The organism is Ruegeria sp. YTSC003 (genome assembly GCF_059609785.1).
Map to the genome: position 1 here is coordinate 225,589 of NZ_JBXWMK010000003.1, position 56,609 is coordinate 282,197.

Here is a 56,609-nt window from a genome sequence, read left to right on the forward strand (position 1 = left end):
CCAGGCCCGCGCTGGTGACTTTGTCGTCGCCGATGGCACCGTCACCTATACCGGCCCGCAAGAATGGGGTTTGTTCCGCTTCATTTTGCACTATGCGGCGCTCTGCAAGGCAGCTGGCGGTGTGTCGTCGTTCTGCATCGCATCCGAGATGCGCGGCCTGACGCAAATCAGGGGCGCGACCGGGTTTCCTGCGGTGGCGCAGATGCAGATCCTCGCGGCTGAAGTGCGCAAAATCCTGGGGCCGGATACCAAAATCGGCTACGCGGCCGACTGGAGCGAGTATTTCGGTTACAAACCCGTCGATGCTGGCAGCGACCGGTACTTTCATCTGGATCCGCTTTGGGCCGATGACAATATCGACTTCGTTGGTATCGACAACTACATGCCCCTGTCTGACTGGCGGGACGGAGAAGATCACGCCGACGCCAAAGCGGGCGTAGATGCGATCTATGATCTGGACTACCTGCGCGGCAATGTTGAAGGTGGGGAAGGGTACGACTGGTACTACGCCTCGACCGAGGAATCCAAAGCGCAGATCCGGTCAGCGATCGAAGATCAGGCGCATGATGAGGCATGGATCTGGCGATACAAGGATATTCGCAACTGGTGGTCGCAACCGCATCACGAACGGATCGGAGGCGTGCGTCAAGCCAATCGGACCGCATGGGTGCCTCGGTCCAAGCCGATCTGGTTCACGGAACTGGGTTGTGCGGCCATCGACAAAGGCACCAATCAGCCGAACAAGTTTCTGGACCCGAAATCCTCGGAATCCAAGCTGCCGCGCTATTCCAACGGTCTGCGGGATGATTTCATTCAGGTGCAATATCTCAAGGCGATTTTGGGCTATTGGTCCGAGGCAAAAAACAACCCGGTTTCCAATACTTACGGCGGCCGCATGATTGATCTGTCCAATGCCTATCTCTGGGCTTGGGATGCGCGACCATATCCAACCTTCCCGAATCTGCAAAGCCAGTGGAGTGATGGTGAGAACTACGCGCGAGGGCATTGGTTGAACGGGCGGTCGGGGTCGCGCACGCTGGCATCGGTAGTGACCGAGATTTGTCACGGGGCTGGTGTGACCGACATCGACACGTCGCGCCTTTATGGTTTGGTGCGCGGCTATGCTATTGAACAGGTCTCGGACGCGCGATCAGCCTTGCAGCCGCTGATGCTGCGCTATGGTTTCGATGCAATCGAGAGGGATGGCGTATTGCGGTTCCAGATGCGCAATGGGCAACGCGCCATCACACTAAATCAGGAACATCTGGCGCTCAGCTCGGATATTGAGGCCGGTATCGAACATCGCCGCGAAGCTGAGGCTGAAATGACTGGCCGGGTGCGCTTGCGCTTTGTTCAATCGGATGGGGATCATGACATCATCGCGGAAGAGGCCGTTCTGCCCGACACGCGGACCCATTCGGTGTCTGTCAACGAGATGCCCCTGTCCATGACCCGTGCCGAAGGTCGTCAGACGGCGGAACGGTGGCTAAGCGAGGCGCGGGTGTCCCGCGAAACCGTGCGCTTTGCGCTGCCGCCTTCGTTGGGGCACATCGGCGCGGGGGATGTCGTCAGCCTGGGTGAGGGCGGGCAGGGTGCGCGTTTCAGGATCGATCGACTGGAGCAAGCCGAGATGCAATTGGCGGATGCCGTTCGGATCGAACCAGGAATGTACGCGCCGTCTGACCTGCCTGATGACATAGTCTCGACCAAGCCCTTCGTCGCCCCGGTTCCGGTTCTGCCGGTTTTCATGGATCTGCCGCTGATAACCGGCTCAGAGGTGCCGCATGCGCCTTTCCTGGCTGTGTCCGCCGACCCCTGGCCTGGCAGCGCCGCAGTGTATTCGGCCGTGAATGATGAGGATTATACCTTGCAAGAGGTTATCTCGGCACAGGCCGTCATCGGGTTTACTCAATCGCCTTTGCGGCGCGCCGGCGTAGGGGTTTGGGACGACGGTGCGCCGCTGCGCGTCAGGCTGGTCGATGGCTTGCTGGAATCGCGCCCGCGCGACGCTTTGTTGAATGGTGCCAATCTGGCCGCAATAGGGGACGGGACGCCCGGCAACTGGGAACTGTTCCAGTTCGCCAGCGCCGAACTTGTGGGTCAGGGGACCTACGCCCTTTCAGGGCGTCTGCGCGGGCAATTGGGGACGGACAGTGTCATGCCCGACACCTGGCCTGAAGGTTCAACTTTTGTCTTGCTGGATGAAAGAGTTTTCCAAACCGGGTTGCTGCGGTCTGAACGGCGCGTGGCGAAACATTATCGCATTGGGCCGGGAACACGTGCCTACGACGATCCTTCTTTCCTCCACCAGGTTCACGCCTTCGACGGCAACGGACTTCGGCCATATGCTCCGGTGCATGTCAAATCGGCAAAAATCGGAGCGGGTGACGAAATTTCGTGGATCCGTCGAACCCGGCTGGACGGCGATGGCTGGGATGGATTTGACGTGCCGTTGGGGGAAGAGACTGAATCCTATCTGGTGAAAATCAGGATCAACGGGTCAGCAATACGCGAACAGGTTACGTCAGAGCCGCGCTGGACATACCCATCTACGATGAAAGCCGCCGATGGCGTAACCGGCACTTACGAGGTTGATGTGGCACAGATCTCAGCCAGCTACGGGCCGGGTCCCGCCGCACGTCTTCTGGTTGGGTAAGGCACGTATGCGTCCTGTTTTGCACGGCGATGTAAGTGCCGCGGCGCGGGTGTTGCTAAACGCGCCGCCTTCCGACCGGGAACGCCTGTGCACCAGAATGATCAACGAAGCTGAACTGGCCGACATCTATGTCGGCAATACAGGCCGGCTACACCCGCTGTTTGGTAATGGCTCATTGATGACAGTGGCCCGAACCCGGCCATTAGCCAACGAGCCAAGCTTTGACGATTTGCAATATTGCCAGTGTTTTGAGATGGTTCTGCGATGCCTGGTTCAATTCCGCGTTACCCGGATGCGCAGCTGACGCACTTGCTGGCCGCTGGATCAAGGTTCAGACGACCAACCGGAATCTCTTCGCCGCAATCCTCGCAATACCCGAATTCACCATCCTTGACCCGGGTCAGGGCCACTGACAATCGGCGTGTTTCGATATCCCGATTCGCTTGCTGAGCCTTGGCCATGGCCTGATTTTGCAGGGCGTCCATCCGGCTGAGCCGCCCGACTGCCTGTTGGTCCAGTTCAACAACTGCTTGTGCCTCGGTTCCAAGCGCAGAATGTGCGGCCAATTCGTCCAATCGCGCGCGGATACGGGCTTCGAAATCCTCCAACTGGGCTTCATTCATTTTCGTTGCCCTGCAGATCACGGGTTTGCGTTTGGTGATTTTACAACTAAATGGCATTCTAGGCGCAGCAAAGGATGAAAAGCCATGTTCGAAACGCGCAGCCACGTGACCCCCGTCGACCCTGTTTGGGATCGCATCACCGCCGAAGCTCAGTCGGCAGTTGAGATTGAGCCTTTGATGGGTGGGCTGGTTCACGCCTGTATCTTGCACCACCGCAGCCTGGAACGGGCGCTGTCCTACCGGATTGCGGCCAAGCTGTGCTCGAACGAAATGTCGATGATGGTACTGCGCGAGATCGTGGACGAAGCCTATGCCGACGACCCCGCACTGCTCGAAGCTGCGCGCGCGGATTTGATGGCCGTCTACGAACGCGACCCGGCCTGCCACCGCCTGTTGCAACCAATCCTTTACTTCAAAGGGTATCAGGCGATGCAAGCCTATCGCGTGGGGCACTGGTTGTGGCGCAAGGGGCGTTACGATCTGGCGTATTTCTTTCAGATGCGCTCGTCCGAGATTTTCGGGATTGATATCCACCCCGCGGCAAAGATCGGCAAAGGTATCATGATCGACCACGCGCATTCGATCGTGATTGGTGAAACGGCGATCGTTGGCGACAACGTCTCGATGTTGCATTCGGTGACCCTTGGCGGGACCGGCAAGGAAGAAGAACAGCGCCACCCCACGATTGGCGATGGGGTGCTGATCGGGGCAGGTGCCAAAGTTCTGGGCAATATCGTAGTTGGCCACTGCAGTCGTATTGCTGCAGGCTCGGTGGTGCTGCAGGAAGTGCCTGCTTGCAAAACCGTGGCTGGAATACCGGCCAAGATCGTCGGAGAGGCCGGGTGCGATCAACCCTCGATCTCGATGGATCACATGCTGGGCAAAGACCAGTAACTCAAGTCAGTTCAAGCGGTCGTTCTTTTTGATCGACCGCTTGCGCCGCCGTTCTTCACGCCGCTTTTTTCGTTCTTCTTTCCTTTTCGCGCGTTCAGCTTCACTTTTGACCGTCTCGGCTGGATCAGAACTGAAGGCGGAATGTTCACCCGGATAGGTATTTGGCTTCGCCGCCGCAACCGTCGGCATACCAAACACAAGTGTTGTAACCAGCAAGAAGTTTACCGAATAGGTGGAAGTCATAGGTCGCCTGTGTCCGTGATTTTCATTCAGACAAGGTGGTTGACGGTAGTCGTCGGCGCAACACGCGCGGTGATCACAAGCTCTCACATGACGGTTGTGATCTGGTTGGGTCGCGCCGGTCTGGTATCGGCGCGACCCTGATTTTCCTTAGGCCAGCATGACCATCGGGTTTTCCAGGTTGTCCACAATGGCTTGCAGCAACTGGGCGCCAAGCGCACCGTCAATGACTCGATGATCGACAGACATTGTCACCGACATAACAGTAGCTACTGTCAGTTCACCGTCATCGCCGACAACCGGTTTTTTCAGCCCGGTTCCCACTGCCAAGATGCCTGCATGCGGCGGGTTCACGATGGCGTCGAAATTGTCGATACCGAACATGCCAAGGTTCGAGACCGCGAATGTGCCGCCCTGATATTCATGCGGTGCCAGCTTGCGTTCGCGGGCACGCCCGGCAAGGTCCTTCATCTCGGTCGACAATGCGGACAGCGATTTAGTGTCGGCGTCTTGCAGAACCGGAGTAAACAATCCGCCTTCGATGGCGACTGCGACAGCCACGTCCGAGGGCTTAAGCTGCAGAACCCGATCACCGGCCCAGACGGCGTTACATTCGGGAACCTGTTGCAGCGCGTTGGCGACAGCCTTGATGATGAAGTCGTTGACGCTCAACTTTACGCCGCGGCCTTCCAACTGCTTGTTCAGCTGGCTGCGGAACTTGAGCAACGCGTCCAGCTTGATATCGCGGCGCAGGTAGAAATGCGGGATCGTCTGCTTGGCCTCGGACAGGCGGGCAGCGATGGTCTTGCGCATCCCGTCAAGCTTGATCTCTTCGTAGTCGCGACCTTCGTACATCCGGGCAACAGCATCCGCGGACGGACCGGCCGGAGCTGCGGCGGCTGCCGGTGCAGCAGCGGCGGGTGCGGATGCGGCAGCCGGAGCCGGGGCAGTTGCAGTTGCGCCTTCGACATCTGCTTTCACGATCCGCCCATGTGGGCCAGAACCAGCGATCTGCGCCAGATCCAGACCTTTCTGGGCCGCGATACGGCGGGCCAGAGGAGATGCGAAGATCCGACCGCCATCCGCCTTGGCCGGAACAGCCGAAGCAAGGGCGGGCGCCTCGGGTGCAGCTGGCGCGGCAGCCTCGTTGCTCGCGGAAGCAGCAGGAGCAGCCGCCGGCGCAGCGGCAATGTCATCCGCGCTTTCGCCGTCTTCCAGCAGCACCGCGATCGCGGTGTTTACTTTGACCCCTTCGGTGCCTTCGGGGATCAGGATCTTGCCGATTGTGCCTTCGTCGACGGCCTCGAATTCCATCGTGGCTTTGTCGGTTTCAATCTCCGCCAGCAGGTCGCCGGACGAGACGGTATCGCCTTCCTTGACCAGCCATTTGGCAAGGGTGCCTTCCTCCATGGTCGGCGACAGGGCGGGCATCAGAATTTCCGTGGGCATCTGTCTGTCGCTCCTTACCGGTAGGTCACTTGTTTGACGGCTGCGATCACTTCTTCGGTTGTGATCAGCGCCAGTTTTTCCAGATTTGCGGCATAAGGCATCGGAACATCCTTGCCGGTGCAGTTGATGACCGGCGCGTCGAGGTAATCGAACGCCTCTTGCATCACCACGGATGAGATGTAGCCGCCGACCGAGCCTTGCGGCCAGCCTTCTTCGACGGTCACCAGACGGTTGGTCTTCATCACCGAGTTGATGATCGCGCCTGTGTCCATTGGCCGGATAGTGCGCAGGTCGATCACCTCGGCACTGATACCGTCCTCGGCCAGCTTGTCGGCGGCCTCAAGCGCATATTGCATGCCGATGCCAAAGCTAACGATGGTCACGTCCGAACCTTCGCGCCAGATACGTGCCTTGCCCAGCGGGACGGTCAGATCATCCACCTGCGGCATGTCAAAAGAACGGCCGTAAAGGATTTCGTTTTCCAAGAACACAACCGGGTTCGGATCGCGGATCGCTGATTTCAACAGTCCTTTGGCGTCAGCCGCCGAATAAGGCATTACCACTTTCAGGCCAGGCACTTGCATATACCACGCAGCGTAATCCTGGCTGTGCTGCGCACCGACGCGAGCAGCGGCACCGTTGGGGCCACGGAATACGATGGGGCAACCCATCTGACCACCGGACATGTACAGCGTCTTGGCCGCCGAGTTGATGATCTGGTCAATCGCCTGCATGGCGAAGTTGAAGGTCATGAACTCGACAATCGGTTTCAGTCCGGCCATGGCGGATCCGACAGCGATGCCGGCAAACCCGTGTTCGGTAATCGGGGTGTCGATCACGCGCTTGCTGCCGAATTCGTCCAGCATGCCCTGGCTGATTTTGTAGGCGCCCTGATACTCGGCGACTTCTTCGCCCATCAGGTAAACGTCTTCGTCACCACGCATTTCTTCGGCCATCGCGTCGCGCAAAGCTTCACGCACGGTCTGCTGGACCATTGGTGCATCCGCCGGCCAGTCCGGGGAAAGATCCACCTTGGGTGCCGCAGGTGCGGTTGCAGCGGGGGCGGGGGCTTCTGCTGCCAGGGGGGCAGCCTCAGCCACCGCCGCGCCTGCGGGCGCAGCCGCTAGGATGGCCGAGGCGTCTTCGCCTTCTTCAACCAGCACTGCGATAGGGGTGTTCACTTTAACCCCCTCGGTGCCTTCGGCGATCAGGATCTTGCCGACGATGCCTTCATCGACGGCTTCGAACTCCATCGTCGCCTTGTCGGTTTCGATCTCGGCCATAATATCGCCGCTGGATACGGTGTCGCCTTCCTTGATCAGCCACTTGGCCAATGTGCCCTCTTCCATTGTGGGCGAAAGGGCGGGCATGAGAATTTCGGTTGCCATGTCTTAATCGTCCTCTCAGGCGTAAATGTCGGTCCAGAGCTCTTCGACGGAAGGCTCGGGGCTTTCTTTCGAGAATTCGGCGGCTTGATTGACGATCTCTTTGATCTCTTTGTCGATCGCCTTCAGATCATCCTCGGTCGCGTGTTTGCCGGTCAGCAGCAGTTCGCGCACATGTTCGATCGGGTCGCTTTGTTCGCGGACTTTCTGAACCTCTTCGCGGGTGCGGTACTTGGCCGGGTCGGACATCGAGTGGCCGCGGTAGCGGTAGGTTTTGATCTCAAGAATATAGGGGCCTTTGCCCGCACGGCAGTGCGCGACAGCCTTTTCCCCAGCGGCTTTGACAGCCAGTACATCCATGCCGTTGACGATCTCACCTGGGATGCCGAACGCTTCGCCGCGGTGGTAGATATCTTTGGTCGAGGTCGAGCGCGCCTGCGCCGTACCCATGGCGTATTGGTTGTTCTCGATCACGAACACCACCGGCAGATCCCAAAGGGCGGCCATGTTGAAGGTCTCATAGACCTGGCCCTGGTTCGCAGCGCCGTCACCGAAATAGGTGAAGGTCACGCGACCATTGCCCTTGTATTTGTCCGCAAAGGCCAGTCCCGCACCCAGCGGAACCTGTGCGCCAACGATGCCGTGACCACCATAGAAATGCTTCTCTTTCGAGAACATGTGCATCGAGCCGCCCTTACCTTTGGACAGACCACCGATGCGCCCGGTCAGCTCGGCCATCACGCCGCCTGGATCCATGCCGCAGGCCAACATATGGCCGTGGTCGCGGTATGAGGTAATACGCTTGTCACCTTCTTCGGTCGCAGCCTCAAGGCCGACAACAACGGCCTCTTGGCCGATGTAGAGGTGGCAGAAACCGCCAATCAGACCCATGCCATAGAGCTGACCGGCCTTTTCCTCGAATCGGCGGATCAGCAGCATTTCACGGTAGTATTCGGTAAGTTCTTCCGCAGAAACATTTGGTTTCTTTGTGGTTTTTCGCGCAGCCATTGTGGCGATCTCCCCCTCTCGGCAAGATAGTTTAGCGTTAAACTATCTCATAAAGCATTTGTTGCTTTCTGGCGAGGGGAAATGTGACGCAGCGTCCGGCAAGGCAGAATTCAGCGCGTGATCATGCGGTTAACCCGTGGGGTGGCATCCATTGGTGGGGGGGTCAGCGAATGACGATCTCATCCGAGCGGATCATGCCCAGCACGGACCGCGCCTGCTGATCCAGAAGATCCAGATCCAGGTAATTGTCTGACAGGCGGCGCGTCAGGTTTTCCATTTCCGTGATTTCGGCGTCAAGTTTGGCCAGGTCGCGCGACAGGGCGTCCCGTTCCGCTGCAATCTCGACCCGTCGGAACAGGCCATAGTCGCCCTGCACGGCGGCGAAGGTGAAATAAACACTCAGCGTGAAAGCCACCATGAAGAATACAACTGAGCCCAAACCGGGCCGATGGGAACGGGACACTCTGTTTACCGCCGTATGAAGTCTGCCTCAAAAACGTGCCCTTTTCGGACATCTGCCTGCACTATGTCACAGGTGATTCGGCTTGTGAATCCCTCGATTCGCAATTTTTGATGATCAGCAGAAAAAATATGTTCGCCTGATGAATTTGGCTGGGAAAAAAGCGGTTATCGCCAGGCTTCCAGCGCCTGGTTGCGTTGCAGGGTTTGTTCTTCCATGCAGGCCCAATAGAACATGGGGGCCGCGCTACCGTCGCTGTCCAGCTCGGGGTCACAGGTCACGTCACGGCGTTTCAGCCAAGCGCGTTGCTCGGTCAGCAGGGCTTGGCCATCACCGCGCGCGTCCGATGCGGGTTTGATCTCTGACCAAAGGCGGTTCAGCTCTTGATCTGCAATTTCCCATTTTTCTTTGGCGCAGAAATTGGCGTCAACCTGTGTTTGGCCATCGCAATGGGATTGCGCATATGTCGTGATGGGCAGCAGAGTGGTGGCAAGGACGGCAATAGCTTTCATGGCACATCTCCCGGTATGACAGAGAGAGTACCATGAATGCCGATTGCCAGACAGACAGGGGTTACTGATCCAGTGCCGCGACGCCGGGAAGAATTTTGCCTTCCATCCATTCCAGGAACGCGCCACCGGCAGTCGAGATGTAAGAGAAATCCTTTGCGGCACCGGACGCATTCAGCGCAGCGACCGTGTCACCACCGCCTGCGACCGACACAAGCTGTCCGGACCGTGTCAGTTCGGCCGCCTTCAAGGCCGCTGCGTTGGTCGCGGCATCAAAGGGTTCAATCTCGAACGCGCCCAGCGGACCGTTCCAGATGAGCGTTTGGCTCTTCTCAAAAATCGCGGTGATTTCAGCAACAGTCTCGGGACCGGCGTCAAGGATCATGCCGTCTGCAGGGCATTGATCGGCTGGCAGGACCTGATTGGGGGCGTGGGCCTCGAACTTTTCAGCGACGACGACATCGCGAGGTAGGACGATCTGGCAGCCGGTCGTTTCGGCCTTGGCCAGGATCTCGGCCGCCGTGTCTTTCATCGCGGTTTCCGCCAGCGATTTGCCGACATTCACGCCTTGTGCGACAAGGAAGGTGTTCGCCATGCCCCCGCCGATGATCAGGTAATCCACCTTTTCGATCAGGTTGCCCAACAGGTCCAACTTGGTCGAAACCTTGGCACCGCCGACAACCGCAGTAACCGGGCGTTTAGGCGCGCCTAGCGCGGCTTCCAACGCGCTCAGCTCTTGCTGCATCAGGCGGCCCGCGCAGGCGGGCAACAACCGGGCCAGTGCTTCAGTCGAGCTGTGTGCGCGGTGTGCGGCCGAGAAGGCATCATTACAATAGACGTCGCCCATCTTTGCCATGCCGGCCGCCAGTTCCGGGCTGTTTTTGGTTTCCGCCGCGTGAAAGCGCGTGTTTTCCAGCAATAACACTTCGCCAGCGCTGAGGTTTGCTGCCGCTGTTTCCGCCTCGATCCCCACGCAGTCATCGCCAAACCGAACCTTGGTGCCAAAGGCTGCCTCCAATGTCGGAACAAGCTGCTTCAGCGACAGGTTTTGGCGACGTTCGCCGCCCGGACGCCCGAAATGCGCCAGCAGGATGGGCTTGCCGCCAGCGGCCAAGATGTCCTTCACGGTCGGCACGATGCGCTCGATACGGGTGGCGTCGGTCACCACGCCGTCGACTACCGGCACGTTGATATCCACGCGCACCAACACGCGTTTGCCGTTCAGGTCCATGTCGTCCAGTGTTTTCCAGCCCATCGCGCAATCCTCGACAAATATGAAAGTGACTTAGGCGGTTCTTTTCCTGCATTTTGCCGTCAGGTCAATGCGTCACTTGGCATTCCCGCGCCCTGCGCATAGGTATTTGCGCAAGATAAAACGACAGGAGGGCCTAATGGCCGAGATCAAGGATCCCGAAAACACAATCATCGTCGAACTCAAAGACGGCAATGTCGTCATCGAGCTGTTGCCGGATGTAGCGCCCCAGCACAGCGCTCGCATGAAAGAACTGGCGCGCAGTGGTGAGTATGACAACGTGGCCTTTCACCGTGTGATCGATGGTTTCATGGCGCAGACCGGCGATGTTCAGCACGGCGACATGGAAGACGGGTTCAACCTGCGTATGGCGGGTACCGGCGGGTCGTCTCTGCCCAACGTTCCGGCGGAATTCTCGAAGCTGCCGCATGACCGCGGCACGCTGGGCGCAGCCCGTTCGCAGAACCCGGATTCGGCCAACTCGCAGTTCTTCATCAACTTCAAGAACAACCACTTCCTGAACGGTCAGTACACCGTTTACGGTCGCGTCATCGACGGGATGGAGCATGTGGACGCCATCGTTCGTGGCGAGCCGCCGATGAGTCCTGACCGCATGATCAGCGTCAAGGTGGCAGCCGATGTATAAACTGGCCGCTGCTTTTGCCTTGTTGGCCAGCCCGGCGCTGGCCACGGGCCTTGAGGTCGAGATCAAAGGTGAGGGGGCCAATGGCACCGTCACTATCGACCTGTTCGATGATCTGGCCCCGAAACATGTCGAGCAAATCGCTGCCCTGGCCAATGAAGGGAAATACGATGGCGTGGTGTTTCACCGCGTGATCGACGGCTTCATGGCTCAGACCGGCGATGTTGAGCATGGCCGTCTGGGCGGCGACTTGCGTCGCGCTGGCACCGGTGGATCTGACCGTGCGGACCTTCCGGCCGAGTTTTCGGATTTCGAATTCGACCGGGGTGTTGTCGGCATGGCGCGGGCGCAAAACCCCAACAGTGCCAACTCGCAATTCTTCATCATGTTCGAGCCGGGCCCGTTCCTGAACGGCCAGTACACGGTTGTTGGTCAGGTGACCGGCGGCATGGACGTGGTAGATGCGATCAAACGCGGTGAGGGACAGAATGGCGCGGTGATCGGCCAGCCGGACGTGATGAAAAAAGTCACCGTTACCGAATGATCTTTGAACCCGGCGCTTACTCCAGCGCCGGGTTTCTCGTCATTGATCGATGAAGTTTCGGATCGCTTGCGTGTAAGTATCCGGATCCTGAAATGACGCAAAGTGACTGACGTCTTTCAAAATCAATAGTTCAGCGTCCGGGATCGCCTCGGCAATCGCCTGTGAGTGTTCGGTCAGAATTGCTTCGTCATGTTCGCTCTGCACGACCAGAGTGGGCACGGTTACGGATTGCAGCCCCTCAAGCCCTCCGGGCTTTTCCGTCGCCCACATGGCTGCGACACCGCCCAGAAACGCTTCGAACCCGTCCGGAGTGGGGGACATGGCGGCATAGTCCCCGGCCATCATCCCGACGTAAGTTCCAAAGACTTCGTTGGTTTCGACTGAAGGGTCAATCCCATCCAAAGTAACGTTGCCCGCATGGGCGAAATGGCTGGCAAGACGATCCGGCGCCGTGGTCGAGATCGTGTAGCCAATGTTGGCACCGTCAGACCATCCGACCAGATTTACTTGCTCAACATTCAGATAATCCAGCAGCGCCAGATAGTCCTGCGCCAACAGTTCGTAGCTGTAGGTGCTGCCGTCATTGGTTGAACGGCCGTGCCCCCGCGTATCCGCCACAATCACGCTGTGGTCACTGGCCAGATCAGCCACTTGCGCTGCCCAGATATCGCCATGCGCCAGACCGCCATGGATTAGCAGCACGGGCGTGCCCTCTGCCGATCCATAGGTGGCGTAATACATATCTATGCCATTCACGCTGGCGGTACCACTGGACGCGGCCTTGGGCATGGCAGGCGTTTCGGGGATTGTCAGCCAAGCATCCTGTGCCAGTCCCGCTGTCGCGGTCAACGTCATCGCAGTGACCATCAGTGTTCGAAGCATGTCTACCTCCCTGGTTTCGCGTCGTCTCGTCAGGGATGATAGCTTAGGAAGAGGAAAGCGGGGGAAATAATCCCCCGCTTGGCCTTTAGTCGTCTGTTGTCATCGCCTTCCAGATCAATGCGCCGATTGCGCCACCGATCAGGGGTGCAACCCAGAACAGCCAGAGCTGCCCAAGGGCAGGCGCGTCCGCGAACAAAGCAACCCCTGTGGACCGGGCCGGGTTGACCGATGTGTTGGTCACCGGGATCGAGATCAGGTGGATCAATGTCAAACCAAGCCCGATGGCGATGGGGCCGAACCCGGCAGGAGCGCCGCTGGAAGTGGCCCCCAGGATGATGATGATGAAGAACGCAGTCATGACGATCTCGATCACCAGAGCGGACATCATTGAATAGCCCTCGGGTGATGCCTCACCATAGCCGTTCGAGGCAAACCCACCCACGCCGTCAAAGCCGGGCGCGCCGCTGACGATTAGATACAAGACAGCAGCCGCAGCAATTGCGCCGATGACCTGGGCGATCCAATAAGGGATAAGGTCCTTCGCCGGAAACCGTCCCCCGATCATCAGCCCAAGGCTGACTGCAGGATTGAAATGGCCGCCCGAGATATGCCCGACGGCATAGGCCATCGTCAGAACGGTGAGGCCGAAGGCAAAGGAAACGCCCAGCCAACCGATGCCCACATCGGCGACCCCGGCGGCCAGAACGGCGCTGCCGCAACCGCCCAGAACCAACCAGAACGTACCGAAGAACTCGGCCATGAGTTTTGATGACATGAAAAATCCTCCTGAAAACACTAATTTAAGACTAATTCGAAAATGATGTTTTGTGAAATGTTTGGATAAGGGGAAATTTCACTGGCAGTGGTCAGGAGTGAGGCGGTGGGAGCCTAAGCACGCCTAACCCCAGGCAACCGGGTCCAGTTGGAACAGTTTGGCAAGTTGGTCATAGACCTCAGGGGCCTCAGATTTCAGGTCGCGGGGCTTTTCAAAGAACACCTCGACGGAAACGGCAAAGAATTCTTCATGGCCGGTTGCGCCATAGGCGTCGATTACCGTGCGCCGCCCGCTTTCGACGGCGCGGACAAGGGTGTCATAGGCAGTCAGAAAGACACGCTCCCACTCGGCAAAGCTTTGCCCGTCGCTCAGGATCGGAACGCCGTTGGTGCCACCGGACAGATCGTCTATCTGGTGGGCAAACTCATGCAGTACGACATTCTGCCCGTCATGGTCGTTCAGTGCGCCCAGCTTGCTGTGGGTCCAAGACAGGATAACCGGTCCACGGTCCCAGCTTTCCCCGGTGCGCACGATCTCTTTCTCGCTGACGACGTATCCTTCCTGTCGGCGCTGCCGAGACTTAAAAGCGTTCGGGTAGATCAGGATCGTGGTCAGGTGATCGTACCAGAGGTCGCTGTTTACAATAAGAAGACAGGCCTGCGCGGCGATGGCCAGTTCCATCTCTTCGGTCACGTCCAGCCCGTCGCAACCGAAGAAACGAACCTGATCCAGAAACAGATTCACCTTGCCGTCCAGTTTGACACGCAGGTCTAGGGGCAGGCGGCGGATCAACGGCACTTGCTGCTCGATGAGGATGCGTTGGTGGTCTGTCAGGGGTGTGGACAATAACTGTTGGCGCGCCCGGGACTTGGACCAGTAGCGATACAGTAGGAAACCGGCAATAAGCGCCAAGGCTGTGAAAAAGAACAACATAAAGGTCACTATAAGGACGCGCCGGGCGGTTGGAACCGGAAAACCCAATCGTCCCCGTCAAATGAAAAACGCCGCGGGTTTCCCCGCGGCGTTCGAAACTTGGAAAGTGGTCCGCGTTACTGCTTGACTTCGGCCGCCGGGTTGGCACCCGCCTTGCCGCCGCGGCCCGGGTTCAGAGGGTCGTCCTGACGCTGAACCGAACCTTCGAAATGCGCGCCGCTTTCGATCGCGATGGTCTTGTGGATGATGTCGCCTTCGACACGTGCGGACGAGGTCAGGCGTACCTTCAAACCACGGACACGGCCCACGATGCGGCCGTTGATCACGACGTCATCGGCGGTGACTTCGCCTTTGATGGTGGCAGTCTCACCGATTGTCAGCAGATGCGCACGGATGTCGCCTTCGACAGTGCCTTCGACCTGGATATCGCCCGAGGTCTTCAGGTTGCCCGTGATGTGCAGGTCCGAAGACAGAACCGATGCCGGTGGCTTGGGCTTGGGCGCGGTGCTGGCCTTGTTTTCTGCCGGTGCAGGGGCCGCCGGTGTCGCCGGTGCAGCGGGTTTTGCCGCCTCGGGTGCAGTGGACGAGGGCTCGTTGATTTTGCTCTTAGAAAACATTTCTCGCAGCCTTGATGTAAGTCATTGGGTTAACAGGTTTTCCGTTCACGCGAACTTCATAGTGCAGGTGCGTGCCGGTCGACCGTCCGGTGCTACCCATATCAGCAATATGATCCCCGCGCGAGACCCTTTGACCAACCTTCACGCGTATCTTCGTGTTATGGGCATAAAGTGTCTCAATTCCGAACGCGTGCTTGATTTTTACCAGCCGTCCAAACCCGGACTGCCAGCCGGCATGGGTGACCACACCGTCGGCGGTGGCAAAAATGTCGGTGCCATGGGCACCTGCGAAATCAGCGCCGTTATGCATGCGGCGACCACCTGTCTTGGGGTCTCGACGCGTCCCGTAACCGCTCGTGAATCGCACGACGGAATTGACGGGGCTTGCAAACGGCGCTTTCTCTGCAGCAATTCGGTACAGGTTCAACTGATCCATCTGTTGCAACAGAGTATTTGCGCGGATCTCGTCGGGGGTCAGTTCCTCACCGCGCGTGCTGAAAGAAATAGGGGTTAGGGGGCCGCCCATGCCGCTATAGCCGCGGCGGACTTCTTCGATGATGCGGTCGGTGGGCATGCCGGCCTGGCGGAACATCTTGTCCAGTGGTTCGACCGAGATCACCATTGCCTCTTCCAACTGGCGGAAGATCTCGTCGCTGCGTTCCTGCATCAGCCGGATTTCCAGCTCAAGATCGTCACGCTGTTCCAGCGCGTCCTTGGCATTGGCGGCAATCTGGTCGCGTTCCTCGGCGGTACGGGACAGTGCCTCGGTCATAAAGTTCATCTGTTCAGGGTTGGCAACGGCGGCCATGTACATGTCGCCTTCGCCCGCTTCCTGCTGAAGCGTGACCAGTTCTGTACGTGCTTCTTCGCGCTGTTTCATGGTAGCGCGCAGCGTGGTCTGGATAACCTCGATCCCGGTCTCAAGCTCGCGGCGGCGGTTTTCCGACGCCAGCAGTTCCGACTGCATGGCCGAAATCTGCTCGAGCGCTGCGTTGAACCGGTCCTGAGCCGCCAAAGCCTCCTGCGCTCGGACGTCCCGTTCCGTGGACATGATGTTCAGTCGTTCCTGATAGGTCGCCTGATCACGCTTTGCCTGTTCCCGGAAGTTTCCCGACCCGATGCTGTCCATCAACAGTATCGCAGTCGCGACAGCTGTCCATCCCACGAACAAGGCGACACCAGCAACGGCTATGACCTGCGTTTCCGAGCTTAGCCGAATAAACCGCGTATCATTGTCGGATTTCAGAAAGACACGGCGTTCGGGAAAATGCCGCTCGAACAATGAATGTAATTTGATTGCCAGACGTGTTCTCACGCGTCCTACCTCTCCATCCCCAAAGATCGGGACCGGTCGTGAGTGATAGCCGTCCCTTGGGCGAAGTGCATAGAGCGAGAGGGAGCTTTGGGCAAGTTTGTTAACTTATCGACCTTGCGTTACCGGTTTTTGCCGCCGATTCTAGGCGAGAAATTGCCGATAACGTCAACTTGTGCCCGTTATTGCGCCTGTCCCGGCAATGGCAAATCCTCCGTCAGAGGCCAATAGAAATCCGGCGGCAGCCCGGCCTCGGCCCGTTTTTCTTCGTTAAACGGGGGCTTCAGGACGCCATGGAAATACTGGCGCACCAATTGGTGAAATACATCCTTGGGATCTGCGTTTTCACGCCCACACAGGAAATGGAACCATTTTGAACCATAAGCCACGTGGGCCACTTCTTCAGCATAGATGACCTCGAGCGCGGCAATTGCCTGCTCGGCTTTGGCCTTGCGGAATATGTCGATCATGCCGGGTGTCACGTCCAACCCACGCGCCTCGAGCACCATGGGGACAACCGCCAGTCGCCCCATCAAATCTTCGGCAGTGTCTTCGGCCGCGCGCCACATTCCCGCATGCGCGGGCAGAGCGCCATAGTGGCTGCCCTTGCTTTCCAGACAATCGCAGACCAATTCGAAATGCCGCGATTCTTCTTCGGCGCATTTGACCCAGTCATCGTAAAACCCGATGGGCATCGGCACGTGGCCAAATCGCGCGATGATGTCCCAATGCAGGTCGACCGCGTTCAGCTCGATATGCGCAACTGCGTGAAGCAGGGCGATACGCCCGGCCTCGGTTCCGGGCTTGCGTTTTGGAACCTCACGCGGCGATAGCAGCTCGGGCTTTTCCGGGCGGGCAGGACTCAGCGGCGGAGTTGCGGTTCCCACCTCAATCTCAGGCGCGTCGCCCTTGCGCGATGCGAACCAGGCGGCGGCATAGCGCTTGGACAGGGCAGTCTTTTCCCGACCATTCGCTGTTGTCAGGACTTCGGTCGCCATCTGAGTCAGTGTTTTGGACACCGCGTTGTCTCCGTTGGTTGAGATGGACGGCTCATAGACCGGATGACGACCGTGGTCGAGAGGATTACAGGCTGCGCACAGCCTCTAGCACCTCGTCCACATGGCCGGGGACTTTGACTTTGCGCCAGACCTTGGCGATCTTGCCCTCGCCATCGATCAGAAAGGTCGAGCGTTGAATTCCCATGGATTTCTTGCCGTACATGTTCTTTTCAACCCAGACGCCATAGTCCTCGCAGACCGAAGACCCTTCATCCGACAAAAGCGGAGTCGTCAGGCTGTGTTTGGCAACAAACTTGTCGTGCTTGGCAACACTATCCCGCGAGATGCCAAAAACTTGAGCCCCCGCATCACCAAAGGCCTGAAGTTGTTCCGAGAAACCGATGGATTCCTTGGTGCAGCCCGGCGTATCATCGCGGGGGTAGAAAAACAGAACGACGGCACCGCCGCGCAGGTCCGATAGGGTCACTTCGCCGCCGCCGTCGCGGGGTAATGTGAAATCAGGGGCGATGTCTGTTACGTCGGGCATTGGAAACTCCGCTAAAGGATTTTAAGTGCTGCCCGGCATAATAGGGCGACGCGAGCGGGTTGAAAGACTTGGATAAAAAATTGGCTCAGCACGAAGACGCAAGTGGCGACCGGCCCGAGACGCCTGTCCGCCGCCGGTCACGCCGTCGTATCGCCGCGCGCTGGAGCATCGGAACCTTGTTTTTAATGTGCCTGCTGGTCGGAGCGGGCTGGTTCTTTTTGATCGGAAAACAGCTGCACGCGCCGGAATGGGTCACACAGAAAGTAGAAGCGCGTCTGGAACGCAGCCTTGGCGGTCTTAAATTCACCTTTGGGGACGCCAGCTTTATCGTAAACGAAAAGTGGCGCCCGCGTATCCGATTGACGGATGTGACCATCAGCGATGCGGCGGGGCGTCAGATCGTTCAGATTTCGGATTTGCGGACACGCCTGTCGATGCGTGAATTGCTGCGCGGCAAGATCAGACCGCGGCGGATCACTATGCTGGGTGCGCAGATTGCTTTGACCCGTGGTGAGGACGGTGCGCTGTCGCTGACAGTGGGGTCGGGCAGTGCCCCGGTGCAAAAGGCCCCGACGCTGGCACAGCTTATCGAGGAATCGGATGATGTGTTCCTGTCCCCGTTTCTGTCAGGTTTGCGGGCGGTCGATCTGGAATCGTTGACGCTGGACTATCAGGATCTGCGGCTGGGGCGGGCCTGGGTGTTTGACGGCGGGCATATCTCGATCATCCGGGACGGGAATGAAATGCGGCTGGCGACCGGGTTTTCGGTTCTGACCGGGCGCGACTACGCCAGCACGATCGAGGCGAACTATACCAGCGTGCTTGGTACCCCTCAGGCGAGTTTTGGGGTTTCGATCACCGATTTACCCTCGGAAGACATTGCCACCCAAAGCGTTGCACTGGCGTGGTTGCAGGTGCTCAATGCTCCGATTTCCGGCGCGTTACGGGGCAGTGTAGATGGGCAGGCCGCGCTGGGGCCGCTTTTTGCGACGTTGAATCTGGGCGAGGGTGTCCTGCAGCCCAGACCTGAGACGCGCCCGATCGGGTTCGAATCCGCGCGCGCCTATTTCACCTATGACCCCGCGCGTCATGTTCTGGAATTCAACGAGGCCTCGGTCGTGTCCGACGTGGGGGCCGTGCAGGCCGAAGGCAAAGCCTATTTGAACGGGGTCGAAAACGGTGTTCTTGAAAGCCTGACGTCACAGCTGACCCTGAACAGTATCGATATCTACCCCGGTGGTCTGTTCCCGGAATCGCTGGAAACGGCGCGGGCGGATGTGGATTTTCAACTCAAGCTTGCGCCGTTCGAGCTGCAGCTGGGGCAGTTGACGATCACGGATGCCCTGCACGAATTGCACGCAACGGGCAGGTTGATCGGCCAGCCCGACGGTTGGGATGCCGCGTTTGATGCGCAACTGGACAAGATGGGGTCTGAGAACCTGTTGCGATACTGGCCCGAAAGACTGGCGCCGAACCCGCGGAAATGGGTGTCGGAAAACCTGTTCGAAGGTCAGTTTTCAGATGTGGAGTTTTCACTACGCTTGCATCCGGGCAGTAAGCCGGACCTCTATTTGGGCCTTGGGTTCGATGAGGCCAAGATCAGGTTTGCCAAGACCTTGCCGCTGATCCAGGACGGGCGGGGCCGGCTTAGCCTGCTGAAAGATCGCTTTACCGTCACGGCTGAAAAAGGGGTTGTCATCGCCGATCAGGGTGGCGCGGTGGATGCCTCGGGAACCTCGTTCATCATCCCGGATACAACTGCCAAGGGCGGAACGCCTGCGATTGCTCGGATCGAGGCGCGCGGCAGCGTCGAGGCCGCCTTGTCGCTGCTGGACCGACCACCACTAAGCCTGATGTCTAAAGCCAACTTGCCGGTCGATCTGGCGGCTGGTGACGTAAGCTTGTCAGGCACTTTGTCATTGCCGCTGAAAAAGGGGCTGAAGTTTCACGACACAGAATTCCACTACACCGGTGAAATCGACAATGTGCAAAGCGACAAACTTGTGCCTGACTATTCCGTCAGCGCTGATCTTTTGAACCTGTCCGGCAATCAGACCGAGGTGAAGATCGACGGCTACGGCTTATTCGGCCAAGTGCCGATGCAGGTCGCGTGGCGTCAGCCCATTGGCGGGGATGGGCCGCAACGCAGCGAACTGACGGGCCAGATCGAACTGTCGCCTTTGTTGATGAGCGAACTGAAGGTGCCGCTGCCGCCGGGCATGCTGACTGGAAAAGGCACAGCGGATATCACCGTTGGAATCGGCGCGGATGAACCCGTCACACTCTCTGCGACCTCGGACCTCGCCGGGGTCGGAATGGCAATTCCTGAACTTGGCTGGCGCAAAGGGACGGGGGCGACCGGAAAGATGACACTGGACGCCACGCTGGGTGAAAAGCCCAAAGTGGATGATCTGACGCTTGATGTCGCGGGGCTGCGCACTAAAGCCTCGATCTTCTTCCGGGACGGGGGTGCCTTTGACCGGATACGGTTCAGTTCGTTTGATCTGGGCAACTGGCTGGCGGTGCCGGCCGAACTGATCAACACCGGCGGACCTGTCCCCAATATCGTCGTTCAGGGCGGTGTCATGAATCTGGGTCGCGCAACCTTCGGCGAGGGCGGTGGCGGAGGAGGGTCAGGCCCCGGTCCAAGGATCGATGTTCTGTTGGACCGCCTGCAGGTGACCGAAGACATTGCACTGACCGGGTTCCGGGGCGCGTTTCAAACCACAGGCGGGGTGAACGGCACCTTTACGGCCAATGTTAACGGCGGCACGGCGGTCAGCGGTCAGATGAGCCCGCGCGACAGCGGTAGCGCCGTGAACATAAAGTCGAAGGACGCAGGGGCCGTCCTGCGGTCAGCTGGTGTTATCACCCAGGCGCGTGGCGGCAGTTTGGATCTGCAACTGGAACCGGTCAGCGCGCCGGGGAATTATGATGTGATCCTCAAAATACTAAACACACGCATTACCGATGCACCGGCAATGGCCGCACTGTTAGACGCGATCAGTCTTGTTGGACTTTTGGACGAGATGACCGGGCAGGGGATTTTTTTCTCGACTATCGATAGCCGCATGCGGATCACTCCGACCGAAATCAAAGTCCTCAGTGGAAGCGCCGTTGGCCCGTCCATCGGCTTGTCCTTTGACGGCACGATCGACACGGTTGCGGGCATGCTAAACCTGCGTGGCGCAATTTCTCCGATCTATCTGGTGAACGCGATCGGAAGTGTGTTTACGAAAAAAGGCGAGGGGGTCATCGGGTTCAACTACAGCCTGACCGGGCCGCTTACGAAGCCAAAAGTTTCCGTAAACCCGCTGTCTGGCCTTGCGCCACTGTTCCTACGAAATTTACTGCGCGCACCGGCCCCGACTGTATCAGATGGCCCCAATGCGCTGCCGAGAAAGCCGGATGAACCCAAAAAGACCTTTGGTTCTCCGCCCCGGGACAATTGACCCGGATGGGCTGTTGCTGATTCCGATGCGGAATTGTATGGCGCGGCTATGAAACTCAGCGATTTTGACTTCCATCTGCCCGAAGACCGGATTGCCACACGTCCCGCCAGCCCGCGCTCATCCGCGCGCCTGTTGGTGGCCGAAGGTGACGTGATCTCGGATGCGCATGTTTTTGATCTAACCGACTGGTTGCAGCCGGGTGACAGATTGGTGCTAAACGACACGCGCGTCATCCCCGCGCGCCTGAACGGACGGCGCCATCGCAACAGTGCACAAGGACCGGTGTCTGCCGCAATCGAGGCGACTTTGCTGGACCCGCAGGCTGATGGCACATGGGCGGCCCTGATCAAACCGCTGAAGAAAGTGAAGCTGGGCGAAGACATTCAGTTCTCGGATCAGCTGAGCGCCACGCTGGAGCGGGTTGAGGACGGGCAAGCCTATCTGCGGTTCAATCTGTCAGGCGACGATTTTGATGCTGCGCTGGAACAGGCTGGGGCAATGCCTCTGCCGCCCTACATCGCGGCCAAGCGGCCAGCGGATGAGCAGGACAAGACGGATTACCAGACAATCTGGGCCCGCAATTCCGGTGCGGTTGCCGCCCCAACGGCGTCGCTGCATTTTGATGAGGCGTTGATGCAGGCGCTGGGCGCGCGCGGCGTCGCAGTCACCCATGTCACGCTGCATGTGGGCGCGGGCACATTTCTGCCGGTCAAAGTCGAGGACGTGACGACCCACAAGATGCACGCCGAATGGGGCAGTGTCAGCGCCGTCGCCGCGCAAGAAATCCGCGAGACCAAAGCCGAAGGGGGCAGGGTCATCCCGGTGGGCACCACCGCGCTGCGTCTGATCGAAAGCGCCAGCCGGTCGGGGCAGATCGAACCATGGGAAGGCGAAACGGATATTTTCATCTATCCTGGTTTCGAATTTCATGTGACCGACGCGTTGATGACCAATTTCCACCTGCCGAAATCCACCTTGTTGATGCTGGTTTCGGCCCTGATGGGGCTGGAACGCATGCGGCAGGTGTACGCGCATGCGATTGAACAGAAATACCGGTTCTTCTCTTACGGGGATGCGTCGCTTTTGATCCCGTAAGGGACGCGTTGTCGGGATCGAATCTTTTCAATGTCGTAGACAAGCATGACCAAAGCCGTTTTTGATTGCAAAACGGTGTCACAGTCTAGCTCGGAATTTTTCGGAGGCCCCAATGATTCAGGTCCTTTCCAGCGCATGGGCGCTATTGCTTGGTATGGGCCTGTTGATGGTCGGAAACGGTCTTCAGGGGACAATTCTGGGTGTCCGGGGCGAGATTGAGGGGTTTTCGACGCTTCAGATGTCATTCGTGATGTCGGCCTATTTCGTCGGTTTCCTGGGTGGATCACGCCTTGCACCCGAAATGATCCGACGTGTCGGACATGTGCGAGTCTTCGCGGCGCTGGCATCGTTCATTTCTGCCGTGATGATCATGTATCCGTTGATGACCGACCCGGTTATCTGGATTCTGGGTCGTGTCGTGATCGGGTTCTGTTTCTCCGGAGTGTACGTCACTGCGGAAAGCTGGCTCAACAATGCTGCCAGCAACGAAAATCGCGGCCAGGCACTGTCTCTTTACATGATCTTCCAGATGACAGGCATCATCAGCGCACAAGGATTGGTTCTGTTGGGCGACCCGGCCGGGTTCGATACCTTTGTAATCGCCTCCATTCTGGTTTCGGTCTCTTTTGCGCCTATTCTCTTGTCGATCTCACCGACTCCTGCGTTTGACACAACCAAACCGATGACTTTGCGCGAATTGTTCGGATATTCGCCATTGGGCTGTGTTGGCATGTTTCTTCTGGGTGGCGTTTTCTCTGCACAGTTCGGGATGGCGTCGGTATACGGTGCCCGCGCGGGCCTGACACTGGTTGAGATTTCGACTTTTATTGCCGCATTCTATATCGGTGCCCTGGTCTTGCAGTATCCATTGGGATGGATGTCCGACCGCATGGATCGCCGTTTCCTAATCATGCTTGTTGCAGGGGTCGGCAGCTGCGCGGCAGTTGTGGGCTTGGTGTTCGGGGTGACGTTTCCGATCCTGCTGGGCGCGGCCTTTGTGATCGGCGGTATGTCGAACCCGCTTTACTCATTGCTGATCGCGCACGCGAATGACTTTCTGGAACACGAAGACATGGCCGCAGCGTCAGGGGGTCTCTTGTTTATCAACGGCATGGGGGCCATCGCGGGCCCGTTGATCACCGGTTGGCTCATGGGGGATGCGGTCTTTGGTCCTCCGGGCTTTTTCCTTTTCATCGCTATCCTGCTGGTCGTTATGGCCGGCTATGCGCTCTACCGTATGACCCAGCGCGCGGCGATCCCGGTCGACGAAACGGGCACCATGTCGCCGCTCTATCCAACGGCGTCTCCGGTTGTGATGGAATTGGCGCAGGAAGTGGCCATCGAGGCCGCAGAAGCCGAGCAGGAAACGCAAGATGTTGCCTAGAACACGAATTTATGTCGCAAGTGTTGCAATAATTTACTGTTACAATTCTGTAAAACACACTTAAATGAATTTAAGTCCCTTGGGGGGGAAACACGACGGAGTTAAGGGCATGGCAAGTCCTGAAGATGTACTGAGTTTTTGGTTAGATGAGGTTGGTCCCAAGGGTTGGTATCTGCAGGATGACGCATTGGATGCAGAAATCCGCGACAGGTTCCTGACCACATGGGAGGCTGCGAATGAAGGCAAGTTCTCTCTTTGGCTGACCTATCCCAGCGGTGCATTGGCGTACATCATCCTGATGGATCAGTTCCCACGCAACATGTTCCGAGGAAGCGCTGAGGCCTTCGCCTCAGACCGTGCAGCGTTGTCAGCAGCGAAATGCGCGGTGGACAAAGGGTGGGATATGAAGATCGACGAACCGGCCCGCCAGTTCTTCTATCTTCCATTGATGCATTCGGAAAACCTGTGTGACCAGGAACGCTGTGTGCGCCTGATGTGTCAAAACATGACCGATGGCGACGACGGCAATCTGTTGCACGCAAGGGCACATCGCGAAGTGATCCGCAAGTTCGGTCGGTTCCCATACCGCAACGACGCTCTCTCGCGGCCCATGACCGAGCACGAGGCCGCCTATGTCGACATGGGCGGATATGGCGCGACTGTGCGCGAGCTGCAGACAGCCGGCTAGGACGCCGGCACGCAGCCTCGGATTGCAATGATCCGGTCGGCAACAATGTCGGCCGAATTTTCAATTGCAGTGTTGATTAACTGGTCCGGGGCCTCGGTCAACTCGGCTATTCTCGCCTGCGCAGCTTGCAGGTTATTCTCCAAACCATTTAGCTTTTCCAAAGCCTCAGACAGTTTTCGGGCGGTCGCGCTGTCGGCTGCCGTTCCGCTAAGCTGAAGGGATGACAGGTCGCTGCGTAATGCCGTCAGTTCACCGCGTATCCCTTGTACGTCTTCCTTCAGCGGCGCTACGATCTGGACCTTCTCAGCAAACTTGACGGTAATGTCGTCAACTGTAGAAGCCAGCTTCCACCCCAGAAACAGGCATAGTGCAATCAGGATAAGCGTCGCATTCAACAGTGCAAGCAACAGATCTTTAAGCGTTTTGGCCATGGTAAGCCTTTCGAATGACTTGGGTTTCACAAAGTCCGGGCAGGTCAGGTGCGTATCTTCTAGCCATAGGTTCGCGCGCGGTATAGGCTGAAAATTGCGCATTCCGCGCCGGTTTACCCTGCGTCCGTTTTGTCGCGGGAGCAATATGTTGATGCGTTCTTAAAATTAGTTTAATGGTAAACTAATTTCTGAATCGACCTGCGCCGAGAGGGAAACATGGCAGCACAATCTTTTGATCTGATCGTAATTGGCGCCGGTCCCGGTGGCTATGTGGCCGCTATCCGTGCCGCGCAACTGGGCCTGAAAACCGCCGTGGTCGAACGCGAGCATTTGGGCGGTATCTGCCTGAACTGGGGCTGTATCCCGACCAAGGCGCTGCTGCGAACGTCCGAAGTGTTCCATCTGATGGAGCGGGCCAAGGATTTTGGCCTGAGCGCAGACAAGATTGGTTTTGATCTGGATGCGGTCGTCAAGCGTTCGCGCGGCGTTGCGGCGCAGCTGTCGGGTGGCATTGGCCATCTGTTGAAAAAGAACAAAGTGACCGTTTTCATGGGTGCGGCCACGATCCCTGCTAAAGGCAAGGTCACCGTTAAAACCGACAAGGGCACCGAGGAACTGACCGCCAAGAACATCGTTCTGGCCACCGGTGCACGGGCGCGCGAACTGCCCGGATTGGAAGCGGATGGCGATCTGGTCTGGACCTACAAGCACGCGCTCCAGCCGCCGCGGATGCCAAAAAAATTGTTGGTGATCGGGTCCGGCGCAATTGGGATCGAATTCGCCAGCTTCTATAATACCTTGGGCGCAGACACGACCGTGGTCGAGGTTATGGACCGGGTCCTGCCGGTCGAGGACGCAGAAATCAGCGCGTTGGCTAAGAAGGCCTTTACGAAACAAGGCATGACCGTCATGGAAAAGGCGATGGTCAAGCAACTGGACCGCGCCAAGGGTAAGGTCACCGCGCATATTGAGGTTAAGGGCAAGGTCGAAATGCACGACTTCGACACCGTGATCTCGGCCGTGGGGATTGTTGGGAACGTTGAAAACCTTGGGCTCGAGGCCTTGGGCGTTAAGATTGACCGCACCCATGTCGTCACGGATGAATTCTGCCGCACAGGTGTTGATGGCCTTTATGCCATCGGTGATATCGCAGGCGCGCCCTGGCTGGCGCACAAAGCCAGCCATGAAGGTGTCATGGTTGCAGAATTGATTGCCGGTAAACACGCTCATGCAGTGAAACCCGAAAGCATCGCCGGCTGCACCTACTGTCAGCCTCAGGTCGCATCGGTGGGGTACACCGAAGCCAAGGCGAAAGAGCTTGGCTATGACATCAAGGTTGGCAAGTTTCCGTTCATCGGCAACGGCAAAGCCATTGCGTTAGGTGAGCCCGAAGGCCTGATCAAAACGATTTTCGACGCCAAGACAGGTGAACTACTGGGTGCACACATGATCGGTGCGGAAGTTACCGAGTTGATTCAGGGCTACGTAGTGGGACGGCAATTGGAGACCACCGAGGAGGACCTGATGAACACTGTCTTCCCACACCCGACTCTGTCGGAAATGATGCACGAAAGCGTGTTGGATGCCTACGGGCGTGTGATTCACATGTAAGGATGGGGGCTCTGTCCCCGCCGACCGGGCCGGGCGTCTCCCCTGAGAATATTTTAGCCAGATGAAGGAAGGATCCTTCCTTCATCTGGCTTTTTAATTTCCCGGAGCGCGAGGCAGAGCCTCGCAAGTATTTTATTTATTCAATGCATCCAGAATGCGCGCCCACGAGCGAATACCCTTGTGGAAACTTTTCACGTCATATTTTTCGTTCGGTGAGTGGATGGCGTCATCGTCATTGGCATAGCCAACCAGCATCGAGTCCAATCCAAGAACCGAATTGAAATAGCCAACCACCGGGATCGAGCCGCCCATGCCGGTAAAGACAGCTTCCCGGTCCCATTCATCCGACAATGCGCCGCGCGCGGCTTCGAATTCCGGCCGGTCGAGGTTCATGACCGACGCAGGCGAACCTTCAAGGTCGTTGTCCCAGACGACTTTCGCGTCCGGCGACAGGCGATCTTCGACATGTTTACGGACCTTGTCGCGCAGGGCATCGGGGTCCATGTCGCCGACCAGCCGGCAGGTGATCTTGCAATGTGCTTCGGACGGGATCACGGTTTTTGATCCCGCGCCATTGTAGCCACCCCACAAACCGTTCACTTCCAGTGTTGGACGCGCCCACTGCTGTTCCAATGTGGAATAGCCCTTTTCACCATGGGGTTGCGAATAGCCAACCGAGTTCAGGTATTCCGCCTCATCAAAACCGCAGTTTTCCCATTGGCGCAGCTGCTCGGCGGGCACTTCGTGTACACCTTCGTAAAATCCGTCAACGGCCACGCGACCGGTTTCGTCATCGTAGAACGAGGCGACGATCTTCGACATCTCACGCAGCGGATTCAAGCCCGGGCCGCCATAGTGGCCGGAATGCAGATCGATGCGTGGGCCGATGATAGTGAACTCATCCTTGAGCATGCCGCGCAATTGCGAGGCGATGGAGGGCACGCCACGCGAGACCATCGAGGTGTCGCAAACCAGCGCAAGATCGGCTTTCAATTCGTCTTTGTTGGCTTCGAGGAACGGCACCAACGAGGGTGAGCCGGATTCTTCTTCGCCTTCGAAGAAGAACGTGATGCGGCAGGGTAGGGTGCCGTGGATCGCCTTCCATGCGCGGCAGGCCTCAACAAAGGTCATCAACTGGCCTTTGTCATCCGACGAGCCGCGGCCGCGGATGACCTGACCGTTGTCAGTATCTTCCAGCGCTGGGTCGAACGGGTCACGGTTCCAAAGCTCCAGTGGATCAACAGGTTGCACGTCGTAGTGGCCATAAAACAAAACATGCGGGCCGTCGCTGCCCTCGCCCACATGGCCAACGACCATCGGGTGGCCCGGCGTTTCGCGCTTTTCGGCCGTAATGCCGATGCTTTGCAGGTCTGTGACCAGCCAGTCGGCGGCCTGATCAACCTGCTCTTTGTAGGCTGGGTCGGTCGAAATCGATGGGATGCGCAGAAATTCCATCAAACGGTCGATGGACGTGGACAGATCGGTGTCGATCCTGCTCAGAACAGCGTCTAGTGACATGAGCCTCTCCTGAATGGCGTGAACTGGTGCGGAACCTATCAGCACCGGCGGTGCCGTCCAGTGCGTATCGACGGGATTTGGGGTATACTATCGGAAACGGGACATGTGACTTTGGAACGCCTGCGTCGTTTCCTCGCGTCTGATGGCCGTAACTTTACTTGTCCCGTGGCAAGATCAGGGATAATTGATGCAAATCAATGTCGCGACTCCGACAATGCCGCTACTCAAGGCATTCAAGGGGAAGCAAACCGCAGAGACAGAATGTATGGTCATCTGGGGGAGTAACGGGTTCGGCAACCAGCAGGTCAATGCCGGGCACAGAAGGAGAAACCGGTGGACTATACTGCTCAGCTCGATTCAGCGATTGCCAGGCTGCATGACGAAGGTCGTTACCGGACCTTTATTGATATCGAACGCCAGAACGGTCATTTCCCGCATGCTGTACGGACGCGTCCGGACGGCTCGCAGCAGAATATCACGGTGTGGTGTGGAAACGACTATCTGGGTATGGGCCAGAACCCGGTTGTTCTGAATGCTATGCATGATGCCGTTGATGCTGCCGGTGCAGGTTCCGGCGGAACGCGCAACATTTCGGGCACCACTGTCTATCACAAGCAACTTGAAGCTGAGTTGGCGGATTTGCACGGTAAAGAAGCGGCGTTGCTGTTCACCAGCGCGTACATCGCCAATGACGCGACGCTCAGCACGTTGCCCAAGCTGTTCCCGGGCCTGATCATTTATTCTGACGCGCTGAACCATGCCTCGATGATTGAAGGCGTGCGCCGCAATGGCGGCGACAAGCGAATCTTCCGTCACAACGACGTCGCGCATCTGCGCGAGCTGCTTGAGGCCGACGATCCTGCGACACCCAAACTGATCGCTTTCGAGTCGGTATATTCGATGGACGGCGATTTCGGCCCGATCGAAGAGATCTGCGACCTGGCAGATGAATTTGGCGCGCTGACCTATATCGACGAGGTGCACGCGGTCGGCATGTACGGTCCCTGTGGTGGAGGCGTGACCGAACGTGATCGCTTGGCGCATCGCATCGACATCATCAACGGAACATTGGCCAAGGCTTATGGCGTGATGGGGGGCTATATCGCCGCCAGTGAGAAAATGTGTGACGCTGTGCGTTCTTACGCGCCGGGTTTCATCTTCACGACATCGTTGCCGCCGGCCGTTGCCGCAGGTGCTGCCGCATCTGTCGCCTATCTGAAGGGTGCGTCGGAATTGCGCGAGCAGCACCAGACTCAGGCCAAGGTGCTCAAGCTGCGACTGAAAGGGATGGGTCTGCCGCTGATTGATCACGGCAGCCACATTGTACCGGTGATCGTTGGCAATCCGGTGCACACCAAGATCCTTAGCGATAAGCTGTTGGATGACCATGGAATCTACGTCCAGCCCATCAACTTCCCGACCGTGCCGCGTGGTACGGAACGCCTGCGTTTTACCCCGTCACCGGTCCACGGACCGGGTGAAATGAACCGACTGATCCATGCGATGGACGAACTTTGGTCACATTGTGCGCTAAATCGCGCCGAACTTGCAGGATAACCTCACGCCAAAGTGTGCAATGCATTTGTCGCGTGTTAAGCTTACGCTAACAAAAGAGACGCACGAATCGTTAGGTAGGCGATTCGCCGTTGGCGTGTAACACGCGTAAGGCAGAATGGGGCAGCAGGAATGATTGGGCGCAGATCACAGCGCGATTCCGAACAAGACACGGACGTCCGGCCAAAGGGCTTTGACGACTATGAGGTGCGGCTTGGCGACAGGATGCGCGGCGAACGCGCGACGATGGGCAAGTCTCTTCTGGATGTTCAGCGCGAACTGCGGATCAAAGCCAACTACATCGCTGCCATTGAAGACGCTGATCCTGATGCGTTTGACACACCCGGCTTCATCGCCGGGTATGTGCGTTCTTATGCGCGCTATCTGGGCATGAACCCGGATGATACTTTTGCCACCTTCTGCGCCGAGAGCGGCTTCGAAGTTGCCCATGGTATGTCAGCCGAGGCTTCGGTTGTGCGCAAACCATCCGGCGGGTTGCCCGCGCGGGGTCCGATGGGGCGCGATCCGTTCATCTCGCCGAATACACCTTACATCCCAGGCAGGGAATCTCTGGTCAGCCAGATCGAACCCCGTGCCATTGGCTCGTCTCTGGTTCTGCTGGCGGTAATTGGCGGCATTGGCTACGGCGGCTGGGCCGTCTTGAACAAAATCCAGCAGGTACAAGTAAGCCCGGTTGAACAAGCCCCGGTGGTTCTGTCCGATCTCGACCCGTTGGATGCAGCCCGCGCTCCGGTAGAAGTTGCCGAAGCCGCAGATGCCACCGCACCGACCCCTGAGGCGCTGGATCGTCTTTATCGCCCACAGGCGCTGGATGTTCCGGTTCTTGTGGCACGTGACGCTCCGATTGCTACGCTGGACCCGCGTACCGTGGGTACGTTCCGTCCACCAGAGGCACCACGGATTGAAGTGGCCGAGGTGCACACAGTTGAACGCCTCGCATTGCCGCAGGTAGTCGAGCAGGTTGATACCGCGCTCAAAATTGTTGCCGTTGCACCATCTTGGATGCGTATTCGCGCCGCAGATGGGAGCGTCCTATTCGAAGGTACGCTAGGCACAGTCGAGCAGGGCAACACATTCGAGATACCTCTGACCGAAGAACCGCCGCAGCTGCGCGCAGGGGCTTCGGGGTCCGTTTATTTCTCGATGAACGGTGAGCATTTCGGGCCTGTTGGCGCGCCGGGCACAGTGACCAAAGGTGTTCTGCTGTCCAAAGACGCGGTTGCCGAACGCTATGAGGTTGCCGATCTGGAAGCCGAACAGAATAGCGCCCTCAAACAATTGGTGGCCGAACTTCAGGCGGAAGTACCTGAAACGCCTGCTGAGTGATCTGGCCATTGCGGTGGCCGGGTAGGCGGACTATTTAAAGACGCAACTCAGGCAGCTCTGGACCCGTCCTCATGTCCCCTAATCATGTCCGCCCGTGGCGAAACATTTATCGCCGCAAATCCCGCCAGATCATGGTCGGGAATGTTCCGGTCGGGGGCGACGCGCCCATTGCTGTTCAGACCATGACCAACACGCTGACAACAGACGTTGCTGGGACCGTTGCGCAGGTTCAAGCCGCCGCCGAAGCGGGCGCTGATATTGTGCGCGTGTCCGTCCCAGATGAGGCGTCATCGAAGGCGTTGAAAGAGATTGTGCGCGAAAGCCCGGTTCCCATCGTGGCCGACATCCACTTTCACTACCGTCGGGGCATCGAAGCTGCCGAAGCGGGGGCTGCATGTCTGCGCATCAATCCAGGCAATATCGGCGATGAAAAGCGTGTGAAGGAAGTCATCAACGCCGCGCGCGACCACAATTGCTCGATCCGGATCGGGGTAAACGCGGGCAGTCTGGAAAAGCACCTGCTTGAGAAATATGGCGAACCATGTCCCGAGGCGATGGTCGAAAGCGGGTTGGAGCATATTCGCATCCTGCAGGACAACGACTTTCACGAATTCAAGATCAGCGTGAAGGCCAGCGACGTCTTTCTGTCCGCAGCGGCCTATCAGGGCATTGCCGAGGCCACGGATGCGCCGATCCACTTAGGCATCACCGAGGCGGGCGGGCTGGTGTCTGGCACCATCAAATCGGCCATCGGGCTGGGTAATCTGCTGTGGATGGGTATTGGCGACACGATCCGTGTCAGCCTGTCCGCTGACCCGGTCGAAGAAGTAAAGGTGGGCTTCGAGATTCTGAAATCCCTGGGCCTGCGCCATCGCGGCGTGAACATCATCTCGTGCCCCTCCTGCGCGCGGCAGGGCTTCGACGTGATTAAAACGGTCGAGGCGCTGGAACAGCGTTTGGAACACATCAAAACGCCGATGAGCCTTTCGATCATCGGTTGCGTGGTGAACGGGCCGGGTGAGGCGTTAATGACCGATGTAGGCTTCACCGGCGGCGGGGCCGGATCCGGTATGGTTTATCTGGCAGGCAAGGCCAGCCACAAGATGTCGAACGACCAGATGATCGATCACATCGTCGAAGAGGTCGAGAAGAAGGCGGCGGAACTGGACGCCGTGGCTGAGGCGGCGGAATAGTTGATGTCACTGACCCTTGGGTCACTTCAGGCGGCGGGCATTTGTTGCGTTGCGCAGTGAATACCGCCACCAAATTCGCCTAAAATATCGACGTTCAGTGCCACAACTTCGCGCCCCGGGTAATGTCGGGACAGGGCGTCGCGCGCGATGGTGTCGGTTTCTTTGTCACCGAATTGGGCCATGATGACCGCGCCATTGCAAACATAGTAGTTTGCATAGGACGCCACGAACTCTGGATCTTTGACCCGCCTTCTGACTGGTTCCGGATTAACCTCTACTTGTAAACCTTCCGCAACCAATCGGTCATGCGTGTCCAATGCCGCAAGGTGGAAGGGGTCCTGAAAATCAGGTTCGTCTGGAAGGTTGACCAGAACACGACCCGGTCCGGTAAGGCGTGCCAGACTGTCGATATGGTAGTCGGTAATGTCTTCGCCCCAAACACCCTCGGACCAAATCATGCGGTTTGCTCCGTAGGCGGCCAAAAGTTTGGCTTCGATCTCGTTACGGGACTGGCCAGGGTTGCGATTGCCATTCACCCATGAGCTTTCATGCGCAATGAGCAGGCCGTGCCCGTCTTGCTCAACACCTCCACCTTCACCGTTCAGGCCGGACGGAAGGAGCGGCAGGCCCAGTCGTTCAGCAACGCGACCAGCGACACGAGCGTCCTGTTTGTGTGCTTGCTTCTCACCCCAGCCATTGAACTGGATTTTGCGGATCGCCATGTCACCGCCGTCTGAGATCAAAAAGATCGGTCCGGAATCCCGGCACCAAAGGTCTTCGGTTGGGACGTCCCACAATTCAACTTCCGTTGAAAGTTTTTCACGCGCTGCCGAATGCTGTTCGGCGGCAGCCAGCATCGTCACCGGTTCAAATGGCGATATCGCATTGGCAATATCGGCGATTGTTTGCTGCACCAGATCACGCAAGTGGGCATCTGGATACACATTGCGGCTTACTGGCCACTGCATGAAAGTGCGTTGGTGTCGTGTTTCTTCCGCGGGAACAAAATAGCCCAAGCCAGTTTGGGCAAAAGGTTGCTGTGTGACACTCATTAACCCAATCGCCCCGCCGGACAGCAGAACTTCCCTACGCTTCATTGTGAAAACCCCAATAGGCTCTTGGGTGAAGAGCACCTCAGCGTGAGGTGCTCTTTGTTCATCAACCCTGTTCTGCGCGCACACCGTCCGCAATCTGCTTCATCTGATCCGCTGGCAGGAACCCACGCAGCATTTCGGTGCCCAGAACAAATGAAGGTGTTCCTGAAATCTGCATACGCTGCGCCAGCGCACGGGTCTGACCGATTTCATCCGTAACCTGTTCGCTGTCCATGGCCGCAATGATCGCATCGCTGTCCAGGCCGAGGCCATCCGAGATCCGGCGCAGGGAGACTTCGGAAGGCTCTCCACCGAATTCCATCAGGGCGTCATGGACCTGTTTGTAGGCGTCAGCGCCAGCCACATGTTTGGTTGCGACCGCAAAACGCGAAGACAGGACCGAGGCGTCGCCCAGGATCGGGAATTCCTTGATTACAAGGCGGATGTTGCCATCTTCGGCCAACAGGCTCGCGACCTCGGGCACGGCGCGGCGGCAATAGCCACAGCGGTAATCCATGAACTCGACCAGAGTGATGTCGCCATCAGGGTTGCCGCCGACCCAGCTATAGCCGTCGTTGAACAACTCGTCTGCGTTGGCCGCGACCAGATCCTTATCTGCGGCGGCTTCGGCAACGGCGTTGCGCTGTTCAAGGATGTTGATCGCTTCGATGATCACTTCGGGGTTTTCCAGAAGGTACTCGCGCACCTGCTCACCGAACTGCTCGCGTTCGGCATCGCTCATGGTGCTCAGGTCCAGGGCCTGCGCGGGGCCGGTGATCAGGGAAAGCCCCAGAAGGGCGGGTGCAGCATGTCTGAGGATCATTTCCGGTTCCTTTTCTCTTTCTTCGCTCGTTCCGAGGCAATCAACACATCCTGTGCCCGTTGCCAACCAGGTGAACCTTCGGGCAATTGCCCGACGGCGCGTTTTGCGTGAATGCCTGCATCGACCAGGCGGCCTTGCAGGGCATAGCGTTCTGCGGTCACAGCCGAGGCCATGCCGTTATTTCCGACCTTGGCATAAGCCATTCCAAGATCTTGCATCAGTCGTGCATTGCGATAGTCCCGCGCGCGCGCCTTTTCAAGCACCTTCAGGGCGTCGGTCGTGTGCCCATCTGCCAGCAAGGCGCGCCCGTACCCCGCCAGAAGCAACGGATCATTCGGAGACATTTCAACTGCCTGTCCGTAAGCTTTAATTGCGTCTGGCAACTTTCTGTTTTCCAGTAGAATTTGCCCTTTTAATTCATAAAAGAACGGATCATCGGGCCGGATTTCCAGCGCGCCGTCGATTGCGGTCCTTGCGCGGGCCAGATCGCGGTTCTGATGATGGGCGGCGGCTTCGCGCATCAGGCGGATGTCCTGTGCGCTTTCCTCTTTTAACCGGCGCAAGGTCCAGCCCGGCGAACGCAGGAAAGCCGATAGTTTGCCCTTGACCCGCGCAAACCAGTAATCGGCGTTGGGGTTGGGTAAGGCATGATCGCTGAACTCGCCCACAAACGCCTCAGCGGCGCGCAGCCGTTCGCGGCTGGTGGGGTGGGATCGCATATAGGGGTCTTGGTTGGCGGTGTTCAGCAACTCCTGACCTGCAAACTTTTGGTGAAGGGCAACCATCCCGCTGGGTGAGATCCCCGCCGCGCGCAGGTAGCTGGCAGAACTGCGGTCGGCCGATGCCTCTTCTGCGCGTGTGTGCCCGAGGAAACTGCGCAGGGCAGACGCGGATGTGCCGGCGGCGATTCCCGCTGCGGCCTCGCCACCACCTGCGGCTGCGGCAATCAGGGCCAGCGCAGTACCCAGCTGGGCTTTGCGTTGTGCGGCGCGCATGTTTTCAACCCGTCTGGCCAGATGGCCGTTGGCGATATGGGCCGCCTCATGCGCGATCACGGCCTGCAGCATCTCAGGGCTTTCGACGGTCAGGATTAGTCCGTAGTTTACGTATATCGCGTTGTAATCAATGACAAACGCGTTGAAGGTGCTGTCGTTGACGACCAGAATTTTCACCCGGTTTGTGTTTAGCCCAGCGGCCCGCAGAATGGGAAAGGCCAGTTCGCGCAACCCGTGCTCGATATCGGGGTCGCGGATCAGGCTTTGAGCGCTGGACTGAAACGCACTGCCCATCCATGTCACTGCAATCAGCAACAGGGCCGGGATTGACGCCAGCCTGGATAAGCGTTCAAAAGCCATGGCTGCAACATGGGAGATGGGCATGAGAAACTCAACCCGATCCGGGGTCGATCCCTTTATCGTGATGGATGTGATGGAGGCCGCGCGCCGCGCTGAAGAGGCCGGGCGGCACATCATCCATATGGAGGTCGGCCAGCCGGGGACGGGCGCGCCCAAGGGGGCCGTTCAGGCCTTGGCCAGAGAAATGGATCAAGGCCCGCTGGGCTACACCGTGGCTTTGGGTCTACCCGCGCTGCGGCAACGGATCGCAAGCCTGTACGGTGAGTGGTACAACGTCGATCTCAACCCCGACCGCGTCGTGGTTACACCAGGGTCGTCCGGCGGGTTTCTGCTGGCTTTCACTGCCCTGTTCGATAGCGGTGACCGCGTGGGTATCGGCGCGCCGGGCTATCCGTCTTACCGGCAGATTCTGAAAGCGTTAGGTCTGGTCCCTGTCGATCTGCCCACTGCACCTGAGAACCGGCTGCAACCCGTGCCATCCGATTTCGCAGGGCTCGACCTGCAGGGCCTGATGGTTGCGTCGCCTGCGAACCCCACGGGCACGATGCTGGATCACAGAGCCATGGGTTCGCTAATAGACGCCGCACAGGGGCAGGGCGCTTCGTTCATCAGCGATGAGATTTACCATGGGCTGGAATATGAGGCCAAGGCCGTCACCGCGCTGGAGCTGACTGATGACTGCTATGTGATCAACTCGTTTTCCAAGTATTTCTCGATGACTGGGTGGCGCGTTGGCTGGATGGTGGTTCCCGAAGATCAGGTGAGGGTGGTTGAACGGATTGCCCAGAACATGTTCATCTGTGCGCCGCACGCCAGCCAAGTGGCTGCGCTGGCGGCAATGGATTGCAACGATGAATTGCAGGCTAATCTGGATGTCTATCGCCGCAACCGCCAATTGATGCTGGAAGGGCTGCCCAAGGCCGGTTTCACCAATATCGCGCCGCCGGATGGGGCGTTTTATGTCTACGCCGACGTTTCGGACCTGACCGACGACAGCCGCGCCTTTGCAGCTGAAATTCTGGAAAAGGCCGGGGTAGCCGTCACGCCGGGGCTGGATTTCGACCCGCTGCGCGGTCATACGACGCTTCGGTTCTCGTACGCGCGCTCGACGGTGGACATCGAAGAGGGTCTGCAGCGACTGCACCGCTTTATGGCGGATTGCGGTGCGATTACGGAGCAGGCCTGAGCCGTTCACAACGGGCTCCGGATGCGATAGGGTGCCAGACAAACGATCTCGGGAAAACTTGAGGCCATGAGCAGGATCATTTACGCCATTGCGCTGTTTTGGGCGCTGTCGACGGCTGCAGTCGCGCATGACTTCAGCGCGCTTGCGCGCGTGTTGCCGGATGACAGTCGCATTGTGGACGAAGGTCGCGCAGGGGTGAGGGTCGATCTGGGCCTCAGCCAAGGCGTGCCTTACCGCGTGTTCACATTGCAAGATCCCTACCGCATGGTACTTGATTTTCAAGAGGTTGACTGGACCGGGCTTGATCGCGAAACACTTCTGCAGACCGATCGTATCAGCGGTGTTCAGTTCGGAGCATATGTTCCCGGCTGGTCTCGGATGGTTCTGGAGCTTGGCGCGCCTTTGGCCGTCGACCGCGCCGAGATGAAAATTGATGAAACGGCTGGAGGGGCGCAATTGTCGCTGCTTCTGCAAGGAACCGAATTCGATTCATTCGCTGCCGGTGCAGGGGCACCCCGTCAACAAGGTTGGGATCTGCCTGAACCCGCAGTAACCCCTGCCCAGCCGCGCCGCGGCGGGGCAGGCGCGTTGCGGGTCATGCTTGACCCCGGTCATGGCGGCATCGACCCGGGGGCCGAGGTCGACGGGTTGGACGAAAAGACCCTGATGCTGACCTTCGCGCGCGAACTTCGCGAGCATTTGTTGCGGACCGGAGGGTTCGAAGTGGTGATGACGCGGGTTGATGACCAATTCGTCTCGCTCGAACGGCGCATCGCGCTGGCGCATAGAGCCGGTGCCGATGTGTTTATCTCACTGCATGCAGATATCCTGTCTGAAGGGCGGGCGCATGGTGCCGCAGTATATACTTTGTCAGAAGAAGCATCAGATGTGGCCAGTGACAAGCTGGCGGAACGTCATGACCGCGGTGATCTGATCTCGGGGATTGATTTGAGCGGTGCGGATGACCAAGTGGCCGATATCCTGCTGGATATCGCGCGGCAGGAAACCAAGCCTCGAACTGATGCGTTGGCCCGTGCGCTGGCTGATGGCATGACACAGCAGGGCGGCCCGATGAACAGTAGGCCGATCCGCACGGCCTCCTTCTCGGTTCTCAAGGCAGCGGACATTCCTTCGGTTTTGGTCGAGCTTGGATTTCTCTCCAGCCCTCGGGACCTGCAGAATATCAGGAACCCGAAATGGCGCGTTGGAATGGCGCAGGGCATTGTCGATGGTCTGCAGAAGTGGCGGCAAGATGACCTGATCAAAAGATCCCTGATTGGTCAGTGACCCTGCGACGTAAACCGGCTATTATTGGCCATCGTGTTTTGACCCTGCGCCGGGCCATCACTATATAGGCGTCACCGCGAGTAAAAGGCAGTAACGTGATCCGTTTCATTCTTTCGATTTTCGGGGCGATCTTCAGCCTCGTGACATTGGGTATCTTCATGGCCGCGCTGGTCGTCGGCGCGATCTTCTGGATGTATGGGCGCGACCTGCCCAGCCATGAATCGTTGGCGCAGTACAAACCGCCCACGATCAGCCGAATCTATTCGGGCGAAGGCCAGTTGATCGACGAGTTCGCGCAGGAACGCCGTTTGTTCACGCCGTCCGAAGAGATTCCAGATCTGGTGAAGCAGGCGTTTATCTCGGCTGAGGACAAGAATTTCTACACCCACCAAGGTTACGATCCGCGCGGTATCATTGCCGCCGGTGTCGAGGCGGTGAAGTCCAAGGGCGAAACCGTTCGCGGTGCATCGACCATTACACAACAGGTGATGAAGAATTTCCTGCTGTCCGGCGACCGCCGCGCCGAGCGGAAAATCAAGGAAATCATCCTCGCCACCCGGCTTGAGGATACGCTGGACAAGGAACAGATCCTCGAACTTTACATGAACGAGATCTTTCTGGGTCAGAACTCCTATGGCGTGACCGCTGCTGCGCAGACCTATTTCAACAAGACTTTGCAGGGGCTGGAGCCGCACGAGGCCGCAACTTTGGCCGCCATGCCCAAGGCACCGTCGGATTATCACCCGGTTCGGCAAAAGGACCGCCTGCTGGCGCGCCGCAACTACGTTTTGCGCGAGATGAACCAGAATGGGTATATCGATCAGGCGACCTATGAGGTCGAAGTCGAAATGCCCCTCCGATCGGTCCAGAACGGAGATTTCGAAAGCTTCCGTACGGCGTTGCCGCCGCGTGACTATTTCACCGACGAGATCCGCCGCCAACTGAGCGAGGATTTCGGCGAGGGCGAATTCTTTACTGGGGGTTTCGCGGTTCGCGCTTCGGTTGACGAGGAAATGCAGCTTGAGGCAGCCAAGGCCTTGCGCACCGCATTGCAGAAATACGACCGTTCACGTGGGAAGTGGCGTGGTACGGGCGAGGTGATCCCAGAAGAAAAACTGGCGGATGAGGCGCAATGGCGCGAAGCCTTGGCCATCATGGAAATGCCCCGCGACGTAGTGCTGCCGACCCAGTGGTATCCGGCCGTTGTACTGAATGTGGGTGAACAGCAATTGACCGTAGGGATCGAGGACGGTCCGGCAGACGGCATCGTCCCGCGTGCTGACATCAAATGGATGCAAGGTGATTTTGCGGCAAACTTCAAGCGCGGTGACGTCATTCTGGTCATGGCTGGAGAGGAAGGCCAGTGGTCCGCCCGTCAGGTGCCGGAAGTGCAGGGCGGCTTTGTTGCGATGGACGTGAACTCGGGCCGTGTTCTGGCGATGCAGGGCGGGTTCTCGTATCAGGATTCGGTGTTCAACCGCGCCACACAGGCGCAGCGCCAGCCGGGTTCCAGCTTCAAACCCTTCGTCTATGCCGCCGCGCTGGACAGTGGCTATAGCCCTGCAACCATCGTTGTGGATGCCCCGATTGAGGTGAACACCCCCCAAGGTCTGTGGCGACCCAAGAACTCGTCGAACAAATTCTACGGCCCAACGCCGCTGCGCACGGGGATCGAACAGTCACGGAACCTGATGACCATTCGCCTGGCGCAAGAGGTGACCATGCCTGTTGTCGCGGGCTACGCGGAACGGTTTGGTGTCTATGACCGTATGGGCGCGTTCCTGGCGAACTCGCTGGGGTCGGAAGAAACCACGCTGTACAAGATGGTCGCCGCGTACGCGATGTTCGCAAATGGCGGTGAGCGGGTGGAGCCCACTCTGGTTGACCGTATTCAGGATCGGTTCGGCAAGACGATCTATCGCCATGATGACCGTCAGTGCTTGGATTGTAACTCGGCCTGGCTTGAGCCGGACGAGTCGCCCACTATCGAGACCAATCGCTCTCAGGTCATGGATGCGATCACCGCCTATCAGTTGACGTCGATGATGAAAGGTGTGGTGGATCGCGGGACCGCGTCCAGTGTCGTCAATCTGCCGGTGCCGACTGCAGGTAAAACAGGTACGACGAATGAATCCAAGGATGCGTGGTTCATCGGCTTCACCTCGAACATCGTTGCTGGTTGCTATATCGGTTATGACCGCCCGCGTCCGATGGGGCGGGGGGCCTATGGGGGTACGTTGTGCGGGCCAGTGTTCCAGAGCTTCATGGAGAAAGCCGTCGAGAAATACGGCGGTGGTCCGTTTGATGTGCCCGAAGGCGGCCACTTCATCAAGATCGACCGCTTTAGTGGCGCGCGCCTGCCTGCCGATGCTTCCGGTGACTATGTCGTGGCCGAATATTTCCGCGATGGCGTCGACGGCTTTATCGACCGTGTCTACGACGGTGGCTTTGCGATGGGCTCCGACCTGCCTCTGTTCGAAGAGGCCAGCTCGGGCCGTCAGGTTACCACGTCGACCGGCAACACAATCACTGTTGGCCCCAACGCCAGCCAGGGTGATCTGCAGGGCGGCGGTCTTTACTGATCCGCTGCCTGCAGGAGAAGGTTCAACAGGTCTTCTTCCGGGTCATGTGTGACGGTGCCATCTGCGCGCCAGAAGATCGACAGAGCACATTTTGCGGCAGCCCATTGGGCAAGTAGTCCTTTTTTTACCCGCATGGCGGTCGCGTATAGCGCCAGGCCAGTTTCAATCTGTTCAGGTCGGCGAACCCACTCTGGCATGCCTTTGGGGTGGCGCAGTGCATTGGCCAGCTCGAATGCCGGGTCGCCGATGTACCCCTTGGCGTCAAAGACCCGAGGCCCGGCAGGTGTTGCGATTACGTTGTCATGATGCAGGTCCCCGTGCAGCGGAACAACCATATCCTGCGTGTCCAGAAGCCGACGGCCAATGCGGATCGCTTGCATCATGTCGTGCCGTAGCCGGATCGGGCAATCGTCCGAGAATTGACAGTCGAAAACTGGCGCGAAGACTTCCTGAAGCGGTTTCAGCCCGGTCGCGTTGATGGTCGGCCTTCGGTGCAGTCGGTCCGCTGCCGTCGCCAGACCGCGTACCGCATCATCCGGGCGGCCAGACCGCGCGATGTCCCCAAGCGATGGCCCTTCAAGCCATTCCGTCAAAACGGCGTTGGGCGCCTCGGCCATTATGTGCACAGCTCCCCGGTCACGCCACAGGTGCATCAGGTGCGGACCAGCTGTTTCATTGCCACGGTTTGGGCGGCGATAGATCTTGAGGGCGGCAAGCGTGTTGTCCAAAGTTCGGACCTTCCACACTTGTGCATGCCCGGTATTTGCGACGGGCTGTGCGTCTTCCAAATCCCATCTGGTCAGAAACTCGTTCAACGCGTTTTGCATTCCGTCTCGCCTGTCTTGTGGTGGCCCGCGCCTCTTGCTATCACGCAGGCCTGATTGAGCAAGTTGGGACAAGACCATGCGCGCCGAAACCCAGAACACCGTGGCGGAAATCGAAAAGTCGCTGGAGCTGCTGGCGCAGCGTATGGACTATGAGACCGCCCCTCATCGTCTTGAGGAATTCAACGCGCGCGTCGAGGATCCTAACCTATGGGACAACCCCGAGAACGCGCAGAAACTGATGCGCGAGCGTCAGATGTTGGTCGATGCCATTGAGACCTACGAATCCATCAAGACCGATCTAAGCGACAATATCGAGCTGATCGAACTTGGCGAGATGGAAGAGGATGAAGAGGTCGTCACCGACGCCGAAGACGCCATTCAGAAATTGGGGGCGAAGGCCGCCAAGAAAGAGCTTGAGGCGTTGCTAGATGGCGAAGCCGACGGCAATGACACGTTCCTTGAAATCAACTCGGGCGCCGGTGGCACCGAAAGCTGTGACTGGGCCTCGATGCTGGCGCGCATGTATGTCCGTTGGGCCGAGAAGAAGGGCTACACGGTCGAGCTGCAGTCCGAGACTGCGGGCGAAGAGGCGGGCATCAAATCCGCCGCCTACAAGATTTCGGGTCACAACGCCTATGGCTGGCTGAAATCCGAAAGCGGCGTGCATCGTCTGGTGCGCATTTCGCCATTTGACTCGGCGGCCAAGCGGCACACATCCTTCAGTTCGGTCTGGGTCTATCCGGTGGTCGACGACAATATCGAGATTGAGGTGAACCCGTCCGAAATTCGTATCGACACATATCGGTCTTCGGGCGCGGGTGGTCAGCACGTGAACACCACGGACTCGGCGGTTCGGATTACGCACATTCCAACCGGGATCGTCGTGACCAGTTCTGAGAAGTCGCAACACCAGAACCGAGATATTGCTATGAAGGCCCTGAAATCGCGCCTGTATCAGCAGGAATTGGACCGCCGCAACGCGGACATTAACGCGGCACATGAGGCCAAGGGTGATGCGGGCTGGGGCAACCAGATCCGGTCTTATGTTTTGCAGCCCTATCAGATGGTCAAGGATCTGCGTACCAACCATGAGACATCGGACACCAAAGGTGTACTGGATGGTGATCTGGATGGGTTCATGGCTGCCACCCTTGCGATGGATGTGGCGGGCAAGAGCCGCTCCGAGGCACAGGGCGACGGCTGAGACGCCGCAAGGGGGCCTGCCCCCGTCTCCGCAGGCGGTGACTCCGCCGGGATATTTTTGGCCAGATGAAGCGGATCCGTGCGCTGCGGTGTGCATGGTAAAAGATATATGTAAAACACGGGTTTAAATGGGGTTGCTGCCTCGCTAGGCTGATCGCGACTTGGTAACACTGAATGCGATGGATCCCGGATGGATTTAAGTCAGACAACCGCAACTGCCTTGTTGGCGGCGCTTTCGGCCCGGCGTCTCTTAGCCGCTGATCTGATGCGTGAAACCTTGGATCGCATTGCGGCGGTCAACCCGCCGCTGAATGCGATTGTTGCGCTGCGTGATGAAGAGGCGCTGATGGCCGAGGCGCGTGCGCTGGATGCGGGGTCAGTGACGGGCCCGTTGCATGGGTTGCCAATTGCGGTCAAAGATCTGGTGAATGTCGCCGGGGTGGTGTCGTCGCAGGGATCACCGCTGTATCGCGATCATGTACCCGAACAGGACGATCTGATAGCCGCACGAATGCGGGCGGCCGGCGCAATCCTGATCGGTAAAACAAATACGCCAGAGTTCGGTTTGGGCTCGCACACGTTCAATCCCGTTTATGGTGCCACGCGTAACCCGTATGATCACTCTAAGACATGCGGTGGATCATCGGGTGGGGCAGCGGTTGCGCTGGCCACCGGGATGGTGGCGCTGGCGGATGGCTCTGACATGATGGGCAGTCTGCGCAATCCCGCGGCCTGGAACAATGTCTATGGGTTTCGCCCAAGTTGGGGACGTGTGCCGCCTGAACCGGTGGGCGACATATTCCTTCACCAACTGTCCACGCTTGGCCCAATGGCACGAGCCCCGGAAGATCTGGGTGTGTTGTTGGACGTGATTTCAGGGCCGGACCCGCGGCATCCTGCAACCCCGCACAATGCTGCAGTGTCTCCTGTTCAGGCGGCCGATCTGGCCGGTATGCGGATTGGCTGGCTGGGCGACTGGGGTGGGGCGTTCCCGTTTGAGGATGGTATTTTGGACCTGTGCCGGGATGCGCTGTCCGTTTTCGTACAGCAGGGGGCGCAGGTTGAAGCTGTTGCGCCGCCCTTTGATGCCGAACGCATATTCGAAAGCTGGTCGACCTTACGATCCTGGAGCGTGGCGGCAAGTCTCGCCCCGCAGTCTGAACAGCGGGCGCAGTTGAAGGACACGGCGCAATGGGAGCTTGACCAGGGGCAAGCCTTGACGGCGATGCAGGTGCATCAGGCAAGTGTTGTACGATCGGATTGGTTCCGGCGCGCGGCTGAACTGTTCGAAGGATTTGATGCGTTGATCCTGCCGTCTACTCAAGTCTGGCCGTTTGAACTTGAGCTCCCGTATCCCACCGAGATTGCCGGTAAAAGCATGGATACCTATCACCGCTGGATGCAGGTCATGATTCCAGTCAGCTTGATTGGCTTGCCGTGTATGTCGGTGCCGGTAGGGTTTGGGGCAGGCGGGTTACCGATGGGCATGCAAGTCTTTGGCCCGCGCGGCGCGGATACGGATATATTGTCAATCGGAGCCGCGTATCACGACGCGACCGGGTGGCCACAAAACCGACCGGCTTGAGGAGAGCGCCGGAAACAGGAGGAGAAACAGAGCATGGAAAAACCCTTTGGGGTTCCGGATATGGGACCTGTGGATGCCGGAATGCTGCGCGAGGCGTTGCGCCATGCCTGGGCTGATTTTCGTCGGGCACCTGTTTTTGGCCTGTTGTTCGGTGGGTTCTATGTGTTGGCTGGCTTGGCCATGGCGTGGGTCACGGTGCAGACGCAGACGTCATTCTGGCTGGTGCTGGCCACCATAGGGTTCCCATTGCTCGGCCCTTTTGCGGCAGTAGGGTTGTATGAGGTGTCACACCGGTTGGAACAGGGTGAACCTTTGGATTTCAAAGAGGTTTTCGGCGTTGTCCTCCAGCAGAGCCGTCGTCAATTGCCATCCATCTGCGCGATTATCGTGGTGATTTTCCTGTTCTGGTTTTTCTTGGGTCATATGATCTTTGCGTTGTTCATGGGGCTGTCGACCATGACCAACGTCTCCAGTTCGCTAGAGGTCTTTATGACACCCAATGGCCTGACTATGCTGGCCGTCGGCAGCATCGTGGGGGCCATTTTCGCCCTTATTCTATACATGATCACCGTCCTTTCGATCCCGATGTTGCTGGATAGAGAACTGGACTTCGTGACTGCGATGATCGCCAGTTTCAGCTATGTTCGGTCGAACCCGAAGATCATGCTGGGGTGGGGTGTGTTCGTGGCTGTCGTGACATTTTTGGCCATGATCCCGTGGTTTTTGGGATTATTGATCGTCTTGCCTTTGCTGGGGCATGCCAGTTGGCACCTGTATCGTCTGATCACTCTGGCAGGAGCCGGGAAAGACGCTTGAAGAGCCTATGCAGCGCTTTGCTTGAGCCGTTTGGCAGCGCGCGCCGCAGGAAGGGCGGCCTTTGCCTGATTGCCCAAATAGTTCAGCGAAATCCGGCGCATTGTGGTCGCCTGAGCGTTGGTCTTGGACAGGCAAATTGCAATGCCACGCCATCGCTCGGAGTTTTCTTCAGCGCCGCGCGTTACAAGGTAGATACGGCTGTTTTGGGCTGCGCGGCTGGACATAAGGATAAAAATCTGCCGTCCGGCGCAAGCCGCGATGCCTTGTACTTCACGTCTGGTGGTGTCGGCCGGTATCCCCTCATTTTCGGGCTCATAGCTGCGCACCAGCGTGCATTGCGGCAAACGGCGCGTGTGGATCAGCCGGTGTCTGGTCATGGGAGATCCGTCCAGTCCCGTTTCCGTCGCATAATAAAAGCCCGCCGGCAGCAGGTTTTCGGTCAGCGTTGAGGGGCCGGATCCCAGGAATTCAGTCAGGGCCGAAGCAGCCGGATGTTCCGGTGGCGTTTCAATTTCCTCCAGAGGCCGCAACAGGATACGGGCGTCGACCTCGAAAAACCGGCACATGCGATCCAGAACATCGGGGCGGGGAAAGCTCTCACCGGCCAGATATCTGTTGAATTGGGTCCTGTTGATGCCCAGCTGGCGGCACAGCTCGGACACGGACGAATATTGCCGCGACAATTGTCGCAGATTGTCGCCGAACATCCGGCGCAATTCATCAGGACTGCGGATACTCATGGTCATTTCTGTCCCAGGTTCCAGAGTGTCATTTCAAAAAGTGCGACGCACCCGACCTTTTTGGCCGTGCATGCATTCACAATCGTACTGGTGACCCCAGCTGGCGCATCCCAACACCACGCTACGCCCCCGAAGTTAACGTTGGGGCAGGCAAACGCAATAGGCTTTACGTCAATTTGTATGATCTTTTTGGGTAACCATGCTCATAAGCAACATACAGCAGTATTGTTTGAGCATGTCCTGGGACTGCGCCTCGCCCCGGTATCAAAAGGGGGGGCGAGGCGAAAAAGTCAGTCGCCGCGCAGCAGGGCGGCCACGCCGGTGCGTGCAATCTCGACAAGGCCCAGCGGGCGCATCAGATCTGCAAAGGCGTCGATTTTGTCAGGGGCACCGGTGAGCTCGAAGATGAACGAATTCAACGTGCTATCGACAACGCTGGCGCGAAAGATATCGGCCAGACGCAGCGCCTCGACCCGCTTGTCGCCCGCGCCGACAACCTTGATGATCGCCAGTTCCCTCTCGACCGATGGGCCTTCGACAGTCAGGTCGTGAACATCGTGCACCGGAACGATACGGCCCAATTGGGCTTTGATCTGTTCGATCACCTGAGGGGTGCCGGTGGTGACGATGGTGATGCGGCTTAGGTGGCCAGTGTGATCCACCTCGGCGACGGTCAGACTTTCGATGTTGTAACCCCGGCCCGAGAACAACCCGATCACGCGAGCTAGCACACCCGGTTCGTTTTCGACCAAGACAGCAATCGTATGGCGTTCCTGCACGTCCGAAAACGTGGGGCGTAGGTTATAGGCGGAATGGCGCGTTGCACCTTTTTTGATATGTAGGGCAGACATTTATGTCCCTTTCATAATCCTGTGATGGTCGGGTGCCGGTGCACCCGACAAAATCTGTCGAATTGTGTCAGACCAGAACCGAACCTTTGGAATCGATTACGCCCTGTGTCTCGGCCTCGCCCAACAGCATTTCGTTATGTGCCTTGCCCGACGGGATCATGGGGAAGCAGTTCTCGTGCTTTTCCACCAGACAGTCAAAGATCACCGGACCGTCATAGTTGATCATCTCCATGATGGCGTCATCCAGATCGGCCGGATCGGAACACAGGATGCCCTTGGCCCCGAAGGCCTCGGCGAGTTTGACGAAATCGGGCAGGGCCTCGGACCAGGAATGTGAGTACCGCTCGCCATGCAGCAGTTCCTGCCACTGACGGACCATGCCAAGGCGTTCATTGTTCAGAATGAACTGTTTTACTGGCAGACGGTACTGCGCTGCGGTGCCCATTTCCTGCATGTTCATCAGCCACGAGGCCTCGCCCGCGACGTTGATGACCAGCGCGTCAGGGTGCGCCATCTGCACACCGATGGAGGCCGGGAAGCCATAGCCCATCGTGCCCAATCCGCCCGACGTCATCCAGCGGTTCGGATCTTCGAAGCCCAGATACTGCGCGGCCCACATCTGGTGCTGACCGACCTCGGTGGTGATGTAACGGTCGTGCTTTTTGGTCAGATCTTCCAGCCGTTCAAGCGCGTATTGCGGTTTGATCGTCTTTTCGCTGTTGGTGTAGGCCAGACAATTGACCTTGCGCCATTCGGTGATCTGATCCTGCCACTTGGCAACCGACGCCTCATCTGTCTTGCGGCCACGCGCTTTCCAAACCTTCAGGATGTCCTCCAGCACATGAGCAACATCGCCGACAATCGGGATGTCGACGCGGATCACCTTGTTGATCGAGGAAGGGTCGATGTCGATATGGGCCTTTTTCGAATTGGGCGAGAACGCATCGATCCGCCCGGTGATCCGGTCATCGAACCGCGCACCGATGTTGATCATCAGGTCGCAGTCATGCATCGCCAGATTAGCCTCGTAGAGACCATGCATGCCCAGCATGCCCAGCCAGTTTTTGCCCGACGCCGGGTAGGCGCCCAGACCCATCAAGGTCGAGGTAATCGGGAAGCCTGTCGCATCAACCAGTTCGCGCAGCAACTGGCTGGCCGCCGTGCCGGAGTTGATGACGCCGCCGCCGGTGTAAAAGACGGGTTTCTTGGCGGTCTCAATTGCGGCCACCAGTTCGGTGATCTCTTCCAGATCGCCTTTCAGAACCGGCTGATAATGCGAGGTCGAAGGCTTGGGCGCGCTATACTCGCCGGAGGCGAACTGAACGTCCTTGGGAATGTCGACAAGCACCGGGCCGGGGCGGCCGGAGGTGGCGACATGGAATGCCTCGTGCATCGTGTCGGACAGCGAGTCGGTATCCTTGACCAGCCAGTTATGCTTGGTGCAGGGGCGGGTGATGCCGACGGTATCGGCCTCTTGGAACGCGTCCGAGCCAATCATGAAGGTTGGAACCTGTCCGGTCAGAACCACAATCGGGATCGAATCCAGCAGCGCATCCGTCAGGCCGGTCACGGCATTTGTCGCGCCGGGGCCAGAGGTCACAAGGGCAACGCCGGGCTTGCCGGTCGAACGGGCATAGCCTTCCGCTGCGTGAACCGCGCCTTGTTCATGCCGCACCAGAATGTGACGAATATCGTTTTGCAGAAAAATCTCATCATAGATCGGTAGCACAGCACCGCCGGGGTATCCGAATACCGTGTCCACGCCCTGATCCTTGAGGGCCTGAACTACCATCTTTGCGCCGGTCATCTCACGTGTCATCTGCTTTGCTCCGTTCGCGACATGTGTCTTGCGTTTGACAAAAAAAAGCCCCCGAGATTTTCGGAGGCGCATGGGTTCGATTATGGTTTACCGTTACCGGCCCATGCGCGTGGTTCCTACGATTACGACTAGCGTTCTCATCGCCAGAGGCTCCTTCTTTGCGTGCAGGGACATTATGAGCCGGGGGAAGGGGCGTCAACAGGCTTTTGCACCAATTTTCTAACTCTGAGGGTGAAATTTGCGACATTTTATTGCGCAGATTGACGCATGCAGGGAATATTCAGGAAAAATACCCCCTTTGACCTTCGGCTTTCTGACTTGAGGGTAGTCAAAAAGCGGCATCGCGATGTCCGAAACAAGCATGATGAGCAGTTTTGACTGCGGCACGCTGAGATTGACCGAACAAGGAAGGGAGGCGGAGGATGATCCATGATCTGGTTGATCTGGGGCGGTATCCGATCGATTGCCCGGACTCGCGCGCATATGAACGACTGATCGGTGATCTGCGCCGCGAGTTGGATCAGGACGGTTGTGCCGTTTTGCCCGGTTTTATCCACCCCGAAGGTTTGGCGCAGCTATTGAAAGAGGCGGATGCCGTGGCCGACCGCGCGCATCGGTCTTTCAACCGCACCAACGCTTATTTTTCAAAGGACGATCCTCGGTTGGACCTGAACCACCCGATACGCAGATTTTATGACCGGTCGAACGCCTTCGTTCCGGCGGACAACTTCCCCAAATCGGGTCCACTGCGCCGAATCTATGAATTCGAGGGCTTCTTGCCGTTCATACGCGATGGGCTGGATGAGCCGGAGGATCGGTTCTTTCGCTATGATGATCCGCTGGCGGATGTGATCGTCAACGTGGTCGAGGAAGGGCAGGGCTTTCCCTGGCATTTCGATACAAACAACTACACCGTGACAATGGCCATCCAGAATGGCGAGACGGGTGGGGCCTTTGAATATGTGCCGAACCTGCGCAGCGCCGAGGACGAGAATTTCTCGTCCGTGGCCTCTGTGCTGGATGGAAACCGGGCACTGGTCAGGACGTTGGAGTTGCAGCCCGGAGACTTGCAGATCTTCAAGGGCAGATACGCCTTGCACCGGGTCGCCCCGGTCCAAGGGGCGCGTAGCCGGTATGTCGGTATCTTTTCCTTTGTCGAAGCCGAAGGCATGTGTGGTGGGATTGAACGTACCAGGCAGCTGTATGGGCGGGTTCTACCGCATCATCACCAGCGAGTGGGATTGCGCAAGGATCAGTTGTTGGATTGACCGGCTGCAGGTTACAATCGAGAGCAGAGGCTACCGTCGGAGGGGCATATGCCGGAATTGCTACAGCTTACGCCTTTTGTTCTGTGCTCGTCACTGCAAAAGCAGATTGATTTTTATTGCGACCGATTGGGATTTACCTGCGGTTTCAGGCAGGACAATTATGCCTTTCTGTCGCGTGGTAAGGTCGCCATCCGCTTGCTTGAATGTCCGCCGCGCGATGATGGACGCGCCTTGGGGGATGATCAGTCCTTTTACATCGATGTGGCCGGGATTGATGATCTGTATGAAACCCTCAAGGCAGGGTTGGCTGATTTACCAGAGGGGCGCGTGCGTCCGCCGTTTGATCAGCCGTATCAGCAACGCGAGTTTCACGTCCTGGATGAGGATGGAACACTGGTTTTTTTTGGTGAGGACATTCGACCAAGGCCCTGAAATCAAAAGCTCCCGCCCGTCGTCGATGCGCCATTGGCGCACCACCTCCGGTTGGGCCGGGCAGCGCGTTCCGCGCTGCGGGATCAAAAGCCGGGGCTTGTGCCCTGCAAAACGCCATGTTCAAGCGCGTAGCGGGTCAGGCCGGCAGTGGATGAAATCCCCAGTTTGCGCTTGATGTTCTTGCGGTGCGTTTCAACCGTTCTGACTGATATATCCAGCGCCGCGGCGACTTCCTTGTTGGAATTGCCCTGCGCCAGTTCCAGCAGGATTGTCTGTTCACGCGTGGTCAGCGCCTCGCGGGCGCTATCGCCTTTGGGCTGAAGCGATCCGCTGGCCCCGGTGCACAGGTACTGCTCGCCGCGCATTACCGCGTCGATGGCCTGTTTGATCTCGTCCGTGGGAACGTCCTTGAGGACGTAACCGCTGGCGCCGTGGCTGAGCGCGGTCGAGATGTATTCGCGGCTGTCGTGCATGGATAGGATCAGGATGCGCGTCTGGGGCAGTCGTTCCAGAATGATCTCGGTCGCGCTGAGCCCACCAAGACCGGGCATGTTGAGGTCCATCAGGATCACGTCCGGTGCCAGATCGGCGGCCCGATCAACGGCCTCTTGTCCGCTGCTTAGCGTCCCAACCACCTCGATCTCGTCATAGCTTTCAAGGATCGACTGAATCCCTTCGGCGACCATCGGGTGGTCGTCGACGATAAGAACCCGGATTGTCTGATCGCTCATGTACCGGCCTTTCGGTTAGGCGTTGCGTCTTCTTGCGGCGGCAGCATGTGGCTGAGGGGCAGGCTGACCTCAATCACCGTTCCGCTGCGTGGGGCGCGTGATGACAGAATGCGCAACGATCCGTCAAGCTGTTCGATCCGTTCCTGCATGTTGCGCAGGCCGATACCGGGGTTGGCCGGATCAGGAGTGGTGCGTAACCCACGGCCATTGTCGGTTATCCGCATTGTTGCGCCTTTCTTGTGGCCGCGCAGGTCGATTGTAACACGGGTCGCGCCGGAGTGGCGTTCAATATTGGTTAATGCCTCTTGGGCAATACGGTAGAGGGCGATCTTGCTATCCTGATCCAGCCGATTGCGGAACACCACGGTTGAGAATTCGGTCTCGATCCCGGTGCGTTCACAGAAATCGTCGGTCAGAGCCTTGAGGGCAGGGCCAAGGCCCAGATCGTCCAGAACGCCGGGCCGTAGATCTCGGCTGATGCGGCGGACTTCGGTAATGGCGGACCCAAGCGTATCGATCCCCTTGTCCAGCGGCTCGCGCGCACCGTCGTCATCACCGCGCGACAAACGGCGGCGCGCATTATCCAGGGTATAGCGCACGCCTACGAGTATCTGGCTGATGCCGTCATGAAGTTCGCGCGCCACGCGGCCACGCTCTTCTTCTTGCGCGTCGAAAACCCGCTGTGTCAGTTCCTTGAGTTTGGCATCTGCCAGACGGCGTTCGCGGACGTTCAGCAACATGCCCGAGGCGAAGACGACCAACACCGCAGCAAGAACAATTGCGCCAATATACGAGAACGTCCGTTGCACGCGGGCCTCGACCTCAGCCCGCGCGTTGGCGACTGTTGCGACGATATCGTCGATGAAAACTCCTGTGCCGACAGCCCACCGCCAATCTTGCAGGCCGACCACATAGGCGATCATTTGCGCCTCTTCGCCTGTCGAAGGTTTTTGCCACATGAAACTGTGCCAGCCCGCACCTTGACGGGCCAGGCTGATGAATTCGTCCACAACAGGGGTGCCGTCGCTATCGGTTAGCCCCTCCCAGTTCCGGTTGATGAATTCGGTCTGGCGCGGGCTGACGAGATTGTTGCCGTCATAGTCATAGACAAAAAAGAACCCGTCCTTGCCGTAGATCATCGCTGACAGGATTTGCGTCACAAGGTTCTGCGCAACCTTATCCTCTGTGGATGCCCGTCCGTAGATATAGGCAAACCCGTTTCGAGCCTGCGTGACATAGTTCTTAAGCTCTTCTTTCTTGGCTTCAATCAGTCGCCGCTCAAGCGCTTCAATTTCGCGTTCGGCGGTTGCCCGGGATTCCTGAACCACAAAGAAAGCAATCGCGGCCACTGCGACGACCAGAGGGATCGCCGCCACAAGCGACAATTTCTGGCCATAGGTCAGCGAGATCAGGTTCCGGAATCCCCTCATAGGCGAATCGATACGCAAGCAGGCAGGAAATTGCAAAATTTTTGGTGAATTGGCGCATATGAGAGGGCCGGCGCGCAGAATTATTTTGCATTTGTCACGGTTTGCACCCGGTAAAACACCAAAAACGCGATGCCCTACGTAGTACTAGGTATTCACATTCACATCTTGGTCATTAGGCTGACGCGCACTGAAAACGACTACGCCCGGCAATCGCTCGGGTTTTGAATATGTAGGGGAGGAACACTCATATGGATCGTCGTTCATTTCTGAAAACATCTGCTCTGGGCGGCTCGGCAGCTGCAGCCACCACACTGGCGGCACCGGCATATGCGCAGGGCAAGCGCACGCTGACCATGGTAACCTCGTGGGGTCGCGGCCTGGCGGGTGTTTTCGACAGCGCACAGCGTTGCGCCGACAGCATCACTGCGATGTCGGACGGCAACCTGACCGTTGACATCAAGGCTGCCGGTGAACTGGTTGGTGCGTTTGAAGTCTTTGACGCGGTTTCGTCGGGTCAGGCCGACATGTATCACGCGGCGGACTATTACTTTGTTGGCCAGCACCCGGGCTATGCCTTCTTCACCGCTGTTCCGTTCGGCATGACCGCTCAGGAAATGGTGAACTGGTACTATCAGGACGGCGGCATGGAGCTGCATGACGAGCTGGGCCAGATCTTTGGTCTGAAGTCGTTCCTGGCAGGTAACACCGGCGCGCAGGCGGGTGGCTGGTACTCGAAAGAGATCAACGGTCCAGAAGACTTCCAAGGTCTGAAATTCCGTATGCCCGGTCTGGGTGGCCAAGCTCTGGGTAAACTGGGCGCGTCCGTGCAGAACATTCCGGGTTCGGAAGTGTATCAGGCGCTGTCGTCCGGCGCGATCGACGGTACCGAGTGGATCGGTCCGTGGGCTGACGAAAAAGCCGGTTTCCAGGAAATCACCAAGGTTTACTACACCGCCGGTTTCCACGAGCCGAACGCAGGCCTGTCGCTGGCAACCAACCGCGACGTGTTCGACAGCCTGACACCTGCTCAGCAGAAGATCATCGAGATTGCCGCTGCCGAAGCACACCAGTGGAACCTGGCACAATTCCTGGCCAACAACGGTGCCGCTCTGCAGCGCCTGCAATCAGGCGGCGTCAAGGTCATGGAATTCCCGGACAGCGTTTGGGATGCGTTTGGTGCGGCCAGCCAGGAAGTGCTGGACGAAAACATGGGCGACGAGCTGTTCAAGAAAATCCACGACAGCGCCATGGCGTCGTCGGCCTCGTCGGCTGGATGGTTGGACCTGTCGTCGGGTGTTTACACCACGCAGCGTAACCGCGTCCGCGGCTAAACGTTTTCCAAACGTTCCATTGGTTTCCCCGCCTTCGCGGGGAAACCTTTCTCTGTTGCGTATGCGCGGACCCATCAAACCGCTATAATCAGCAGTGCAACTGATACGACCTGGGGACAACATGCAGGACGAAAACGGTATCTCGTTCTTCGGCGCCCTGTGGAACGGACTTGTGTGGTTCGTTCAAAACATTGCCGAAGCCTTCTATAATTTCGGATACGCCATAACGCATCCGCAACTCTGGCTGAACTGGTCGGACAAAGAAGCCATCATGCGCTTTGTCTACTATGGCGGCTCGGTCGAGTTCTTCTTTGTGGTTTTCACCCTCTTTCTGGTTCTGACGGCCATCGGGCTGTACTACCGGAATTTCATGTGGGGGATGGTGCGGGGCCTGGAAGGGTTCGCCAACACCACCGGGCGCTTCTTTGCATGGGCCGGTTTGCTGATGGTCATTCAGCAAATCGTCATCGTATTCATGCAACGCGTGTTTACCCGCCCGGATATGTCCTTTGGTCTGGGTATCCCGTTTCAAATGGATATCAGCTGGTTTGCCGAAGAGTTGAAGCTTTACAACGCGATGGTCGTCTGCCTGTGTTGCACCTACACATTTGTGCAGGGCGGCCATGTCCGTGTTGATCTGATTTATGCCGGCATCAGCCACCGCGCCAAGCGTGTGGTGGACATGTTGGGCGCGCTTTTGTTCATGATGCCGATGGCCGTGCTGACGTGGATGTATGGCTGGTATTTCATGTGGCGGCACCTGATCGTACCGAAACCGTCGGCCAGTGACACGCTGGATCGTCTGGTGATGAAATCCCGTGCGCTGCGCTGGAACATCGAAACCATCGGGTTCAGCCCAAATGGGTTCAACGGATACTTCCTGTTCAAGATCCTGCTGATTGCATTTGCCGGAATGGTGTTCCTGCACGCAATCGCATTCCTGTACCGCTCGTATCTGGAATACGTCGAAGGACCGGACAGCGTTGGAAAATACCTCGACAAGGACAGCCTTGGCGAGGGTGAAGAAGCCTACGAAGGCGCACATTAGGGACGGAGACCCAGACTATGTTATTCGGACTTGATGGCGTCGAGATAGGCCTCATTATCGTATTCTTCTGCCTCTTTGGGGGCATCCTTTCTGGCTTTCCGGTGGCCTTTGCCATCGGCGGGGCCGGTATCATCTCATTCGGTATCATCGCGGCGCTGGACAGTGCCGGTCTGTTAATACACCAGGCAATTGATACCAGTTCCCAAGCATACCGAGACCTTGTGAATTCGGGCGTCAAACCGGACACGGTGTCGGTGTTCCGCTTCCCGGATTTACCAAGGATCGCCGAGCCGGTCTTTGTGCAAGGCTGGGAAACCGCGCTGGACCGTAATGTGTCGTTCATCGTGAACCGCATGAACGAACGCGTTCTGGCGGGGCAGTCTATTGAGACCCTGCTGGCCGTTCTGATGTTCGTTCTGATGGGCATCACGCTGGAACGCTCAAAGATCGCGAACGACCTGCTGACCACAATGGCGCGCGTCTTTGGGCCGTTGCCGGGTGGTCTGGCCGTGTCGATCGTGGTCGTGGGTGCATTCCTGGCGGCCTCGACCGGAATTGTTGGCGCGACCGTGGTAACCATGGGCCTGCTGGCGCTGCCGACTATGTTGCGCAACAACTACTCGCCTGAACTGGCGACGGGTGTGATTGCGGCATCAGGCACGTTGGGGCAGATCATTCCGCCGTCCATCGTGATCGTTCTGTTGGGCACCTTGGCGGGTGATCTCTATTCAACTGCGCAGGAAACGCGCGCTCAGGACGCTGGTTGTACCGATGCGCTGACCTATCTGGGGGAACCGGCTGTGGTATCGGTCGGGACGCTGTTCCAGGCTGCCTTGTTGCCGGGGATCATGCTGGCCTTGCTCTATGCGCTGTATGCCTTTGGCTATGCGCTGCTGAACCCTGAGAAAGCACCGGCGGTGCCAATGTCGGGTGGCAGTGGTGAGCCGATCACGCGTAGTGAAGGCCTGACCTGGTTGCTTGGTGCACCTGTCGCCCTGATCGTTGGCGCAGTCCTGCTGGGCAGCTCGGGGGTCATTGGCAGCCAGAATATCAACGTCTCGGCGTTCTCGGACATCGGTGAGGGCGCGTCGTTGCGGACCAATGTGTCCGAGCAGTGCAAGGCCTCGATGATCGAACTGCATGGGCAATCTGCCTGGGATCAAGCCGTATCCGAGCAGGAGGCGATTGATGCCGCAGGTGGTGTCGCCAACGCCGAACGACTGAGCGAAGAGGCGCTGGTCGAGGCGCGCGAGGCCAAGATCGCCGTTGCGGCGCCGATTGGTACTGGTGTTGCGGTGATTGTGGTTCTGCTGGGTCTGACACTGGTCATGGGCCGCGGCATTGCGCCGTCCAAACCGACGCAGCCGTTGATTTTGGGCGCTATCGGTCTGCTGTTGATGTTACTGGTTGATGTTTTGTTGATTGCACCAACAACGTCTTCGGGATTGACCTTCGTCCTTCTGGCTCTGCCCTTTGCCTTGGCAATGTACGGCTGCAAGGAGGCGGCAGCCCGGTGTGCCACGAATGATTTGATCCGGGTGGTCTTTCCGCCATTGGTTCTGATTATCGCGGTGCTAGGATCAATTCTGGGCGGTGTGACCAACCCAACACCCGCAGCAGCACTTGGGGCGGGCGGAGCGATCATGCTGGCAGCCTATCGCAAGCTGCAGGATCAGGAACGTTCCGGCAAGGTGATCATCTGGGCCACTTTTGCCGTGATCATTGCGCTGCTGATGGGCGTGAACTTTGATCTGCGCATCAATCAGAGCAATGTGAACTTTGAGACCTGGGTCGCCTTCATAATTGCTTACGGTGCTTATCTGTATGCCCTGTTCGGTCTGTTGTTTGGGTGCTGGGTTTTGTTCACCAGCGGGGTTCTGACGCCTGTTGTGCGTGAAACGGCCAAGGTGACCTCGATGGTGTTCACCATCCTGATCGGATCGCAACTGCTGAACCTGGTGGTGATCTCGTTCGGGGGTGAGCACTATATTCAGCAGTTCCTGCGCAGCTTTGACAACGAGTTCACGGTCTTCCTGATCGTGATGCTGGTGCTGTTCATTCTGGGCTTCGTGCTGGATTTCCTCGAGATCATCTACATCGTGATCCCCATCGTGGGACCGGTGATTTATGGTGGCTCGTTCGATCCGAAATGGGTGACGATCATGGTGGCGGTGAACCTTCAGACGTCGTTCCTTACGCCG

The 56,609-nt window shown here is 58.1% G+C and carries 50 protein-coding genes (2 of these 50 only partly in view); 24 read left to right on the forward strand and 26 right to left on the reverse strand.

All coding sequences use genetic code 11. The features are described from left to right. Positions 1-2,656 carry the 3' portion of a baseplate multidomain protein megatron gene (locus AC2FFH_RS08135; protein ID WP_496766984.1) on the forward strand. It extends 1,313 nt beyond the left edge of the window, so only the last 2,656 of its 3,969 coding nucleotides appear in the window; its start codon lies beyond the left edge, outside the window; its stop codon occupies positions 2,654-2,656. A gap of 7 nt (positions 2,657-2,663) precedes the next feature. Continuing rightward, entirely contained in the window at positions 2,664-2,960 is a 297-nt protein-coding gene (locus AC2FFH_RS08140; RefSeq protein WP_496766985.1) for a DUF7742 family protein, read from the forward strand. On the opposite strand, the gene AC2FFH_RS08145 is transcribed toward AC2FFH_RS08140, so the two are convergent. Continuing rightward, entirely contained in the window at positions 2,941-3,279 is a 339-nt protein-coding gene (locus AC2FFH_RS08145) for a TraR/DksA family transcriptional regulator (RefSeq protein WP_496766986.1), read from the reverse strand. The genes AC2FFH_RS08140 and AC2FFH_RS08145 overlap by 20 nt on opposite strands. Positions 3,280-3,363: 84 nt before the next feature. Between AC2FFH_RS08145 and cysE the strand changes: the two genes are divergently transcribed. After that, positions 3,364-4,173: a serine O-acetyltransferase gene (gene cysE / locus AC2FFH_RS08150; RefSeq protein WP_058277511.1), complete on the forward strand. Its 810-nt coding sequence runs from the start codon at positions 3,364-3,366 to the stop codon at positions 4,171-4,173. A gap of 6 nt (positions 4,174-4,179) precedes the next feature. Here the strand turns inward: cysE and AC2FFH_RS08155 are convergent, their stop codons facing one another. The 7 genes from AC2FFH_RS08155 to AC2FFH_RS08185 form a co-directional block, all read right to left on the reverse strand. Continuing rightward, positions 4,180-4,416, reverse strand: coding sequence for a hypothetical protein (locus AC2FFH_RS08155; RefSeq protein WP_496844173.1), 237 nt, complete (start codon positions 4,414-4,416; stop codon positions 4,180-4,182). Positions 4,417-4,563: 147 nt separating this feature from the next. Further along, positions 4,564-5,862, reverse strand: a complete 1,299-nt coding sequence (locus AC2FFH_RS08160) for a pyruvate dehydrogenase complex dihydrolipoamide acetyltransferase (protein WP_496844174.1) — start codon at positions 5,860-5,862, stop codon at positions 4,564-4,566. A gap of 14 nt (positions 5,863-5,876) precedes the next feature. Continuing rightward, entirely contained in the window at positions 5,877-7,250 is a 1,374-nt protein-coding gene (locus tag AC2FFH_RS08165; protein ID WP_496766989.1) for a pyruvate dehydrogenase complex E1 component subunit beta, read from the reverse strand. Positions 7,251-7,265: 15 nt separating this feature from the next. Continuing rightward, positions 7,266-8,255, reverse strand: a complete 990-nt coding sequence (gene pdhA / locus AC2FFH_RS08170) for a pyruvate dehydrogenase (acetyl-transferring) E1 component subunit alpha (protein WP_058273998.1) — start codon at positions 8,253-8,255, stop codon at positions 7,266-7,268. Between the two features lie 163 nt (positions 8,256-8,418). After that, entirely contained in the window at positions 8,419-8,718 is a 300-nt protein-coding gene (locus AC2FFH_RS08175; RefSeq protein WP_496766990.1) for an FtsB family cell division protein, read from the reverse strand. 164 nt (positions 8,719-8,882) lie between these two features. Then, positions 8,883-9,227, reverse strand: coding sequence for a lysozyme inhibitor LprI family protein (locus tag AC2FFH_RS08180; RefSeq protein WP_496766991.1), 345 nt, complete (start codon positions 9,225-9,227; stop codon positions 8,883-8,885). Between the two features lie 61 nt (positions 9,228-9,288). After that, positions 9,289-10,479 carry a phosphoglycerate kinase gene (locus AC2FFH_RS08185; protein WP_496766992.1) on the reverse strand — a complete coding sequence of 397 codons (1,191 nt, stop codon included), beginning with the start codon at positions 10,477-10,479 and terminating at the stop codon, positions 9,289-9,291. A 136-nt stretch (positions 10,480-10,615) separates the two neighbouring features. Between AC2FFH_RS08185 and AC2FFH_RS08190 the strand changes: the two genes are divergently transcribed. After that, positions 10,616-11,122: a peptidylprolyl isomerase gene (locus AC2FFH_RS08190; protein WP_496844176.1), complete on the forward strand. Its 507-nt coding sequence runs from the start codon at positions 10,616-10,618 to the stop codon at positions 11,120-11,122. Then, positions 11,115-11,663 (forward strand): peptidylprolyl isomerase, encoded by a 549-nt coding sequence (locus tag AC2FFH_RS08195; protein ID WP_496766993.1) that lies wholly within the window; start codon positions 11,115-11,117, stop codon positions 11,661-11,663. The genes AC2FFH_RS08190 and AC2FFH_RS08195 overlap by 8 nt, the downstream gene beginning before the upstream one ends. Before the next feature lie 39 nt (positions 11,664-11,702). On the opposite strand, the gene AC2FFH_RS08200 is transcribed toward AC2FFH_RS08195, so the two are convergent. The 7 genes from AC2FFH_RS08200 to AC2FFH_RS08230 form a co-directional block, all read right to left on the reverse strand. Beyond that, on the reverse strand, positions 11,703-12,545 hold the full coding sequence (locus AC2FFH_RS08200; RefSeq protein WP_496844177.1) for an alpha/beta fold hydrolase: 843 nt from the start codon (positions 12,543-12,545) through the stop codon (positions 11,703-11,705). Between the two features lie 85 nt (positions 12,546-12,630). Next, positions 12,631-13,320, reverse strand: a complete 690-nt coding sequence (aqpZ, locus tag AC2FFH_RS08205) for an aquaporin Z (protein ID WP_496723385.1) — start codon at positions 13,318-13,320, stop codon at positions 12,631-12,633. A 123-nt stretch (positions 13,321-13,443) separates the two neighbouring features. Beyond that, complete coding sequence (locus AC2FFH_RS08210) at positions 13,444-14,253, reverse strand: M90 family metallopeptidase (protein ID WP_496766994.1); 810 nt, start codon at positions 14,251-14,253, stop codon at positions 13,444-13,446. 116 nt (positions 14,254-14,369) lie between these two features. Next, positions 14,370-14,870 carry a bactofilin family protein gene (locus tag AC2FFH_RS08215; protein WP_496723381.1) on the reverse strand — a complete coding sequence of 167 codons (501 nt, stop codon included), beginning with the start codon at positions 14,868-14,870 and terminating at the stop codon, positions 14,370-14,372. Continuing rightward, positions 14,860-16,185 (reverse strand): DUF5930 domain-containing protein, encoded by a 1,326-nt coding sequence (locus tag AC2FFH_RS08220; RefSeq protein WP_496723379.1) that lies wholly within the window; start codon positions 16,183-16,185, stop codon positions 14,860-14,862. The genes AC2FFH_RS08215 and AC2FFH_RS08220 overlap by 11 nt, the downstream gene beginning before the upstream one ends. A 179-nt stretch (positions 16,186-16,364) precedes the next feature. After that, positions 16,365-17,180 carry a ferritin-like domain-containing protein gene (locus tag AC2FFH_RS08225; RefSeq protein ID WP_496844259.1) on the reverse strand — a complete coding sequence of 272 codons (816 nt, stop codon included), beginning with the start codon at positions 17,178-17,180 and terminating at the stop codon, positions 16,365-16,367. An 85-nt stretch (positions 17,181-17,265) separates the two neighbouring features. Beyond that, positions 17,266-17,727 (reverse strand): peroxiredoxin, encoded by a 462-nt coding sequence (locus tag AC2FFH_RS08230; RefSeq protein ID WP_496766997.1) that lies wholly within the window; start codon positions 17,725-17,727, stop codon positions 17,266-17,268. A gap of 68 nt (positions 17,728-17,795) precedes the next feature. On the opposite strand from AC2FFH_RS08230, the gene AC2FFH_RS08235 reads away from it, so the two are divergent. The 4 genes from AC2FFH_RS08235 (at position 17,796) to AC2FFH_RS08250 (ending at position 24,346) form a co-directional block, all read left to right on the forward strand. Beyond that, positions 17,796-21,179, forward strand: coding sequence for a YhdP family protein (locus AC2FFH_RS08235; protein WP_496844179.1), 3,384 nt, complete (start codon positions 17,796-17,798; stop codon positions 21,177-21,179). A gap of 48 nt (positions 21,180-21,227) precedes the next feature. Continuing rightward, a complete protein-coding gene (gene queA, locus AC2FFH_RS08240; protein WP_496766999.1) occupies positions 21,228-22,274 on the forward strand; it encodes a tRNA preQ1(34) S-adenosylmethionine ribosyltransferase-isomerase QueA in 1,047 nt (348 codons plus the stop codon). 112 nt (positions 22,275-22,386) lie between these two features. Continuing rightward, entirely contained in the window at positions 22,387-23,658 is a 1,272-nt protein-coding gene (locus AC2FFH_RS08245; protein ID WP_058273985.1) for an MFS transporter, read from the forward strand. A gap of 109 nt (positions 23,659-23,767) precedes the next feature. Beyond that, entirely contained in the window at positions 23,768-24,346 is a 579-nt protein-coding gene (locus AC2FFH_RS08250) for a DUF924 family protein (RefSeq protein ID WP_496767000.1), read from the forward strand. Here AC2FFH_RS08250 and AC2FFH_RS08255 read toward each other — a convergent pair. Then, positions 24,343-24,777 carry a hypothetical protein gene (locus AC2FFH_RS08255; RefSeq protein ID WP_496767001.1) on the reverse strand — a complete coding sequence of 145 codons (435 nt, stop codon included), beginning with the start codon at positions 24,775-24,777 and terminating at the stop codon, positions 24,343-24,345. The genes AC2FFH_RS08250 and AC2FFH_RS08255 overlap by 4 nt on opposite strands. A 216-nt stretch (positions 24,778-24,993) precedes the next feature. Between AC2FFH_RS08255 and lpdA the strand changes: the two genes are divergently transcribed. Continuing rightward, entirely contained in the window at positions 24,994-26,388 is a 1,395-nt protein-coding gene (lpdA, locus tag AC2FFH_RS08260; protein WP_496767002.1) for a dihydrolipoyl dehydrogenase, read from the forward strand. Positions 26,389-26,520: 132 nt separating this feature from the next. On the opposite strand, the gene AC2FFH_RS08265 is transcribed toward lpdA, so the two are convergent. Continuing rightward, positions 26,521-27,906 (reverse strand): dipeptidase, encoded by a 1,386-nt coding sequence (locus AC2FFH_RS08265; protein ID WP_496767003.1) that lies wholly within the window; start codon positions 27,904-27,906, stop codon positions 26,521-26,523. Between the two features lie 333 nt (positions 27,907-28,239). Here AC2FFH_RS08265 and hemA point away from each other — a divergent pair, with 333 nt between their 5' ends. The 3 genes from hemA to ispG all read left to right on the forward strand — a co-directional run bounded on the left by hemA (position 28,240) and on the right by ispG (position 32,000). Further along, positions 28,240-29,463, forward strand: coding sequence for a 5-aminolevulinate synthase (gene hemA, locus AC2FFH_RS08270; RefSeq protein WP_496767004.1), 1,224 nt, complete (start codon positions 28,240-28,242; stop codon positions 29,461-29,463). A gap of 129 nt (positions 29,464-29,592) precedes the next feature. Then, a complete protein-coding gene (locus AC2FFH_RS08275) occupies positions 29,593-30,807 on the forward strand; it encodes a helix-turn-helix domain-containing protein (RefSeq protein ID WP_496723329.1) in 1,215 nt (404 codons plus the stop codon). Positions 30,808-30,878: 71 nt separating this feature from the next. Then, a complete protein-coding gene (gene ispG, locus AC2FFH_RS08280) occupies positions 30,879-32,000 on the forward strand; it encodes a flavodoxin-dependent (E)-4-hydroxy-3-methylbut-2-enyl-diphosphate synthase (protein WP_496844180.1) in 1,122 nt (373 codons plus the stop codon). A gap of 26 nt (positions 32,001-32,026) precedes the next feature. Here the strand turns inward: ispG and AC2FFH_RS08285 are convergent, their stop codons facing one another. From AC2FFH_RS08285 to AC2FFH_RS08295, 3 genes are all read right to left on the reverse strand, one after another. Then, positions 32,027-33,097, reverse strand: coding sequence for an agmatine deiminase family protein (locus AC2FFH_RS08285; RefSeq protein ID WP_496844181.1), 1,071 nt, complete (start codon positions 33,095-33,097; stop codon positions 32,027-32,029). A 61-nt stretch (positions 33,098-33,158) separates the two neighbouring features. After that, a complete protein-coding gene (locus AC2FFH_RS08290; RefSeq protein ID WP_496723325.1) occupies positions 33,159-33,917 on the reverse strand; it encodes a DsbA family protein in 759 nt (252 codons plus the stop codon). After that, positions 33,914-35,296 (reverse strand): M48 family metalloprotease, encoded by a 1,383-nt coding sequence (locus AC2FFH_RS08295; protein WP_496767007.1) that lies wholly within the window; start codon positions 35,294-35,296, stop codon positions 33,914-33,916. The genes AC2FFH_RS08290 and AC2FFH_RS08295 overlap by 4 nt, the downstream gene beginning before the upstream one ends. Here AC2FFH_RS08295 and AC2FFH_RS08300 point away from each other — a divergent pair. The 3 genes from AC2FFH_RS08300 (at position 35,295) to AC2FFH_RS08310 (ending at position 40,327) form a co-directional block, all read left to right on the forward strand. Next, on the forward strand, positions 35,295-36,458 hold the full coding sequence (locus AC2FFH_RS08300) for a pyridoxal phosphate-dependent aminotransferase (RefSeq protein ID WP_496844182.1): 1,164 nt from the start codon (positions 35,295-35,297) through the stop codon (positions 36,456-36,458). The two genes, AC2FFH_RS08295 and AC2FFH_RS08300, sit on opposite strands and share 2 nt — an antisense overlap. A gap of 66 nt (positions 36,459-36,524) precedes the next feature. Further along, positions 36,525-37,745, forward strand: a complete 1,221-nt coding sequence (locus AC2FFH_RS08305) for an N-acetylmuramoyl-L-alanine amidase (protein WP_496844183.1) — start codon at positions 36,525-36,527, stop codon at positions 37,743-37,745. A 95-nt stretch (positions 37,746-37,840) separates the two neighbouring features. Then, a complete protein-coding gene (locus AC2FFH_RS08310) occupies positions 37,841-40,327 on the forward strand; it encodes a penicillin-binding protein 1A (protein ID WP_496844184.1) in 2,487 nt (828 codons plus the stop codon). Here the strand turns inward: AC2FFH_RS08310 and AC2FFH_RS08315 are convergent. Beyond that, a complete protein-coding gene (locus AC2FFH_RS08315; RefSeq protein WP_496767011.1) occupies positions 40,321-41,154 on the reverse strand; it encodes an aminoglycoside phosphotransferase family protein in 834 nt (277 codons plus the stop codon). The two genes, AC2FFH_RS08310 and AC2FFH_RS08315, sit on opposite strands and share 7 nt — an antisense overlap. A 76-nt stretch (positions 41,155-41,230) precedes the next feature. Between AC2FFH_RS08315 and prfB the strand changes: the two genes are divergently transcribed. From prfB to AC2FFH_RS08330, 3 genes are all read left to right on the forward strand, one after another. Next, positions 41,231-42,358 (forward strand): peptide chain release factor 2, encoded by a 1,128-nt coding sequence (prfB, locus tag AC2FFH_RS08320; protein ID WP_058277539.1) that lies wholly within the window; start codon positions 41,231-41,233, stop codon positions 42,356-42,358. 189 nt (positions 42,359-42,547) lie between these two features. After that, positions 42,548-43,942, forward strand: a complete 1,395-nt coding sequence (locus tag AC2FFH_RS08325) for an amidase (RefSeq protein ID WP_496779261.1) — start codon at positions 42,548-42,550, stop codon at positions 43,940-43,942. Between the two features lie 33 nt (positions 43,943-43,975). Next, a complete protein-coding gene (locus AC2FFH_RS08330) occupies positions 43,976-44,758 on the forward strand; it encodes a DUF2189 domain-containing protein (protein ID WP_496779259.1) in 783 nt (260 codons plus the stop codon). 5 nt (positions 44,759-44,763) lie between these two features. On the opposite strand, the gene AC2FFH_RS08335 is transcribed toward AC2FFH_RS08330, so the two are convergent. The 3 genes from AC2FFH_RS08335 to AC2FFH_RS08345 form a co-directional block, all read right to left on the reverse strand. Next, positions 44,764-45,498: a helix-turn-helix domain-containing protein gene (locus AC2FFH_RS08335; protein ID WP_496723309.1), complete on the reverse strand. Its 735-nt coding sequence runs from the start codon at positions 45,496-45,498 to the stop codon at positions 44,764-44,766. Positions 45,499-45,788: 290 nt separating this feature from the next. Continuing rightward, a complete protein-coding gene (gene ilvN / locus AC2FFH_RS08340; protein WP_496767016.1) occupies positions 45,789-46,349 on the reverse strand; it encodes an acetolactate synthase small subunit in 561 nt (186 codons plus the stop codon). 67 nt (positions 46,350-46,416) lie between these two features. After that, positions 46,417-48,168: an acetolactate synthase 3 large subunit gene (locus AC2FFH_RS08345; RefSeq protein WP_496844185.1), complete on the reverse strand. Its 1,752-nt coding sequence runs from the start codon at positions 48,166-48,168 to the stop codon at positions 46,417-46,419. A gap of 422 nt (positions 48,169-48,590) precedes the next feature. Here AC2FFH_RS08345 and AC2FFH_RS08350 point away from each other — a divergent pair, with 422 nt between their 5' ends. Both AC2FFH_RS08350 and AC2FFH_RS08355 read left to right on the forward strand, forming a co-directional pair. Continuing rightward, a complete protein-coding gene (locus AC2FFH_RS08350; protein ID WP_496844186.1) occupies positions 48,591-49,436 on the forward strand; it encodes a HalD/BesD family halogenase in 846 nt (281 codons plus the stop codon). A 48-nt stretch (positions 49,437-49,484) separates the two neighbouring features. Beyond that, entirely contained in the window at positions 49,485-49,868 is a 384-nt protein-coding gene (locus AC2FFH_RS08355) for a bleomycin resistance protein (RefSeq protein ID WP_058273963.1), read from the forward strand. An 83-nt stretch (positions 49,869-49,951) separates the two neighbouring features. On the opposite strand, the gene AC2FFH_RS08360 is transcribed toward AC2FFH_RS08355, so the two are convergent. Together AC2FFH_RS08360 and AC2FFH_RS08365 are read right to left on the reverse strand one after the other, a co-directional pair. Next, the gene (locus tag AC2FFH_RS08360; protein ID WP_496844187.1) at positions 49,952-50,599 is read right to left on the reverse strand and encodes a response regulator transcription factor; all 648 of its coding nucleotides are present in this window, start codon (positions 50,597-50,599) and stop codon (positions 49,952-49,954) included. Next, positions 50,596-52,029, reverse strand: coding sequence for a cache domain-containing protein (locus AC2FFH_RS08365; protein WP_496767021.1), 1,434 nt, complete (start codon positions 52,027-52,029; stop codon positions 50,596-50,598). Before AC2FFH_RS08365 ends, AC2FFH_RS08360 begins: the two co-directional genes overlap by 4 nt. 248 nt (positions 52,030-52,277) lie before the next feature. Here AC2FFH_RS08365 and AC2FFH_RS08370 point away from each other — a divergent pair, with 248 nt between their 5' ends. The 3 genes from AC2FFH_RS08370 to AC2FFH_RS08380 form a co-directional block, all read left to right on the forward strand. Then, positions 52,278-53,360 carry a TRAP transporter substrate-binding protein gene (locus tag AC2FFH_RS08370; protein WP_109311369.1) on the forward strand — a complete coding sequence of 361 codons (1,083 nt, stop codon included), beginning with the start codon at positions 52,278-52,280 and terminating at the stop codon, positions 53,358-53,360. 121 nt (positions 53,361-53,481) lie between these two features. Next, on the forward strand, positions 53,482-54,408 hold the full coding sequence (locus AC2FFH_RS08375) for a TRAP transporter small permease subunit (protein WP_496723297.1): 927 nt from the start codon (positions 53,482-53,484) through the stop codon (positions 54,406-54,408). Positions 54,409-54,425: 17 nt separating this feature from the next. Next, positions 54,426-56,609 carry the 5' portion of a TRAP transporter large permease gene (locus AC2FFH_RS08380; protein WP_496844188.1) on the forward strand. 171 nt of this gene lie beyond the right edge of the window, so the window shows 2,184 of its 2,355 coding nt (coding positions 1-2,184); its start codon is at positions 54,426-54,428; the stop codon falls past the right edge of the window.

What these genes read in the sequence shown, in the direction of transcription:
- AC2FFH_RS08140 (WP_496766985.1), top strand. Translation starts at nt 2,664, where the DNA reads ATGCGTCCTGTTTTGCACGGCGATGTAAGTGCCGCGGCGCGGGTGTTG.
- AC2FFH_RS08145 (WP_496766986.1), bottom strand. Translation starts at nt 3,279, where the DNA reads ATGAATGAAGCCCAGTTGGAGGATTTCGAAGCCCGTATCCGCGCGCGA.
- cysE (WP_058277511.1), top strand. Translation starts at nt 3,364, where the DNA reads ATGTTCGAAACGCGCAGCCACGTGACCCCCGTCGACCCTGTTTGGGAT.
- AC2FFH_RS08155 (WP_496844173.1), bottom strand. Translation starts at nt 4,416, where the DNA reads ATGACTTCCACCTATTCGGTAAACTTCTTGCTGGTTACAACACTTGTG.
- AC2FFH_RS08160 (WP_496844174.1), bottom strand. Translation starts at nt 5,862, where the DNA reads ATGCCCACGGAAATTCTGATGCCCGCCCTGTCGCCGACCATGGAGGAA.
- AC2FFH_RS08165 (WP_496766989.1), bottom strand. Translation starts at nt 7,250, where the DNA reads ATGGCAACCGAAATTCTCATGCCCGCCCTTTCGCCCACAATGGAAGAG.
- pdhA (WP_058273998.1), bottom strand. Translation starts at nt 8,255, where the DNA reads ATGGCTGCGCGAAAAACCACAAAGAAACCAAATGTTTCTGCGGAAGAA.
- AC2FFH_RS08180 (WP_496766991.1), bottom strand. Translation starts at nt 9,227, where the DNA reads ATGAAAGCTATTGCCGTCCTTGCCACCACTCTGCTGCCCATCACGACA.
- AC2FFH_RS08185 (WP_496766992.1), bottom strand. Translation starts at nt 10,479, where the DNA reads ATGGGCTGGAAAACACTGGACGACATGGACCTGAACGGCAAACGCGTG.
- AC2FFH_RS08190 (WP_496844176.1), top strand. Translation starts at nt 10,616, where the DNA reads ATGGCCGAGATCAAGGATCCCGAAAACACAATCATCGTCGAACTCAAA.
- AC2FFH_RS08195 (WP_496766993.1), top strand. Translation starts at nt 11,115, where the DNA reads ATGTATAAACTGGCCGCTGCTTTTGCCTTGTTGGCCAGCCCGGCGCTG.
- AC2FFH_RS08200 (WP_496844177.1), bottom strand. Translation starts at nt 12,545, where the DNA reads ATGCTTCGAACACTGATGGTCACTGCGATGACGTTGACCGCGACAGCG.
- aqpZ (WP_496723385.1), bottom strand. Translation starts at nt 13,320, where the DNA reads ATGTCATCAAAACTCATGGCCGAGTTCTTCGGTACGTTCTGGTTGGTT.
- AC2FFH_RS08210 (WP_496766994.1), bottom strand. Translation starts at nt 14,253, where the DNA reads ATGTTGTTCTTTTTCACAGCCTTGGCGCTTATTGCCGGTTTCCTACTG.
- AC2FFH_RS08215 (WP_496723381.1), bottom strand. Translation starts at nt 14,870, where the DNA reads ATGTTTTCTAAGAGCAAAATCAACGAGCCCTCGTCCACTGCACCCGAG.
- AC2FFH_RS08225 (WP_496844259.1), bottom strand. Translation starts at nt 17,180, where the DNA reads ATGGCGACCGAAGTCCTGACAACAGCGAATGGTCGGGAAAAGACTGCC.
- AC2FFH_RS08230 (WP_496766997.1), bottom strand. Translation starts at nt 17,727, where the DNA reads ATGCCCGACGTAACAGACATCGCCCCTGATTTCACATTACCCCGCGAC.
- queA (WP_496766999.1), top strand. Translation starts at nt 21,228, where the DNA reads ATGAAACTCAGCGATTTTGACTTCCATCTGCCCGAAGACCGGATTGCC.
- AC2FFH_RS08245 (WP_058273985.1), top strand. Translation starts at nt 22,387, where the DNA reads ATGATTCAGGTCCTTTCCAGCGCATGGGCGCTATTGCTTGGTATGGGC.
- AC2FFH_RS08250 (WP_496767000.1), top strand. Translation starts at nt 23,768, where the DNA reads ATGGCAAGTCCTGAAGATGTACTGAGTTTTTGGTTAGATGAGGTTGGT.
- AC2FFH_RS08255 (WP_496767001.1), bottom strand. Translation starts at nt 24,777, where the DNA reads ATGGCCAAAACGCTTAAAGATCTGTTGCTTGCACTGTTGAATGCGACG.
- lpdA (WP_496767002.1), top strand. Translation starts at nt 24,994, where the DNA reads ATGGCAGCACAATCTTTTGATCTGATCGTAATTGGCGCCGGTCCCGGT.
- AC2FFH_RS08265 (WP_496767003.1), bottom strand. Translation starts at nt 27,906, where the DNA reads ATGTCACTAGACGCTGTTCTGAGCAGGATCGACACCGATCTGTCCACG.
- AC2FFH_RS08275 (WP_496723329.1), top strand. Translation starts at nt 29,593, where the DNA reads ATGATTGGGCGCAGATCACAGCGCGATTCCGAACAAGACACGGACGTC.
- ispG (WP_496844180.1), top strand. Translation starts at nt 30,879, where the DNA reads ATGTCCCCTAATCATGTCCGCCCGTGGCGAAACATTTATCGCCGCAAA.
- AC2FFH_RS08285 (WP_496844181.1), bottom strand. Translation starts at nt 33,097, where the DNA reads ATGAAGCGTAGGGAAGTTCTGCTGTCCGGCGGGGCGATTGGGTTAATG.
- AC2FFH_RS08290 (WP_496723325.1), bottom strand. Translation starts at nt 33,917, where the DNA reads ATGATCCTCAGACATGCTGCACCCGCCCTTCTGGGGCTTTCCCTGATC.
- AC2FFH_RS08300 (WP_496844182.1), top strand. Translation starts at nt 35,295, where the DNA reads ATGAGAAACTCAACCCGATCCGGGGTCGATCCCTTTATCGTGATGGAT.
- AC2FFH_RS08295 (WP_496767007.1), bottom strand. Translation starts at nt 35,296, where the DNA reads ATGCCCATCTCCCATGTTGCAGCCATGGCTTTTGAACGCTTATCCAGG.
- AC2FFH_RS08305 (WP_496844183.1), top strand. Translation starts at nt 36,525, where the DNA reads ATGAGCAGGATCATTTACGCCATTGCGCTGTTTTGGGCGCTGTCGACG.
- AC2FFH_RS08315 (WP_496767011.1), bottom strand. Translation starts at nt 41,154, where the DNA reads ATGCAAAACGCGTTGAACGAGTTTCTGACCAGATGGGATTTGGAAGAC.
- prfB (WP_058277539.1), top strand. Translation starts at nt 41,231, where the DNA reads ATGCGCGCCGAAACCCAGAACACCGTGGCGGAAATCGAAAAGTCGCTG.
- AC2FFH_RS08325 (WP_496779261.1), top strand. Translation starts at nt 42,548, where the DNA reads ATGGATTTAAGTCAGACAACCGCAACTGCCTTGTTGGCGGCGCTTTCG.
- AC2FFH_RS08330 (WP_496779259.1), top strand. Translation starts at nt 43,976, where the DNA reads ATGGAAAAACCCTTTGGGGTTCCGGATATGGGACCTGTGGATGCCGGA.
- AC2FFH_RS08335 (WP_496723309.1), bottom strand. Translation starts at nt 45,498, where the DNA reads ATGAGTATCCGCAGTCCTGATGAATTGCGCCGGATGTTCGGCGACAAT.
- ilvN (WP_496767016.1), bottom strand. Translation starts at nt 46,349, where the DNA reads ATGTCTGCCCTACATATCAAAAAAGGTGCAACGCGCCATTCCGCCTAT.
- AC2FFH_RS08345 (WP_496844185.1), bottom strand. Translation starts at nt 48,168, where the DNA reads ATGACACGTGAGATGACCGGCGCAAAGATGGTAGTTCAGGCCCTCAAG.
- AC2FFH_RS08350 (WP_496844186.1), top strand. Translation starts at nt 48,591, where the DNA reads ATGATCCATGATCTGGTTGATCTGGGGCGGTATCCGATCGATTGCCCG.
- AC2FFH_RS08355 (WP_058273963.1), top strand. Translation starts at nt 49,485, where the DNA reads ATGCCGGAATTGCTACAGCTTACGCCTTTTGTTCTGTGCTCGTCACTG.
- AC2FFH_RS08360 (WP_496844187.1), bottom strand. Translation starts at nt 50,599, where the DNA reads ATGAGCGATCAGACAATCCGGGTTCTTATCGTCGACGACCACCCGATG.
- AC2FFH_RS08365 (WP_496767021.1), bottom strand. Translation starts at nt 52,029, where the DNA reads ATGAGGGGATTCCGGAACCTGATCTCGCTGACCTATGGCCAGAAATTG.
- AC2FFH_RS08370 (WP_109311369.1), top strand. Translation starts at nt 52,278, where the DNA reads ATGGATCGTCGTTCATTTCTGAAAACATCTGCTCTGGGCGGCTCGGCA.
- AC2FFH_RS08375 (WP_496723297.1), top strand. Translation starts at nt 53,482, where the DNA reads ATGCAGGACGAAAACGGTATCTCGTTCTTCGGCGCCCTGTGGAACGGA.